At 44.6% G+C, this 57,671-nt stretch carries 51 protein-coding genes, 5 tRNA genes, 5 rRNA genes, 1 other RNA gene and 1 other annotated feature (2 of these 63 cut by a window edge); of the genes, 5 read left to right on the top strand and 57 right to left on the bottom strand.

The features are described from left to right. The 29 genes from spoIIE to metG all read right to left on the bottom strand — a co-directional run. A protein-coding gene (gene spoIIE, locus MWM02_RS00360; protein ID WP_244402726.1) for a stage II sporulation protein E crosses the window boundary here: on the bottom strand, positions 1–1,777 show its 5' portion. 701 nt of this gene lie to the left of the window's left edge; the window shows 1,777 of its 2,478 coding nt (coding positions 1–1,777); it begins with the start codon at positions 1,775–1,777; its stop codon lies beyond the left edge, outside the window. A 178-nt stretch (positions 1,778–1,955) separates the two neighbouring features. Continuing rightward, positions 1,956–2,027, bottom strand: a tRNA-Glu gene (locus tag MWM02_RS00355). 9 nt (positions 2,028–2,036) lie between these two features. Then, positions 2,037–2,110, bottom strand: a tRNA-Met gene (locus tag MWM02_RS00350). A 425-nt stretch (positions 2,111–2,535) separates the two neighbouring features. Then, complete coding sequence (locus MWM02_RS00345; RefSeq protein WP_064550637.1) at positions 2,536–2,934, bottom strand: S1 domain-containing RNA-binding protein; 399 nt, start codon at positions 2,932–2,934, stop codon at positions 2,536–2,538. Positions 2,935–3,012: 78 nt separating this feature from the next. After that, positions 3,013–3,420, bottom strand: coding sequence for an FtsB family cell division protein (locus MWM02_RS00340; RefSeq protein WP_244402725.1), 408 nt, complete (start codon positions 3,418–3,420; stop codon positions 3,013–3,015). An 18-nt stretch (positions 3,421–3,438) separates the two neighbouring features. Continuing rightward, on the bottom strand, positions 3,439–4,050 hold the full coding sequence (gene yabQ, locus MWM02_RS00335; protein ID WP_064550639.1) for a spore cortex biosynthesis protein YabQ: 612 nt from the start codon (positions 4,048–4,050) through the stop codon (positions 3,439–3,441). Beyond that, positions 4,047–4,352 (bottom strand): sporulation protein YabP, encoded by a 306-nt coding sequence (gene yabP, locus MWM02_RS00330; RefSeq protein WP_064550640.1) that lies wholly within the window; start codon positions 4,350–4,352, stop codon positions 4,047–4,049. Before yabP ends, yabQ begins: the two co-directional genes overlap by 4 nt. Positions 4,353–4,466: 114 nt before the next feature. Beyond that, a complete protein-coding gene (locus tag MWM02_RS00325) occupies positions 4,467–4,739 on the bottom strand; it encodes an RNA-binding S4 domain-containing protein (RefSeq protein WP_244402724.1) in 273 nt (90 codons plus the stop codon). Between the two features lie 15 nt (positions 4,740–4,754). Continuing rightward, complete coding sequence (gene yabN, locus MWM02_RS00320; protein WP_064550642.1) at positions 4,755–6,218, bottom strand: bifunctional methyltransferase/pyrophosphohydrolase YabN; 1,464 nt, start codon at positions 6,216–6,218, stop codon at positions 4,755–4,757. Continuing rightward, a complete protein-coding gene (locus MWM02_RS00315) occupies positions 6,218–7,807 on the bottom strand; it encodes a putative polysaccharide biosynthesis protein (protein ID WP_064550643.1) in 1,590 nt (529 codons plus the stop codon). Before MWM02_RS00315 ends, yabN begins: the two co-directional genes overlap by 1 nt. A 296-nt stretch (positions 7,808–8,103) precedes the next feature. Next, entirely contained in the window at positions 8,104–8,640 is a 537-nt protein-coding gene (gene spoVT, locus MWM02_RS00310) for a stage V sporulation protein T (protein WP_064550644.1), read from the bottom strand. 194 nt (positions 8,641–8,834) lie between these two features. Continuing rightward, entirely contained in the window at positions 8,835–12,368 is a 3,534-nt protein-coding gene (gene mfd, locus MWM02_RS00305; RefSeq protein WP_244402723.1) for a transcription-repair coupling factor, read from the bottom strand. Positions 12,369–12,547: 179 nt separating this feature from the next. Next, positions 12,548–12,778 (bottom strand): anti-sigma-F factor Fin, encoded by a 231-nt coding sequence (gene fin / locus MWM02_RS00300; protein ID WP_064550646.1) that lies wholly within the window; start codon positions 12,776–12,778, stop codon positions 12,548–12,550. Positions 12,779–12,838: 60 nt separating this feature from the next. Then, on the bottom strand, positions 12,839–13,399 hold the full coding sequence (pth, locus tag MWM02_RS00295) for an aminoacyl-tRNA hydrolase (RefSeq protein WP_244403572.1): 561 nt from the start codon (positions 13,397–13,399) through the stop codon (positions 12,839–12,841). A 65-nt stretch (positions 13,400–13,464) separates the two neighbouring features. Then, positions 13,465–14,100, bottom strand: coding sequence for a 50S ribosomal protein L25/general stress protein Ctc (locus MWM02_RS00290; protein ID WP_244402722.1), 636 nt, complete (start codon positions 14,098–14,100; stop codon positions 13,465–13,467). Positions 14,101–14,189: 89 nt separating this feature from the next. Further along, positions 14,190–15,137 (bottom strand): ribose-phosphate diphosphokinase, encoded by a 948-nt coding sequence (locus tag MWM02_RS00285; RefSeq protein ID WP_244402721.1) that lies wholly within the window; start codon positions 15,135–15,137, stop codon positions 14,190–14,192. A 12-nt stretch (positions 15,138–15,149) separates the two neighbouring features. Further along, positions 15,150–16,529, bottom strand: a complete 1,380-nt coding sequence (gene glmU / locus MWM02_RS00280; RefSeq protein WP_064550650.1) for a bifunctional UDP-N-acetylglucosamine diphosphorylase/glucosamine-1-phosphate N-acetyltransferase GlmU — start codon at positions 16,527–16,529, stop codon at positions 15,150–15,152. A 128-nt stretch (positions 16,530–16,657) separates the two neighbouring features. Then, complete coding sequence (spoVG, locus tag MWM02_RS00275; protein WP_003247437.1) at positions 16,658–16,948, bottom strand: septation regulator SpoVG; 291 nt, start codon at positions 16,946–16,948, stop codon at positions 16,658–16,660. Between the two features lie 144 nt (positions 16,949–17,092). Further along, positions 17,093–17,467: a 2-iminobutanoate/2-iminopropanoate deaminase gene (gene ridA, locus MWM02_RS00270; protein WP_244402720.1), complete on the bottom strand. Its 375-nt coding sequence runs from the start codon at positions 17,465–17,467 to the stop codon at positions 17,093–17,095. Between the two features lie 25 nt (positions 17,468–17,492). Continuing rightward, the gene (gene purR, locus MWM02_RS00265; RefSeq protein ID WP_064550652.1) at positions 17,493–18,317 is read right to left on the bottom strand and encodes a pur operon repressor; all 825 of its coding nucleotides are present in this window, start codon (positions 18,315–18,317) and stop codon (positions 17,493–17,495) included. Between the two features lie 55 nt (positions 18,318–18,372). Next, the gene (gene ispE / locus MWM02_RS00260) at positions 18,373–19,242 is read right to left on the bottom strand and encodes a 4-(cytidine 5'-diphospho)-2-C-methyl-D-erythritol kinase (RefSeq protein WP_064550653.1); all 870 of its coding nucleotides are present in this window, start codon (positions 19,240–19,242) and stop codon (positions 18,373–18,375) included. 211 nt (positions 19,243–19,453) lie between these two features. Further along, on the bottom strand, positions 19,454–19,627 hold the full coding sequence (locus MWM02_RS00255) for a small, acid-soluble spore protein, alpha/beta type (RefSeq protein WP_013876094.1): 174 nt from the start codon (positions 19,625–19,627) through the stop codon (positions 19,454–19,456). 106 nt (positions 19,628–19,733) lie between these two features. Beyond that, positions 19,734–19,991, bottom strand: a complete 258-nt coding sequence (gene veg / locus MWM02_RS00250; RefSeq protein WP_043906421.1) for a biofilm formation stimulator Veg — start codon at positions 19,989–19,991, stop codon at positions 19,734–19,736. Between the two features lie 193 nt (positions 19,992–20,184). After that, positions 20,185–21,069, bottom strand: coding sequence for a sporulation peptidase YabG (gene yabG, locus MWM02_RS00245; protein ID WP_244402719.1), 885 nt, complete (start codon positions 21,067–21,069; stop codon positions 20,185–20,187). A 109-nt stretch (positions 21,070–21,178) separates the two neighbouring features. Further along, entirely contained in the window at positions 21,179–22,066 is an 888-nt protein-coding gene (gene rsmA, locus MWM02_RS00240; protein WP_064550655.1) for a 16S rRNA (adenine(1518)-N(6)/adenine(1519)-N(6))-dimethyltransferase RsmA, read from the bottom strand. Further along, positions 22,053–22,622, bottom strand: a complete 570-nt coding sequence (gene rnmV / locus MWM02_RS00235; protein WP_064550669.1) for a ribonuclease M5 — start codon at positions 22,620–22,622, stop codon at positions 22,053–22,055. Before rnmV ends, rsmA begins: the two co-directional genes overlap by 14 nt. Positions 22,623–22,840: 218 nt before the next feature. Then, positions 22,841–24,049 (bottom strand): G5 and 3D domain-containing protein, encoded by a 1,209-nt coding sequence (locus MWM02_RS00230; RefSeq protein WP_244402718.1) that lies wholly within the window; start codon positions 24,047–24,049, stop codon positions 22,841–22,843. Positions 24,050–24,250: 201 nt separating this feature from the next. Continuing rightward, positions 24,251–25,021: a TatD family hydrolase gene (locus MWM02_RS00225; RefSeq protein ID WP_244402717.1), complete on the bottom strand. Its 771-nt coding sequence runs from the start codon at positions 25,019–25,021 to the stop codon at positions 24,251–24,253. Positions 25,022–25,164: 143 nt separating this feature from the next. Continuing rightward, positions 25,165–27,111 carry a methionine--tRNA ligase gene (gene metG / locus MWM02_RS00220; protein WP_244402716.1) on the bottom strand — a complete coding sequence of 649 codons (1,947 nt, stop codon included), beginning with the start codon at positions 27,109–27,111 and terminating at the stop codon, positions 25,165–25,167. Positions 27,112–27,556: 445 nt separating this feature from the next. Here metG and MWM02_RS00215 point away from each other — a divergent pair, with 445 nt between their 5' ends. Then, positions 27,557–27,859 (top strand): transition state genes transcriptional regulator AbrB, encoded by a 303-nt coding sequence (locus MWM02_RS00215; protein ID WP_003247396.1) that lies wholly within the window; start codon positions 27,557–27,559, stop codon positions 27,857–27,859. 36 nt (positions 27,860–27,895) lie between these two features. On the opposite strand, the gene rsmI is transcribed toward MWM02_RS00215, so the two are convergent. From rsmI to tadA, 20 genes are all read right to left on the bottom strand, one after another. Further along, positions 27,896–28,774 (bottom strand): 16S rRNA (cytidine(1402)-2'-O)-methyltransferase, encoded by an 879-nt coding sequence (rsmI, locus tag MWM02_RS00210; RefSeq protein ID WP_064550659.1) that lies wholly within the window; start codon positions 28,772–28,774, stop codon positions 27,896–27,898. A gap of 14 nt (positions 28,775–28,788) precedes the next feature. Beyond that, positions 28,789–29,538, bottom strand: a complete 750-nt coding sequence (locus MWM02_RS00205) for a tRNA1(Val) (adenine(37)-N6)-methyltransferase (RefSeq protein ID WP_064550660.1) — start codon at positions 29,536–29,538, stop codon at positions 28,789–28,791. A gap of 54 nt (positions 29,539–29,592) precedes the next feature. After that, the gene (gene yabA, locus MWM02_RS00200; protein ID WP_064550661.1) at positions 29,593–29,958 is read right to left on the bottom strand and encodes a DNA replication initiation control protein YabA; all 366 of its coding nucleotides are present in this window, start codon (positions 29,956–29,958) and stop codon (positions 29,593–29,595) included. Between the two features lie 15 nt (positions 29,959–29,973). After that, positions 29,974–30,801 carry a competence/sporulation regulator complex protein RicT gene (gene ricT, locus MWM02_RS00195; RefSeq protein ID WP_064550662.1) on the bottom strand — a complete coding sequence of 276 codons (828 nt, stop codon included), beginning with the start codon at positions 30,799–30,801 and terminating at the stop codon, positions 29,974–29,976. 15 nt (positions 30,802–30,816) lie between these two features. Then, positions 30,817–31,809 (bottom strand): DNA polymerase III subunit delta', encoded by a 993-nt coding sequence (holB, locus tag MWM02_RS00190; RefSeq protein ID WP_244403571.1) that lies wholly within the window; start codon positions 31,807–31,809, stop codon positions 30,817–30,819. 85 nt (positions 31,810–31,894) lie between these two features. Then, the gene (gene tmk, locus MWM02_RS00185) at positions 31,895–32,527 is read right to left on the bottom strand and encodes a dTMP kinase (protein WP_064550663.1); all 633 of its coding nucleotides are present in this window, start codon (positions 32,525–32,527) and stop codon (positions 31,895–31,897) included. A 14-nt stretch (positions 32,528–32,541) separates the two neighbouring features. Further along, positions 32,542–33,981, bottom strand: coding sequence for an aminotransferase class I/II-fold pyridoxal phosphate-dependent enzyme (locus tag MWM02_RS00180; protein ID WP_244402715.1), 1,440 nt, complete (start codon positions 33,979–33,981; stop codon positions 32,542–32,544). Between the two features lie 184 nt (positions 33,982–34,165). Beyond that, on the bottom strand, positions 34,166–34,357 hold the full coding sequence (locus MWM02_RS00175; protein ID WP_420038591.1) for a sigma factor G inhibitor Gin: 192 nt from the start codon (positions 34,355–34,357) through the stop codon (positions 34,166–34,168). A gap of 377 nt (positions 34,358–34,734) precedes the next feature. Further along, positions 34,735–34,851 (bottom strand): 5S ribosomal RNA (rrf, locus tag MWM02_RS00170). Positions 34,852–34,978: 127 nt separating this feature from the next. Continuing rightward, positions 34,979–37,913, bottom strand: a 23S ribosomal RNA gene (locus MWM02_RS00165). 133 nt (positions 37,914–38,046) lie between these two features. Continuing rightward, a tRNA-Ala gene (locus MWM02_RS00160) sits at positions 38,047–38,122 on the bottom strand. A 10-nt stretch (positions 38,123–38,132) separates the two neighbouring features. After that, a tRNA-Ile gene (locus tag MWM02_RS00155) sits at positions 38,133–38,206 on the bottom strand. Positions 38,207–38,328: 122 nt separating this feature from the next. Continuing rightward, a 16S ribosomal RNA gene (locus MWM02_RS00150) occupies positions 38,329–39,885 on the bottom strand. The 16S, 23S and 5S rRNA genes sit together here with 2 tRNA genes alongside, the layout of an rRNA operon. 390 nt (positions 39,886–40,275) lie before the next feature. Beyond that, positions 40,276–40,542, bottom strand: coding sequence for a pro-sigmaK processing inhibitor BofA family protein (locus MWM02_RS00145; protein ID WP_064551413.1), 267 nt, complete (start codon positions 40,540–40,542; stop codon positions 40,276–40,278). 77 nt (positions 40,543–40,619) lie between these two features. Then, positions 40,620–40,844: a YaaL family protein gene (locus MWM02_RS00140; RefSeq protein WP_064551412.1), complete on the bottom strand. Its 225-nt coding sequence runs from the start codon at positions 40,842–40,844 to the stop codon at positions 40,620–40,622. A 17-nt stretch (positions 40,845–40,861) separates the two neighbouring features. Continuing rightward, positions 40,862–41,458 (bottom strand): recombination mediator RecR, encoded by a 597-nt coding sequence (gene recR, locus MWM02_RS00135; protein WP_064551411.1) that lies wholly within the window; start codon positions 41,456–41,458, stop codon positions 40,862–40,864. Between the two features lie 10 nt (positions 41,459–41,468). Then, positions 41,469–41,792, bottom strand: a complete 324-nt coding sequence (locus tag MWM02_RS00130; protein ID WP_420038602.1) for a YbaB/EbfC family nucleoid-associated protein — start codon at positions 41,790–41,792, stop codon at positions 41,469–41,471. 25 nt (positions 41,793–41,817) lie between these two features. Continuing rightward, positions 41,818–43,503 (bottom strand): DNA polymerase III subunit gamma/tau, encoded by a 1,686-nt coding sequence (gene dnaX, locus MWM02_RS00125; protein WP_064551408.1) that lies wholly within the window; start codon positions 43,501–43,503, stop codon positions 41,818–41,820. Between the two features lie 122 nt (positions 43,504–43,625). Then, positions 43,626–43,890: signal recognition particle sRNA large type (ffs, locus tag MWM02_RS00120), an RNA gene on the bottom strand. A 53-nt stretch (positions 43,891–43,943) separates the two neighbouring features. Next, positions 43,944–44,426 carry a tRNA adenosine(34) deaminase TadA gene (tadA, locus tag MWM02_RS00115; protein ID WP_244402714.1) on the bottom strand — a complete coding sequence of 161 codons (483 nt, stop codon included), beginning with the start codon at positions 44,424–44,426 and terminating at the stop codon, positions 43,944–43,946. An 85-nt stretch (positions 44,427–44,511) separates the two neighbouring features. On the opposite strand from tadA, the gene MWM02_RS00110 reads away from it, so the two are divergent. From MWM02_RS00110 to MWM02_RS00100, 3 genes are all read left to right on the top strand, one after another. Further along, positions 44,512–45,798 (top strand): glycoside hydrolase family 18 protein, encoded by a 1,287-nt coding sequence (locus MWM02_RS00110; protein ID WP_244402713.1) that lies wholly within the window; start codon positions 44,512–44,514, stop codon positions 45,796–45,798. A 100-nt stretch (positions 45,799–45,898) separates the two neighbouring features. After that, positions 45,899–46,546, top strand: coding sequence for a deoxynucleoside kinase (locus tag MWM02_RS00105; protein ID WP_064551402.1), 648 nt, complete (start codon positions 45,899–45,901; stop codon positions 46,544–46,546). Next, positions 46,533–47,213: a deoxynucleoside kinase gene (locus MWM02_RS00100; protein WP_064551401.1), complete on the top strand. Its 681-nt coding sequence runs from the start codon at positions 46,533–46,535 to the stop codon at positions 47,211–47,213. Before MWM02_RS00105 ends, MWM02_RS00100 begins: the two co-directional genes overlap by 14 nt. A gap of 98 nt (positions 47,214–47,311) precedes the next feature. Here MWM02_RS00100 and MWM02_RS00095 read toward each other — a convergent pair. The 6 genes from MWM02_RS00095 to guaB form a co-directional block, all read right to left on the bottom strand. Further along, positions 47,312–47,404 (bottom strand) — tRNA-Ser (locus MWM02_RS00095). Positions 47,405–47,494: 90 nt separating this feature from the next. Beyond that, positions 47,495–48,769: a serine--tRNA ligase gene (serS, locus tag MWM02_RS00090; RefSeq protein WP_244402712.1), complete on the bottom strand. Its 1,275-nt coding sequence runs from the start codon at positions 48,767–48,769 to the stop codon at positions 47,495–47,497. A gap of 51 nt (positions 48,770–48,820) precedes the next feature. Then, positions 48,821–49,037: a binding site (T-box leader), on the bottom strand. A gap of 71 nt (positions 49,038–49,108) precedes the next feature. Next, positions 49,109–49,687 (bottom strand): pyridoxal 5'-phosphate synthase glutaminase subunit PdxT, encoded by a 579-nt coding sequence (gene pdxT, locus MWM02_RS00085; protein WP_244402711.1) that lies wholly within the window; start codon positions 49,685–49,687, stop codon positions 49,109–49,111. Between the two features lie 14 nt (positions 49,688–49,701). Next, positions 49,702–50,586 carry a pyridoxal 5'-phosphate synthase lyase subunit PdxS gene (pdxS, locus tag MWM02_RS00080; protein ID WP_064551395.1) on the bottom strand — a complete coding sequence of 295 codons (885 nt, stop codon included), beginning with the start codon at positions 50,584–50,586 and terminating at the stop codon, positions 49,702–49,704. A gap of 149 nt (positions 50,587–50,735) precedes the next feature. After that, the gene (locus MWM02_RS00075; RefSeq protein ID WP_232509540.1) at positions 50,736–52,094 is read right to left on the bottom strand and encodes a serine hydrolase; all 1,359 of its coding nucleotides are present in this window, start codon (positions 52,092–52,094) and stop codon (positions 50,736–50,738) included. Between the two features lie 95 nt (positions 52,095–52,189). After that, on the bottom strand, positions 52,190–53,656 hold the full coding sequence (gene guaB / locus MWM02_RS00070; RefSeq protein WP_064551392.1) for an IMP dehydrogenase: 1,467 nt from the start codon (positions 53,654–53,656) through the stop codon (positions 52,190–52,192). Between the two features lie 121 nt (positions 53,657–53,777). Here guaB and MWM02_RS00065 point away from each other — a divergent pair, with 121 nt between their 5' ends. Further along, a complete protein-coding gene (locus MWM02_RS00065) occupies positions 53,778–54,767 on the top strand; it encodes a YaaC family protein (protein ID WP_064551390.1) in 990 nt (329 codons plus the stop codon). Between the two features lie 46 nt (positions 54,768–54,813). Here the strand turns inward: MWM02_RS00065 and rrf (MWM02_RS00060) are convergent. Together rrf (MWM02_RS00060) and MWM02_RS00055 are read right to left on the bottom strand one after the other, a co-directional pair. Further along, a 5S ribosomal RNA gene (rrf, locus tag MWM02_RS00060) occupies positions 54,814–54,930 on the bottom strand. Positions 54,931–55,056: 126 nt separating this feature from the next. Beyond that, positions 55,057–57,671, bottom strand: a 23S ribosomal RNA gene (locus MWM02_RS00055); it runs 320 nt beyond the window's last position.

Below are 57,671 nucleotides of genomic sequence, written 5' to 3'. Positions count from 1 at the left end.
CGAACGCTCTCGCCGAGCCGAATGCTACCCGGCAGTAGCCGTTCGGGTAAACGGCGCATTCTTCCCGCTTTACCACGATCGTTTCTCCCAAAATGTCCGAAAGCATCGGCGCAATCAATTTTTCACATTCGCCGCGGCCTTCGCAATATGGAACGCTCATTTCAATATCGATATTTCCTTTTTCCAAGCTATAAATGTCGATATGGCCGATTTCCATTCCAAACTCCTGCAAGGCGTGAAAAATTTGTTCTTCTTGCAAATAATGATTTTCACGTTCGCGCTGAATTTCCTTTGCAAAATCTTCCATCACCTGCGAGACACCTAACAGTTGTTCGGCAACTAACTTTCTGCTTTCATGCATTTGCCTGCGCACTTTGCGATTTGCCCGATAAAGCGCCACATCTTTTTCAATCATGTCGACCACTTTGCCCGCTTTTACGCAATGGCGCTCCCATTCTCGCAATAGTTTGCGATTATGTTCCAATTTTCCCGCATCCGCTTCTAGCATTATTTTCTTCATATATTCATATGTTGTATCAAAATGACTTGACCAACATTGCTCTTTTTTAAAGCAAGTTTGACACGTTTTCCCCGTAATGTCGCTTAAAAAATAATCTATTTCTCGCTCATTGTAGTCTTCCGAGGAAATTAAGCTTTCCGTCGAAAAACTATTGGCCAACGCTTGAAATACGTGGGAAAATTGCGAAACGCGCTGTGCCGTTACATCGCGAATTTTTCTGGCATATTGCTGCTGTTCATTGGCATATTCTACAGTACCGGGGATATGTTTCGCGATTGTTTCCGTTAATGAACGAGACGTACATATAAATAAAATAATCGCCAAGCACGACTCCATCACCGTCGGAACGATTTCCGCCTTGCCGTTTCCGTATAAACCGATAAGCAACGTTGCGACAAGCAGCCCGAAAGACGCGCCGGCTTTCTTTCCTTCCTTTAACAAACCTCCTAAAAGGCCGGCAAACGCCAACAAACTCATTTCGTACAAATTACCGACGTTCGCCAAACTTAAAATAAGCCCTGTCACCACTCCGACTGTAGAGCCAATCGTCGCCCCCGCCACGAACGCAAAAATTAACACGAGATAGCGAGACATCACATGTTCGAGCGAAAGTCCATAAAACGTCCAACCGATCATCCCCGTCAACATGGACGCAATTAAAATAATCAGTGAAATAATTTCTTCTGCGCGTAACGCTTGTTTATGTTTGCGAACCGCCAGCAGCGGAATGCTTTGGATAAAAATAAGTGTCAGTACAAATGCAAGCCCTGCCTCGACAAACGCCATCACCGCTTCATATAACGTCTCGTTTTTCAGCCAATAACGCAGAATTACTAATTTTGCAAAAAATGATAAGCAAAATATGACAAAAGGCACGATTTTGATTGATTCACTAAAAAACTTTCGTAAAAAGGCGTTTACAATAATAAAACCGAATATTCCGACAAAAACAAATAACGTTGTCGTAAATGATAGAGTAAGTGAGCCCGCAAGCAACGCAACAAATGCTAATGCCGCCTTATCGCGGCGCAACATGTAAACAGCGGCAAAAAACGGCAAAGCAAACGGAGTTAGCTTGGATAAAATAAGAGCTCGTCCAAGCAAAAAACCAATAATAAGAAGGAGAAACCCCTTATGAATGAATAAGTGCCCAATTCGCAATTTTACATGGCGCGTCCATCGCGACAATATAGCTTGCGTCTCATTGATAGGCACTTCCGAAATTCGATCCATCAACCTTTTTTCTACTCTTTCCATTCCGATCGACTCCTTTGCTTTCTTTTGTCCCTATTATATATTTTTAATTGCCAGAAATTTGTCAAAAAAAGAAAAGCGATCAAAAAAACCGTTCGACGTATTTCTTGACCACATGTCATAAGCTCGCAAACTATACAAAAAAACGAGGATGTTTCTGCACGAAACATCCTCGTTTTAGTGACCCGTACGGGATTCGAACCCGTGTTACCGCCGTGAAAGGGCGGTGTCTTAACCACTTGACCAACGGGCCGCTTCTTGATAGCGGCGGAGGGAATCGAACCCTCGACCTCACGGGTATGAACCGTACGCTCTAGCCAGCTGAGCTACGCCGCCACGCAACAACATTTTCTATAATAATTGATTGAACATATTATTGTCAATAGTTTTTCTCCATATTATCCGCCTCCGCCAAAACGCGTGCTGATAGTATAGCCAGCACATCGTCCTGGCTCCATATCGCCAGCGCGCAGCGCCGGCATAGCGAATATTGCGAAACGCATCGCTTCGATCCGAAAAAGCGGACAAGTGGTAATTATCGTGCAAAATCCTGCTTTTCAGTCCAGCGAACTTAGATCTCCGGAAAACAAAATCTCTTTTGTGCTGTTTCTTTTTGCACCAATTCGGAGCTTAATTCAAAAAATCCTCCCGACACCCTTATGGCCAAGGAAGCAAAGCATGCTATCCGCTGAAAATAAGAAAAAGCATCTATCATGAAGATAGACGCTTTTTATCCATCGCGACATTCATTCAGCAGCAAGTTACCCACGTCTCGCGCCACGACCTCCCCGCTTCGACTCCATATGACGTCTGAGGGAAGCTAGACGATCTTCGCTTTCTTTGAGAAAGCGACTGATTTTTTGCTCCAAGCTTTCTTTTGCGGCTCGATCATTGGCCTTATGTCGTGAGCGCTGCGAAGGCTGCGCGTCTTTTGCTTTTTTAATGGATAGACCGATTTTCCCGTCTTTCTCGACGTTAATGACTTTGACGCTAACGACATCTCCAATTTTCAGATGATCGTTAATATCCTTCACGTAATTATCCGCTACCTCACTAATATGAACTAGCCCAGTTACACCTTCTGGCAGCTCCACAAACGCTCCGAACTTCGTAATCCCCGTTACTTTGCCTTGTAACTTGCTGCCTACTTCAATTGACATAAAAAAAGTGCTCCTCCTTAAAAACTTCAAAATTATTTTCTTTATTATAACGAAAGGAAAAAACAAGTGTCAATAAGGTCAATGCCCGAATTTATCGGCATCATAAGGGGCCGATTTCTTTTCGGGAACAACAAAAATAATTTCTCCTTCCTTCGACAAATAATATTTTTTTCTCGCCAACTCAGCGATATATTCGTCATCATGCAATTTTTTAATTTCGTCTTCCAGCTGTTTCTGCTGCTTTTCGAGCTTGTCTAACTGCTGTTCAACCCGCTTTTTATCCGCTAATTTTGCTTCAATATCTTTCGATTGAGAGTGGAGGGTATAAAAAAATATCGAAGATAACGACGCTAATAAGGCGCCAAAAAACACAAAGCGAACGATGGCGATCCGCCGTCGCCTCGACGCTTTCGTCCTCTTTTCTTCCTGAGCGGATATGTATGAAGACTGCAACTTTGTTACATTGGTTCTACGCGGTACGTTCATCTTTTCGCACCTCCACTCTTATTTTCGCAATTTTAACGTCCATTTGACAATCATATTCTTCACTTGGCGAATAATTCCTGCTAAATGGCCGAAAAAATTTTTCAGCGTCTCTTGCCAATTTTGCGGAATTCCCCTCCAAATTATAAAACCAATCCAGCGGACCGGAGCAAACAAGAGCTTGATGCATTGGTACAAAATGCGAAGAACAAAGAGAAACGATTTCCATATGAAAAACGAAAACACCAATAATGTTTGTAAAAACAGTTGAATCGGACGAACGATCAAGTAATAGCATAAACGGATGAAAAAGCGGTACAGCCGCGTTGCGAGCGAAATCACCCATTCGAGTACTTTTAAATATATGATACGAAACAAACTTTGATAAGCGGCGTATCCGCACAAAATCGCTAAAAAAATGTAAAAGCGCAGCTCGCCTTCATTGACGAGCAGTAAAACGTAAAAAATGACAAGACCTTGAACAATCCAAAATAAAATGTCATTCATAAAAACGATCCAATGTTTGCGGTCCTGCCTCTGTAAAAAGCGATTATACGTATCAAGCGCGGCGCCAAGCCAGCTGCCCATCCCAATCATCGCCAGCATTGTCGCCAGCTGCGTCGTTAAACTCATTTGAACAACTTGCTAAAGAATCCTTTAGCCTTCTCCTGATGGTCATCTAAATAAACGAGGTCAAAAATTCTCCCTTTGATGGAAACGACCCCTTTATCCACGTCTAAATTTTTCATTTGCAAATTTTGCCCGCGAATCGATAAAAATCCCATCACCGTTTCAAGCAAAAATTCCTCATTATCAAAGCTTTCCACTTGTTTGACTCCCGTAATGTCAAGAAGTTTTCTCCCCCGCATAATGACATCATGCTCCTGGACAGGACCTTTGTTCGTGTTGCCTCCAAAATCATAATGTTGGCTCATGTTCATCCCCCGCATTCATATTGAAATCGAGTTTTTCCTATCCGCATTTGTATCATATGTATGAATGCAGGGGGAATTTTAGAACAAGCCTATTGCGCATAAATGAAGCGGGCGTTATTCTTCCGTTCCAGCACCGATCCGTTCTTCCCGAATCACTTCATACAAATTAGCTGCTTCCTCTTTTTTCGTCGTTTCCTTCAAATCAGTCACTTTCACCGTCAGCTTTTTCTGTCCAAATTGAATCGTCAATACATCGCCCACTTTCACCGCCGAGCTTGCTTTCGCAACAGCGCCGTTAATCGTGATGCGCCCTTGGTCCGCTACCTCTTTCGCTAACGTGCGGCGTTTAATTAGACGGGAAACTTTTAAAAATTTATCTAAACGCATATACGTCCTCTCCTTTTACCATCCTTTTTCTTTCGCCTCTTCCCAAAAACGATCCAACTCGGCAAGCGACAGCGACGTAAGCGCTACGCCGCTTTCCCGCGCCCGCTCTTCAATATAGGAAAAGCGCCGGTAAAATTTTTTGTTTGTTACATGTAATGCTTCCTCTGGGTTGATGTCGTAATAGCGGGCGATATTGATAAGCGCAAATAAAATATCGCCAAATTCGCTAATGAGGCGGGAACGGGCCGTTTTTTCCCCCAACGCCTCCCGTTTAAATTCGGCAATTTCTTCTTCTACTTTATCCCACATTGGTTTGACATCGTCCCAATCGAACCCTACTTTTGCCGCTTTTTTCTGAAATTCGTAAGCTTTTAAAATGCCTGGCAAGCTTTTCGGCACATCATCAAGCAAAGAATTAGGGCGGTCTTTCTTTTCTTTTGCTTTTATCTGCTGCCAATTTTCTACAACTTGTTCTGCGTTTTCAACGGTGACGTCACCGAATACATGTGGATGGCGGCGGATCATTTTTTCTGTAATCCCGCGGATGACATCGTCAATGGAAAACATTCCCTCATCTTCGCCAATTTGCGCATGAAGCATGACTTGCAAAAGCACGTCGCCAAGCTCCTCGACCATATGTTCATCGTCATTTTCATCGATCGCTTCAAACAGTTCATACGTTTCTTCAAGCAAATACCGCTTTAGCGATTCATGCGTTTGTTTACGGTCCCACGGGCAGCCGTTCGGCCCCCGCAATGTCGCAATCACGCGCCGCAGCGTTTCAAAACGGTGATAAAGCATCGTTTCCTCGCGAACAGGCGGGACATATACGCTCGTTAAATTGTTTAATGCCATAGCACGGTCCAGTTCATATAACGGAATTTCCATCACTTTCTCCTCTTTGCTTCCCGCCGCCGTCACGATATAGACAGGATAATCGTCAGGAAGCTGCTCCATTAATGTCAATTTCACTTCAGAGGCAATAAACGAATCATACACTTGGCAAAAAATCGTATGCTTTGTTAATTGCCATTCATCCCCTTGAAACGAGGTGGCATCAATGAGCTGAAACCCTTCGATCGGGTCAATCTTTAACGTGGTAAACAAAGCATCTAAAAAGCTTTGGCCTCCCTCGATGACGACGCGACATTGCTTGCGCCGTTCCGCTTCCAGCAAAAGCTGCACGGTCTTTTCCGCTACAAGCGGATGGCCGGGAACGGCGTAAAACACATCGTTTTTTTGCGCCTGTTCCAGTAAAATAGCTGCTATTTCCTCATATACGTCTTCAAACCGTTCATGTCTCTCGTAAATCGCATCAAATGACGTAAAGGAAACCCCCTCCGCTTGCAGCGCATGGACAACCGGATGTTCTTTCGTTCGTAAAAAAAGCGGAGAAGCGGTTTTCAGCTTCCGATATACACCTAATGGCAACTGTTCCATATCACCAGCACCTAAACCGAAAACATAAATCGTATTCATCATCGATCACCTGTTTTCAATAATAAACGTAGTTTATCGCCGAATGGTAAAAATGACAATTCTTGTTGCGAGAATACATTTCCTTTTATGATTATTATAATATACGTAGCGCCGCCAAGCAGCACCCCGGCCACCGCTTCACCGGCCGCGAACAGGCGGCCGGAGCCCAACGTTTCCGCAAGCAGCGTGTATAATTGCAACAACACGACCATCGCTGCTGCTGCTTTTATCACAGGATACAAATACGTTTTCTTCGGAAAGCAGACATGCAGCTTCCGTCGCAACATGACATATAAAAAACACGACATCGCCGCGTAAGACAACGCCGTAGCAGCAGCCGCACCAGCCGTCCCGAATAAAGGGATCAACAGCCAATTGCAGACAGCTTTTCCTGCTACCGCTACACACACTCCCGCCACCGCTATCCATTCATGTCCCATTCCTTGCAATAACGCCGAAAGCGTCAGCGCCAATGCCGTAAAGAAAATCGAGGCAGCCAAAATTGCCAGTGAAAGTGAACCGAGGTCATTTTCAAATAACATAATGTTCACAGGACGGATGAGACACATCAATCCTAATGAAGCTCCTAATCCGATGACAGTGGCGATGCGCAACGATAAATCCGTTTTTTCGCGAATAAATTGTTCGTTTTCGCGTTTTTTCGCTCCGGAAATGAGCGGAACAAGCGCTAGCGAAAATGCAGTCGCAACCACTGTGCCAAGCTGGATAAGAGGTTGTCCGCGATCGTAAATTCCCTTCCATATCTTTGCTTGTTCGAAGCTTTCTTTGCCGCGTTCGACAAGCAGCGGCAATAACGAAAACGAGTCTACCAATTGCGTGAGCGTTAACGCCATATTTGTCACACAAATAATGAACCCTTCGATGAGCAAATAAGAAATAATGTGCTTAGCATCTGCGCTTTTCCATGTGATATGTATTTTCCCTCGATTTGCCCTTCTCAGCCAATACGCTGTCAATAAAAGAAGCGCGGTCAATCCTCCGGCGAATGAGCCAAACACTGCCGCCGCTCCAGCGTCATACACGGTGCGTCCACTTTTGATAAACAAATACGACAAAAAAATAATCGTCATCACACGAACGAGCTGTTCCCCAACCTGAGAAACAGCGGTCGGGATCATGTTGTTCTCCCCTTGAAAATAGCCGCGCAACAAAGCGATAAACGGAAATAGCAAAAATGAAAAAGAGAGGAGGCGAACAAGCGGGGCGAGCTCCGCATCTCCCATCCATATTGCGACTTGTTTCGCTCCTACATAGAGGACGGAAAAAATAAGTAAACCGAGCGAGCATAAGAACAAAAGCGACACTAGCAAAACCGAAACAACGCCTTTGTGATCGCGGCCAGCAACACGCTCTGCTACGAGCTTCGAAATGACGATCGGATAGCCGTATAGCGCTAATGACATAACAATGCCGTAAATCGGATACACTTGCTGATAAATATAAAAACCGACATCACCAACGATATTCTGATACGGAACGCGATAAAAAGCGCTTAATAGTTTCGTCACAAAGGCAGCAATGGTTAAGACGACCGCACCTCTCCATATCTTTTCTTCCGGCGATCTCATCATGTTTCTCCTTCCACGCTAATACTGCGACAACAATCGAAAAAATAGGCCACAAACTTATTATTCCGCAAGAAGCGGAATTTTCAAGTCTCACTTATGCGACTCACCACTCGTTTTCCTAAGTCTTGCTTATGTCCATCCCATACGCTATCAATCATTTGCAAAGTTTTCGACCGCCTGAAACTAAACAACCGCAGTACATCAAAAATGTGACAATTGGTACGTCAAACTGATATAACGCAAAAGAAAAAGGCAGCATAGCAAGCCACCTTTTTCCGTTCATGATTTTTTTCATTTTATTGTTCCATTTGCCGAGCTAAAAAGCCTGCGGCTGTCTCGACCGCTTTATGTTCCACTTCGCCAAGCACTTTATCTTTTGACAAAATGACGACAGCACCAATCGGATCGCCGTTTGCCACAATTGGTCCAATCGTATACGATTTCAACGTTTCTGAAACTCCGTCGACAAGCTCCACTTCTCCTTCTTCCGTATGAAGGACAGAGTTTCGCTCTTCCATCGCTTTTTCCACTAATGGACCGACATTTTTGTTCAAATATTCTTTTTTCGAAACACCCGCAACAGCGATGAAAACGTCGCGGTCACAAATCAATACAGGCTGCCCTAAGCTGTCAAACAACGCGTCTGCATATTCTTTTGCGAAATCACCTAATTCGCTAATTGGTGAGTATTTTTTTAAAATGACTTCGCCGTCGCGATCAACGAATATCTCGAGCGGATCCCCTTCCCGAATGCGCAACGTTCTTCGAATTTCTTTCGGAATGACAACTCTTCCTAAATCGTCAATTCGACGGACAATACCAGTTGCTTTCATCTACAGATGCCCTCACTTTCATCTAGGATTTGAAGAATACACCGATGAATCCTTGTTATGGCGAATTCACCATTGCTGTGATTAGTATCCTTCACAATCCAAGTTATATACGCGATGAAAGTGATTTTCTCAATTTTAAATAAAATTACCCATCCTTCATTATCGACGATCTTTTCGGAACATAAACATCTCATTCAAGCGATAATCGATTTTTCATCTTTCACGCTGGAAAGCTCTTTTAACGTTTCATATAAAACCATCAGCCATTCTTGCGGTTTTAAGTCTTTAATGTATAAAACAATTTTTAGTTTGGAACCCTCCATGCCAAATCCGAATAAACGGCCGTATTGCCCGCCGATTTTCGATAAACGTTGAATTTCTACTTCTTTGGATGCCTTCTCAGTAAATAAAATGTCAATTTGCTGTTTCTGTTGTTTGATCGCTTCTACTCCTGCTTGTTTCGCGTACACTTTAATTTCGGCAATTTGGAATAAATAAGCAACTTCATCCGGATATTCGCCAAAGCGGTCAAGCATTTCCTCACGCAGCGTTTCAACGTCTTCCATTGTCTCGACCGCTTTAAAACGCTTGTACATATCAATTTTTTGCAACCCGTCAGAAATATACGCGTCTGGAATATAAGCATCGACTTCTAAATCCATCGTTATTTCATGCTTTGCTTCTTCTTGTTTGATTCCTTTTCGTTTCTCGATGGCTTCTTTCAGCATTTGCGAATATAAATCAAAGCCGACAGAATCGATAAATCCATGCTGTTCTGCGCCTAATATATTTCCGGCGCCGCGAATCGACAGGTCGCGCATTGCAATTTTAAACCCTGAACCGAGTTCGGTAAATTCTTTGATTGCTTGTAAACGTTTTTCAGCAGCTTCGTTGAGCACTTTGTCTTTTCGGTATGTGAAATATGCGTATGCAACGCGATTAGAACGTCCGACGCGACCGCGCAGCTGATACAACTGCGATAATCCCATGCGGTCCGCATCATAGACGATCAGCGTGTTCACATTCGGAATGTCAACGCCTGTTTCAATAATCGTCGTTGTAACAAGTACGTCATATTGGCCTTCCAAAAACGCTAGCATCGTTGACTCCAATTCCGTTTCCGACATCCGTCCATGCACATACGTCACGCGCGCTTCCGGCACGAGCTGCGAAATTTCTTCTGCTTTCACATCAATATCTTCAATGTGGTTGTATAAGAAAAAGACTTGCCCGTCCCTCGCCAGCTCCCGTTCAATCGCTTCCCGCACCAGTTCAGGGGTATATTCCATCACATACGTTTGCACCGGAAACCGGTTTTCTGGAGGCGTTTCAATAATGGACAGGTCGCGCACACCGATCATGGACATATGCAACGTTCTCGGAATTGGTGTTGCTGTTAGCGTCAGCACATCAATATTTGCCTTAAGCTGCTTAATTTTTTCCTTATGGGTGACGCCAAACCGCTGTTCTTCGTCGATAATGAGCAGCCCTAAATCTTTAAACTGGACATCTTTCGATAATAGGCGGTGTGTGCCGATGACCATATCGATCGTCCCGTCTTTCAGACCTTTGATCGTTTCCGCCTGTTGTTTTCTCGTGCGAAAGCGGTTTAACAGCCCAACGGTAATCGGAAACCCTTGGAACCGCTCCCGAACTGTTTCGTAATGCTGCTGTGCCAAAATCGTCGTCGGTACGAGAAACGCGACTTGTTTTCCATCCATAATCGCCTTAAACGCTGCCCGCAGCGCCACTTCCGTCTTTCCGTAGCCGACATCGCCGCAAAGAAGACGGTCCATCGGCTTGTCGCTTTCCATATCGCGCTTGATTTCCTCAATCGAACGAAGCTGATCTTCCGTTTCTTGGTACGGAAACGCCGCTTCAAACTCCCGCTGCATTTCTGTATCTGGGGAAAACGCGTACCCTTTGCTTGCTTCCCGTTCCGCATACAGTTTAATCAAATCTTCAGCGATATCTTGGACAGACGATTCTACTTTCTTTTTCACTTTTTTCCATTCGGATCCGCCTAATTTATAAATCTTCGGCTCTTTTCCTTCAGAACCTACGTATTTCTGCACTTGATCGATTTGGTCCACAGGCACATACAACGTATCGCTGCCTTGATATTGAATATGGATATAATCTTTATGGACGCCGTTAATTTCCAATGTTTCAATTCCTAAATACTTACCGATGCCGTGATTCACATGCACAACATAGTCGCCCACTTGCAATTCCGAATAGCTTTTAATGCGCTCCGCGTTTGACAATTTTTGGCGGCGGATTGGTTTTTTTACTCGCTTTTTAAACAATTCTTCTTCCGTAATCACGGCAAGCTTTTGCATCGGCAGCTCGAATCCTGTGTTTAAATCGCCCTCGATCATTTGGTATTTGCCGTGCATCAACATTGCTTCACGGCTTAGCGGAGCAACATCGATTTCATAGTCTTCTAGCACCGATTGCAGCTTTTTCATCCGTTCCGCATTCGGCGCTAAAAAAACGACAGCATATTTTGCTTTTTTCCAACGCTCTAACTCAGACTTAAGCAGCGACATTTGCCCATGGAAGTTTTGCATTTGTTTGCAGGAAATATTCACGATGTTTTCTGGACGTGTATGCGGAACATGGCGAAGAAAGATTGATAAATAAATCCGTTGTTTGCGATGTTTCTGCAATAATTGAGAAAAAGAGTGAGAAATTGGCACATCATGGATAATTTTCCCTTCTGAAAGCAAGCTTGTATACCATTCCGCCTCTTCTTTATCTAGACTTTCTGCCGCCTCTTGCAATCTGCCCATTTCGTCCATCAACAATATTCCATTTTCCGGCATGTAGTCTAGCAAACTAGCAGGCTCATCATAAAAGAGCGCCGTATACTTATATTGTTGTTCAATTTCTTGCCCTTGTTTCAACTGTTCAAGCTCTGACGACACGTGTTCCAGCAATAATTGTTTGACTTTTTCATCTTTTAATTTGTCAAGGCTTTCCGCTAATCCCGCTTCAATTCGCGCAATTCCTCGCTCTAGCATTTCCCCGTAAACAATTATTTCATCGGCGGGGCCAACGGTTACTTGTTGCACTTCATCGCGGGAGCGCTGATCATCTGCGGTAAACGTGCGGATCGATTCAATTTCCGTATCAAACAGCTCAATCCGATAAGGTAATTCTGCCGTTAATGGATAAATATCAATAATTCCGCCGCGAACGCTAAATTCCCCAGGAGCTGACACAGTTGCTACACGCTTGTATCCCATTTGTACAAACTGCTTCTTGCAATGTTCGACATCTATATTTTGCTGAACTTCCAATGTCAATATATTATTTTTCCATAACGACACAGGAGGAAGCAGACGCCGCAATCCGGCGACAGGACAAATTACAATACCTTTGTCGCGTTTCGTCCAATAATTCATCACTTCTAAACGTTGCGCCTTTAGTTCTGGGCTGGCGATCGCCATTTCCGCGGCAATTACTTCGTTTACCGGATAGAGAAATACCTCTTCCGTTCCAAGCAATTGAACAAGGTCGTCATATATTTTTTGCGCTTGAAATAAATTATGCGTAATCACCAAGAGCGGTCTATCTGTTTCTTTATATAACGATGAAATGAAAACAGACCGGGCGGAACCAGATAATCCGGCAACAAGCTGCTCTTTCAGCCCAGCCTCAACACCCCCGATAATGGAACGAATATCTTGGTTTTCAGCGAAATAGCGATGCAACGAAAGCACCCCTATTCTCCCTCCTCTCAACAAAGCGAAATGCAAGCTGTTTTTTATTTTTTGCTATCATATTCACTTATTTGGCGTCGTCATGCTCGTTCTTCCGTGAAAAACGTTAGCTAGTCGTTTCGATACAGACGAAGTTTTTATATTTAAAAAATACAAAAATGCTTTGGTTGCCCAAAGCTTTAATGTATAAACTTTTCATACTGATGCAGTTCAGGATTCCTCGCTAACGCCTCCTGGCAATCTTCGCAAATCGTTTTTATGTGAATATCGCCATTTGGCTGATACGCAATCATCTCCAATCGTTCTTCTTCTGTCAAATGGTGAAATCCCAATTGTTCGCTATAGACCGAAACTCTATCAATCGTGCCTACTTTTGTTCCACAATGCCGACAATAATAATGCAATGCCATGAACAAACCTCCTAATGGGCGTATCTACATCTTATTTTGCACCAATTAGGAGGAAAATATTCATGCATTAAATTCATTCATCACTTGCAAAAACGGCACAGTAACAGCCTTTTCACACGCATCGGCCGAACGTAAAATCGCTTCCATGATCGCGCCGCTTTCTTCTTCGCAGAAGCGGCCCAGCACATAATCGATTACTTTTTCCCCGTTTGCCGGTCGCCCGATGCCGATCCGAATCCGTTTGAATTCTTGCGTGCCTAAATGATGAATAAGCGACTTAATGCCATTATGTCCACCCGCGCTCCCTTTCATGCGCAAACGAATTTTTCCAACAGGAAGGTCAAGGTCATCATATATAACAACAACATCATTTACATCAATGCGATAATAATCCATTAACGGTCGTACGCATTCCCCTGATAAATTCATATATGTTAATGGCTTACATAATATCACTTTTTCGCCGGAAATGATTTTCGAGGCAATCATCCCATTAAATTTTGCTGCTTGAAAAGAAATATTCCAGCGTTTCGCAAGCTCATCGATGACCATAAATCCGACGTTATGCCTCGTTTGTTCATATTCTTTCCCTGGGTTGCCAAGGCCGACAAATAACTTCAACACTCGGTCTCCTCTCTTTGCATTGATAGTACAAAAGACGTAACCGAAAACGGCTACGTCCGAGTTTATGCGTCTGGAGTCGTTTCTCTTCCTTCTTCCGCGTCAGGGCGACCAGGTTCTTGCTGTTCGCCGCTATGAATTTCTTCCTCTTGTTGCGGCGGCAAGATCGTCGCAATCACTTCAGAAGGTTCATGGTTAATTTCGTATTTTCCGTCTGTTTTTATATCTCCTACCGTAATCGTATCGCCGATTTGTAAGTGTGAAATATCGATATCAATCGATGGAGGAATATTCGCTGGCAATACGCGGATCGACAATTGATGCAGATTTTGCTGCAATACGCCGCCGTCTTTTACTCCGGCAGCCTCGCCGATGAAACGGATATCCACATCAATATCTACTTCCGTAGACATATCGACCGCTTGAAAATCAACGTGAAGAATATTGCCACGGAGCGAGTCTCTTTGGACATCCCTCAACAATACCGAATATTCCTCATCGTTCAATTTCAATGTAATCAGACTATGCCGTCCGGCTTCGCGGATCGTTTTTTGAAAATCGGAACCATTGACAAAAATCATTTTGTTTTCAATGTTTTTTCCATACAAGATTCCAGGAATATTTCCTTGTAAACGAATGCGTCGAGTTGTTGAATGTTTTCTATCAGTGCGTTCTTTTGCTTCTAGTACTACTGCTGCCATGTTTCCTCACCTTCCTGAATTAGAATTAGAATCTAATTGATACTTTATCCTAAAACAAGAAGGTCTAAACATGCGCGTACATTAGTACATTAGTCAAACAATACACTGACAGACTTCATTTCATATACGCGTGTAATTGCTTCCGCAATGAGCGGTGCAACTGACAGCTCTACAATTTTATCAATTTTCTTTTCTTCTGGCAACGCAATTGTATTGGTGACAACAAGTTCTTTAATTTTCGAATTTTGAATGCGTTCAATCGCTGGTCCTGATAATACTGGGTGCGTGCAACACGCATATACTTCTTTCGCGCCGTTTTCAACTAGAGCGTTGGCAGCTAATGTGATCGTTCCAGCCGTATCAATGATATCATCGATTAAAATTGCCGTCTTTCCTTGCACTTGCCCGACAATATTCATTACCTCCGCCACATTCGGCTTCGGTCGGCGCTTATCAATAATTGCGATTGGCGCTTTTAGACGGTCGGCCAGCTTGCGCGTCCGCGTCACCCCTCCGTGGTCTGGAGAAACGACAACAATATCATCAAGATTTTTACTTTTAAAATACTCGGCTAAAATTGGAACCCCCATTAAATGATCGATCGGAATGTCAAAAAATCCTTGAATTTGCGGCGCGTGCAAATCAAGCGTAATGACGCGGGAAGCTCCCGCCGTTTCTAAAAGGTTTGCCACCAATTTCGCCGTAATCGGCTCGCGGGAACGCGCTTTTCGATCTTGGCGGGCATATCCATAGTAAGGCATTACAATATTAATCGTTTTTGCGGAAGCACGTTTTAACGCATCAATCATGATTAGTAATTCCATTAAATGTTCGTTCACCGGCACGCTGGTTGATTGAATGACGAAAACATCATCGCCGCGGATGCTTTCTTCAATGTTGATTTGGATTTCGCCATCGCTGAAGCGGGAAACCGAGCATTTTCCTAATTCTATCCCCATCACTTGCGCAATTTCTTCGGCTAACTTCACATTGGAATTTAATGCAAACAATTTCAAGTTATGATGACATTCAGACATGATAAACCTCCATTACGAATTTTTCTTAATAGAAAGGCGATCCACATAATTCTCTTTATTTACTTGCCGAGCGCGGGCAATCGATAGCGCATTTCCAGGAACATCATCCGTAATCGTAGAACCGGCAGCGACATAAGCGCCTTTCCCAACTGTCACCGGGGCAATTAAATTCACATTACAGCCGATAAACGCTCCATCCTCAATTTTCGTCATATATTTATTTTTCCCATCATAGTTTACGGTAATGGATCCGCAGCCGAGGTTGACGTTCGCGCCGACTTCCGCATCGCCAATGTAGCTTAAATGCGATGCTTTGCTTCCTTTGCCAAACACCGATTTTTTCACTTCGACAAAATTGCCGATGCGAACTTCATCAGCGATTTTCGACGACGGACGAATATGGGCAAACGGCCCGATCGTAACATCGTTGCCAATTTCGCTATCGTGCGCGACAGAGTGGCGAATCGCTGTGCCGTTTCCAATCAAACAATCTTTAATTTCCGAATTTGGTCCGATAACGCAATCTTCACCAATCACCGTTTTCCCTTCAATAACGGTCCCGGGATAAATCACAGTATCGCGGCCAATTTGCGCCTCAGCCGATATATACGTATGAGCAGGATCAATAATCGTTACCCCGTTCATCATATGTTTGCGACAAATTCGCATGCGCATAATTTTTTCCGCTTCGGCGAGAGCAGCGCGATCATTCACCCCGATCGTTTCTTCAAAAGACGGAGCTTCGTATGCAGAAATGATACCACCATTTGATTTTAAAATTTCAATGACATCTGTTAAATAATATTCGCCTTGTACATTATTGTTTGATACATGTGTAAGCGCTTCAAATAAAGACTTGTTATCAAAGCAATATGTTCCCGTGTTAATTTCTTTGATGGCGCGTTCCTGTTCGCTTGCATCTTTATGTTCGATAATTTTTTCAACATTTCCAAGAGAATCGCGAACAATGCGGCCATATCCGGCAGGATTATCTGCAACTGCCGTCAAAATCGTTGCCTTGGCCTTTGTCGCAAGATGATGATCAAGCAAAGCTTGCATCGTTTCAGCAGTAATCAACGGTGTATCTCCGCATACAACGAGCGTTACTCCATCTTTTCCGCGCAAATGAGAGGCTGCCTGCATAACTGCGTGCGCCGTTCCCAGTTGTTCCTGCTGGAAAGCATATTCGCTTTGGTCGCCAAGCTGCGCTTTTACTTGTTCGGCTCCAAAGCCTACAACGGTAATAAGCTTTTCTATTCCTAGCTGCAAAACTTGGTCCGCCACATGCTGGACCATTGGCTTGCCGCAAACAGGGTGCAATACTTTATATTGCTTCGACTTCATTCTTGTCCCCTGTCCAGCCGCCAATATGACCGCATATCGTTTTACCATATAGAAGGCCTCCAATTACCTTTTTATCCATAATTGAATATATCTCAATTAGTAGTGTATTTCAAGGAAACAATTTTTCCAGAAAATATAAAGAGCCTGTCCGTTGGGGACAGGCTCTTTTCCATATTTTATGAAGCACCAGCTTCTTCAAGTTCTTCTTCCAACTTACCTAAACGATGATACTCAGCCAATATCGCCTCTTGGATTTTTCCGCGCGTCGCCGAGTTAATCGGATGGGCAATATCACGGAATTCCCCATCTGGAGTGCGTTTGCTCGGCATTGCGACAAACAATCCGTTATTGCCATCGATCACGCGGATATCGTGGACAACGAATTCGTTATCCAATGTGATAGAGGCAATCGCTTTCATACGTCCTTCGGTATTCACGCGGCGTAATCTTACGTCAGTAACTTCCATTATGCTCACCACCTTTTCCCTATATAAGACTTGATTAAATTTATTCCACATGTTGTTGTTCATTTCCTTCTTTTTTTGAAAATTTTTTATAAATAAATCGTCGGTTACATGTGGAATAACTTTTAGGGAAAAGGCGGGCAGCGATTACCGAACGAGCGCGATTACTTCGATTTCCACTAGCGCGTCTTTTGGCAGTCTCGCCACTTCCACGCAAGAACGCGCCGGTTTATGGTTTGTAAAATATTGGTTATACACTTCGTTCATTGCCGCAAAATCATCCATGCTTTTTAAAAATACCGTTGTTTTCACAACCGTATCCAGTGACGCTCCCGCCGCTTCCAACACCGCTTTTAAATTTTGAAATACCTGATGGGTTTGCGCTTTGATATCACCTTGCACCATCTCGCCTTCTGGAGTAAGCGGAATTTGTCCCGAACTATAAAACATGTTGTTGACGATGATCCCTTGTGAATATGGGCCGATCGCTTGCGGCGCTTTATTCGTTTCTACTTTTTTCATTGCATTCGCTCCCCTTTCACGTTTACTATTCCATAAAATGAATATAATTTCCTGCTTTTACGGTAATTTGTTTTTCTTTCACATCAACAGAAGATAGTTTTACAAGAGAAATATATTCATCAACAAGCCGCTCTTTCGTTTCCTCAGATTCGACGAGGACACCGATGCCGGAAAGTTTGGCGTTAAATTCATTTAACAAATTCACCATGCCGTTTACCGTCCCGCCCGCTTTCATAAAGTCATCGATAATTAAAACATTCGCTCCTTCAGCTAGGCTCCGCTTCGCCAACACCATCGTTTGAATTCGTTTAGAAGAACCAGAAACATAGTTAATGCTGACCATCGAACCTTCCGTTACTTTGTTGTCATGGCGGACAATCACAACGGGAACATACAAAAAGTGTGCTACCGCATAAGCAAGTGGAATTCCTTTTGTCGCGATCGTCATGACGACATCCACCGGGCGGTCAGCGAAAATGGACGCATACAGACGGCCGATTTTATTGACAACACGAGGGTCGCCAAGAATATCCGTCATATATAAATAACCGCCAGGCAGCAGCCGATCTGGGCGCGATAGCTGTTCGCATAAATATGTAACGATCTCGCCCGCTTCCTGTTTCGACATTTTCGGAATATATTGGACTCCGCCTGCCGCACCCGGCAGCGTTTTGATCGTTCCGATTCCTTGCTGTTCAAACGTTTGTTTGATAATTGCCAAGTCCTCACTAATCGATGACTTTGCCGATTCATAACGCTCTGCAAAAAATGTAAGCGGTATAAGCTGATGAGGCCGTTCTAGAAGATAATGAGTCATATCTACTAAACGGCCGCTGCGCCTTAATTTCATAGAGGACCTCCTAAATCCGAATATTTTAAGGTAAATATACCAAAAATATACGTATTTAATCAAGTGAATTTTGTTCGCCTAATATCCGGACAGCGAACACTTGATCGCAAAAGCCGCGCAACCCATTATAAATCCGTTGCAACCTTGAATCATGCTGAACGAGCCCAAACACCGTCGGCCCGCTACCGCTCATCAATGCCGCATCCGCTCCAAACCGCTTCATTTGCTCTTTAATGTGCGCCACTTCCGGATGCATTTTCAATGTTACTTCCTCTAATACATTTCCGACTAGTTTGCAAATAGCCGCATAATCTTGGCGCCCAATCGCCTCTACCATTCCATCCACATCCGGGTGCCGAATCTCGTCCACCTTTAAATTCCGGTACACTTCGGCAGTAGAAACGCCGATCGATGGTTTCGCTAAAATAACCCAGCATGGCGGCGGGGAAGAAATCGGCGTAATTTTTTCGCCGCGCCCTGTTGCAACCGCGGTTCCACCATAAACGCAAAACGGGACGTCAGAACCGATTTGCGCGCCTAGCTCCGCCAATTCATCAAGTGTAAGCCCTAAACGCCAAAGCTTGTTTAAGCCGCGGAGCGTCGCCGCGGCGTCGCTGCTTCCTCCGGCCAGCCCTGCTGCTACTGGAATATTTTTCGCAATGGAAATCGCCACTCCCTGTTTGATGCCAAATGTATCTTTCAATACTTTTGCAGCCTGATACGCCAAATTGCGGTGGTCATCGGGAACGAATCGGTTTTGTGAAATAATTTGTATCTCATCATCGGCCCGCGGAATTAATTCGATCCGATCCGCCAGATCAATCGTTGTCATTACCATCTTTACTTCATGATATCCATCCGGCCGTTTATGTAATACGTCCAACGATAAATTGATTTTTGCCGGCGCCTTGACTAATACCTTCAAGCGTTCCACCTACTTTAATGACTAATGACTTCGAGCTTTCTTGCAAGATCCATTACCATAATAGCATAAATTACGTATGCTGCTAACAAACAGAAACGTGTAATTCATCAATTTGAAACAATACGGCAAACGGACTCAAACAAAAAGCCGAAGCGATATTGCTTCGGCTGCCGCGGCTGTTTTTATTTTTTTGTCGCGCAAGTTTGCACTATTATCTTTTCAACAGCTGTCGTTCAGCCATTTCGATCGCTAATTTCACCATATTTCCAGCGTCTTTCGCGCGGATCGCTCCCCATCCTTCTTTTTGAACGACATCATAAAAGCCTAATTCTTTTGCTAACTCTTCTTTAAAGCGTTGCGACATAATTCCGCGACGTCGACCCAATGCTAGCAACCCCTTTCAAACCGCCGCGACAGTTTTAGTATGAAAAAAAACACGCACGTTTATGTTGACGTATTTATGCCAAAAACAAAAAGCAGCAAACTAACGTCTACTGCCCACCCACCTTATCGTCATCTAAAAATGTCAATTTCACTGTTTCTGTCAACACATCAGCGTAGCTAAATGACACTCGTTCAAACGCATTCTCTTTTTGGTCGAGTTCAATAACAAACACAGATGGATACGTTTCTGCTAAAATTCCGCACCGCTCAATCGTTTTTCTTCGCCCGCCGTTGGCGCGTAACGTCAAACGTCTGCCGATGTTAGAATCCAACGTTTTTTTAATATCGGATAAAGTTTTTGGCATTCGCTATCCACCTCACTTTGTAAATTATAACAAAGTTCCTTTCCAAAGTCAAAATAAAAATTATATCAATGCAATTTCCTTACTGTCAATGCATATTTTTCTACAAAATATTGCTTTTAAGTATATTATGTCGTTTTTTATGTAAAAATATATATGTATTAAAAGAAAAAAACCGCCTTGTTACTGGCGGCTGCTAATCGCTCATCGTATCAATCAAACGAAACGGCATCCCCGTGCGCAATACTCCTTTCGTTTCCACCCCTCCAAGTCCCTTTTCTCCGGTCAATGTATTGCGAAGAACATCCCAAACATTTACCGTTTCCATGAAAGGAGTAAAACTAATTCTTGAAACAATATAAACTGGATCGAGCGCATGAATGTTTACGCGCGCCGGGGAACTGGCAAAATTTGCACCAGCGCGAATCAGTGATTCAAAATGGGATTGGCATGCTCCCGCAAAAATGATCAATTGGTCAAGATGCGGAACTTTTTTGCGCGCTTCTTTTACCGTTTGGACAAAATGTTTGGAATGACGATATGCCTTTAAATCCGTCACTTTTCCTTTCGATTTCGAATAGGAATCGTGACCAGTAATCACTAAAATATCAGGGCGAAACCGCTCAAGAAGCACGCCGACTTTTTCAGGCATTTCGCTTTCCTCGCAAAATACGCCATACACCGGCACACCAATTCGTTCATACAAATCCAAACACTTCCGCAAATATAAAGGGTCACCGTCCAAATGAAGGACGCGCCCCGGAATTTGAAAAAAATCTTTTTCCGTCCGGTATCCCCCCGTCGCCCGATACTCTGTTTTTTGTTTTATGACATGACAATCTTGGCGAAACAGCTTATACGATTGCTCGATTAGCTCTATTTCCTTTTTCTTTCTTTCCTGCTGCTCTCGTTCATCGACAATGACTAAATCGCTGCACGGGGCATCGGCGATAAGCCTCACATTTTCACCATACAAAATCGCTTCTTTTTCCCCATTTTTTTCTTTCACATCTATAACACGAAACAATAAATCACAGTTATACGACTTCCTTGCGACAATATCGCCGACCTTAACATCCATCACCATTCACTCCATTGTAAAACAAATTGCTTACTAAGTAACATATGCGCATCTGGAAAATAGGTGATAGACACAGGTCTTTCCTTTCCACATCAACGAAGAAACAAATTTACACGAACATGACTTCCCTTAACGCGTTGCTAAGCACGGCAAACTCTTCCATTGTCAACGTCTCTCCACGGCGCCGCGGGTCAATTCCTTTCTCTGTTAAAATGCGCTCAATTTTCTCTTTTATCGCTTTTCCGTTCGGCAAGTTGCTTATTAAATTGTTTAAAATCGTTTTCCGGCGTTGAGCGAAACTCGCCCGCACTACTTGGAAGAAAAACGATTCATCGTCTACATCAACAGGCGGCTGCTTTCGCTTCATTAACCGAATCACAGCGGAATCGACATTCGGCTGTGGAATAAACACCGTTCTTGGAACGGTCATGATCTTTTCCGCTTCCGTATAATATTGAATCGCGATGGACAACGAACCGTAATCTTTCGTTCCCGGTTGTGCGGAAATGCGGTCAGCGACTTCTTTTTGTAACATAACGACAATGCCGCGAATCGGCAAGTTATCTGTCAACAGCTTCATAACGATCGGCGTTGTGACATAATACGGCAAATTCGCCACCACCATAATATCGGCCACATCGGTAAATTCTTCTGCAATCACACGGTGAATATCCGCCTTTAAAACATCTTGATGAATAATGCGGACGTTTCCATACGGTGATAACGTATCCTCCAAAATCGGCAAAAGCCGCTTGTCAATCTCAAACGCGACTACCTTCTTTGCGCGGCGCGCCAGCTGTTCCGTTAATGCCCCAATTCCAGGACCGATCTCAATCGCTCCCGTTTCGCTCGAAAGCTCAGCGACATCGACAATTTTCCGCAAAATATTAGTGTCAATCAAAAAATTTTGTCCTAAACTTTTTTTAAATGAAAAGCCGTACTTTTCCAAAATTTCCCGAGTACGTCCCGGTGTAGCAATATCTTTATTTGTATTCATCGTTTGCTTCCTCCTGCAGCACTTGCTCTAATGCGGCGTAAAATGCTTCTTTAGAGATTTGAAATATTTGCAATCGCTTATAAAGCTGCTTTCCGTTCGTATATCCTATTTTTAAAATTTCCCCTAAATGTCGGCGCCGCTTTTTCGCCAATTTTCCGCCGATTAAACCGGCGGTGACAAGTTCGTTAAACGTAATTTCCTCATTCCACTTCGTTGCTTCATCGTACACATTTTTCAATGCTTCGCGTATATCTTCAACAGAAGCGTGCTCCACACCAATTCCTTTTCCATTTTTCGCAATAGCTGCTTTTCTTGGCAAAAAAGCATGTTTGCAGCCTGGAACGCGCTCTGCAATTATTTTTCGAATTTTTTCACCCGGAAAATCAGGATCTGTAAAAATAATCACTCCTCGTTTTTCTTTTGCCAACTTAATCCGCTCAATCGTTTCGTCGCTGATTGCCGACCCGTTTGTTTCAATCGTATCTGCATCAACGGCGCGCCGAATCGCCACCGTATCGTCTTTACCTTCCACAACAATAATTTCTTTAATTTTCATCATTAGTACGCAGAAATCGTCCACTCATTCCCCAAGGAATAAGCCTTTTTTCCTATTTCTGCGCTGCCCCCTTTCCAGTAAAATAATTGTTGGAAGGTTTTCACCTTTATTTCTTTTAAAAATGACTGAAACTTTTTTTGGCTTTTTTCGTCTAAATAAGTAGAAAAATCTTTCTTCATTATAACGAAAAAGCAGAGGGTAAAAAACCCTCCGCATCTTTATTGAAGAATTTTCACTTTTACGCGTTTTTTCCCCCAACGAAACGCGTCCGATTCTTTCGGGAAAAACACGTCAATTTTATAACCGTTAATACTCGATCCTGTGTCGGCAGCAATAGCATATCCGTATCCTTCTACGTACACTTTTGATCCGATTGGTATAACGCTCGAGTCAACCGCGATAACTTTCGCAGAAGGGTTTGCGCGCAAGTCAATTCCTGTGCTCGTTTTTCCCGAACAGCCTTCACAATAAGCGGTATAAGCGGTGGCAGTAACATAAAATTCTTTCGCTGCATGTCTTTGACCGCGAGACGCTATTTGAACAGAACGACTTTGCGCACGAGTGGATCGTGTGCCGATTGCAACAATGCGATTTTTGCTTGCTTTAATTACTTTTGTTTCCATTAATTTTCGCGATACTTCTCTTCCGTTTTCAAGCACTACTTCATACTTTTTCAAAGCACTTCCTTTTTCACCAGGGCTGATGACACGCCGTTCTCCTTTTGGCAATTGCGCGTCTTGGCGAGTGACGACTGCAAAATTAATCGGTTCTTCCACTACATCGGTGACTTTTTGAACTTTAACCACTTTTACAATCATATCTTCTTTTACTTTTTCTTGCAAAGATGGTTCAACACGGTCGAGTTCGCCTAATTTCACGTTTTGTTGTTTTAAAAAGTCAGCGACAGTAGTCGAAGTTGCCCATACTTGTTTTTGTTTACCGCCGACATTTAAGTGGACTGGGAATGCTTTTTCCACATTCACTTCCATTCCTTTTTTTATCTTTGCATTTGGCGACGGGGCAATTTTGTCGTGCTCTCCGATTTTAATATGTTGCGAGTTTAACAGCTCGCCAACGCTTTTTGCAGTCGTCCATATTTCTTGCTTCTTCCCATCCATTATCAAAGTTACTTTCTTGCTCGCCTCCCAAACAATGTTTAAATCATCTGTAATCGGCGTATCTAGCGATGGATAGACGTAATCTTCTTTTCTTGGCTCAATATTTTGCTCCTGTAATACCTCTTTTACCGTCTTGGCGTGAGTGCGAATCTCTTGTTTTTTTCCGTTCGCCGTTAGCGTCACGTCATCCTTCGCTATTTCATACCCGGCAAATCCCGTTGTCGCCGAAAAAGCTATGAAACTACTAGCGGTAACCGTGAAATTTTTCCTCAATGAATCAGAAATTCTCCTCATATTGGGTAATATCATGCAAAACGCCTCCTTCTTGCGCGAATATTCCCCTCTTTCTCTAAACATGTACGTGTAAACACACTCTATTATGCAAAAAATTCACTTAAAAGGAAAGGAAGACTTGTCGACACGTTTATCATATGCAATGCTCTAAATTTGTAGAACTTTTTTTGTTCACTAACGTTTAGACAAGTCCCCCCCACCGATTGACAAATGATTTTAGCGATGGATTCCGAATAATTTTTTCGCATTCTCTGTTGTCGCTTTTGCCACTTCCTCAAAGGAAATGCCTTTTATCTCGGCGATCGCCTCCGCTACATACTTGACGTAGCTTGGCTCGTTTCGTTTTCCGCGGAAAGGGTGAGGCGTTAAATACGGGCAATCTGTTTCAATCAATAAATGTTCAAGTGGAATTTGCGCGGCCACTTCCTTCGGCTTTTTCGAGTTTTTAAATGTTACTGGACCGCCGAGGGAAATAAAAAAGTTCATATCGATACATTGTTTCGCTACTTCCACACTTCCACTGAAACAATGCATAATTCCACCGACTTCAGCGGCGTTTTCCTCTTTTAAAATCCGCAAAATATCCGCTGTTGCTTCACGATTATGGATAATGATCGGCAGTTTCACTTTTTTTGCCAAAGCGATTTGCCGCCGAAATACGTCATGTTGTATTTCCTTTGGCGATTTATCCCAATAATAATCCAAGCCCATTTCTCCTAGCGCCACCACTTTTGGATGTGCAGCCAACTCTGCGATCATGTCCAAGTCCTCGTCCGTCATATCGATTGCATCAACGGGATGCCAGCCGACGGAAGCATAAATAAAATCATATTGCTCCGCTAGTTCCACCGCCCGTGCAATCGTAGGACGGTCAAAACCGACGACAACAATATGAGAAACTCCTTCTCCAACAGCGCGATCAATCACTTCTTGTAAATCATCACTATATTGGACGGCATTTAAATGTGCATGCGTGTCAAAAAGCATAACGGCAACCCCTCTTCTACCTTGGTGTTAAGTGTAACATAGAAATCCATTACATATATCACAAATTATTAACATTTCCATTACAAAACGACAACAAAGAGGTGTCGTGTATCGATTTAACACCACACCTCTTATGCTCGCCATTATTTTATTTTTGTCCCATTTGGAATCGTTTTATCAACGGTAGCGATGGAAAGCGCGCCGTTTTCTTCTCCAGCGAGAATCATACCTTGAGACAATTCGCCACGCAATTTCACCGGTTTTAAATTCGTTACGCAGATGACCTTTTTACCAACGAGTTCTTCTGGTTTATAAAATTGGGCAATTCCTGATACGACTTGACGTTTTTCATAGCCTAGATCTAGCTGGAGCTTCAACAATTTATCCGCATTTTTCACCGGTTCCGCGTGCACCACTTCGGCAACGCGCAAATCGACTTTCGCAAAATCGTCAATTGTGATCTCTTCCGCTTTCGGTGCTTGCGGTTCCGCTGTCTGCTTTTCCGGCGCACCGCCTTGCATATGCGCTTTAATATATTCCACTTCTTTCTCAATGTCTAGCCGTGGGAACAGCGGTTCTCCTTTTGTCACTTTTATGCCTTCTTTGATGAGGCCGAACTCGTACAAACTGTCCCATTGTTTTAGCGATTCATCCACAATGCCAAGCTGCGCAAAAATTTTTTCCGGCGTGCGCGTTAAAAACGGCTGTAACAAAATCGCAACATGGCGAAGCGATTCCGCTAAATGGGTCATTACCGACGCCAACTGTTCTTTTTTGCTTTCCTCTTTCGCGAGTACCCAAGGCTGCGTTTCATCAATATATTTGTTCGTTCGGTTAATCAGCTGCCATACTGTCGCAAGCGCAACAGAAAATTCCATTTTCTCCATCGCTTCTTCGTACTGTTTCACCGTTTTTTTCGCTGTTTCGACAAGATCGTTGTCGAATGGCGTTTTTGCACCGCAATATGTCGGAATCACGCCGTCAAAATATTTTTCAACCATCGCCACCGTGCGGTGCAACAAGTTTCCTAAATCATTGGCTAGATCGTAGTTAATGCGTTCGACAAACCCTTCTGGAGTAAACACGCCATCAGAGCCAAACGGAACTTCGCGAAGCAAATAATAGCGCAGCGCGTCTAATCCGTAACGGTCGATTAATGTGACCGGATCGACGACGTTTCCTTTCGATTTCGACATTTTGCCGTCTTTCATTAATAGCCAGCCATGCGCGAACACTTTTTTCGGCAACGGCAAATCGAGCGCCATTAACATAATCGGCCAATAAATTGTATGGAAGCGGACAATTTCTTTCCCGACTAAATGAACGTCCGCCGGCCAGTATTTGCGAAATTTCTCATCGTCATCCGTGCCATATCCCAACGCCGTAATATAGTTTGTGAGCGCGTCAATCCATACATAAATGACGTGTTTCGGATCACCCGGAACTTTAATGCCCCAGTCAAACGTTGTACGAGAAACCGCTAAATCCTCAAGCCCCGGTTTAATAAAGTTGTTAATCATTTCATTTTTGCGCGACTCCGGCTGAATGAACTCCGGATTTTCTTCATAGTATTGCAAAAGCCGGTCGACATATTTGCTCATTTTGAAGAAATACGATTCTTCTTTTACTTTTTCGACCGGGCGGCCGCAGTCCGGGCAATTTCCGTCAACGAGCTGCCGCTCTGTATAAAACGATTCACACGGTGTACAATACCATCCTTCGTACTCGCCCAAATAAATATCTCCTTGTTCGACAAGACGCGCAAAAATTTTCTCTACTACCTTTTTATGGCGATCTTGCGTCGTGCGAATGAAATCATCATAAGAAATATCAAGTTTTTTCCATAACTCTTGGATGCCTGCGACAATTTCGTCAACGTATTGTTGTGGAGTTACTCCTTTTTCTTCCGCCTTTCGCTGAATTTTTTGCCCATGTTCGTCCGTGCCGGTCAAATACATGACATCATAACCGCGCAAACGTTTATAACGCGCCATCGCGTCTCCCGCTACGGTCGTATACGCGTGACCGATATGCAAGTTCCCACTCGGATAATAAATCGGTGTTGTAAGATAAAACGTTTTTTTCTCCATCCTCATACCTCCCTATTCTGTTAGAACAAAAGCCCCCGCCCGACGGACGAGAGCGATGTTACTTTTATTTTACATAATTTTTTCATTCTACAAAAACATCTATTTCACCTATTGAAAAAAATATACTTGTAAAAATTATATTGGTAAAAATTGATGTTTCCAGTCGTCATTCCATGTCTTTTAGACATTGCCCTTAAATGTTTTGACTCATAAGGGATCTACTACCTGCTTTTTCTACAGACGCTCCAAGCCAAATTCCCTCATTAACTTTTTTAGAACAATTATCTTTTTTAAAATAATAATATACAATTTTTTTTAATTTTACATATAAAAGGATTGACGTATAATGGAAACACTGATATGATTAGGGTGTAGGAAATTTGTCGAATATTGACGAATAAATCCTAGCGAAATAAAAAATATTTTATGGAGAGGAGAGCGTTTCATGAAATCAACAGGTATCGTCCGTAAAGTCGATGAGTTAGGCCGTGTCGTCATTCCGATCGAATTGCGTCGTACATTAGACATTGCCGAAAAAGACGCATTGGAAATCTATGTCGACGACGATCGGATCATTTTGAAAAAATATAAACCAAATATGACATGTGTCGTCACTGGCGAAGTTTCTGATGACAATTTCAAATTAGCCGGCGGTAAAATTATTTTAAGCCGCGAAGGTGCAGAAATTTTATTAAAAGAAATTCAAGAACATCTACAACAATCATCTAACAACGATAACAACAAATAAAAGAGTTTCTCTAGTATTTAGAGAAACTCTCTTTTTTTATTGATGGTGGTATTGCCGATACACTTCCCGCTTCGACATATTTCTGTCTTTCGCCGTTTGTTTAATCGCTTCTTTTGCCGTAAAATTTTTTTTCTGAATATAATACTCAACATGCTCAACCGGGGTTAACGAATGCCACCACGCTTCCGTTTCTTCATCTTCCTTCGTTTCCTTTGCCCCTTCCACAATGACGCAAAATTCCCCGCGAATTTCGTGGATTTTTACCCACTCGACAATCTCGCTAAGATTTCCGCGAATAAACTCTTCAAACCGCTTTGTCAGTTCGCGGCATAGAACAACGCGGCGCTCTCCGAACACCTCATGCATCATCATAAGCGTTTCTTGCATGCGATGAGGAGCTTCATAAAAAATCATCGTCTCACGAATTTTTTTCAATGATTCTAACTGTTCCTTTTTTTCTTTCTTCGTCCGTTCAAGAAAACCAAAAAAGTAAAAGTGGTTTGTCGATAGCCCCGATGCAACAAGCGCGGTTAACGCTGCGTTCGCACCCGGAAGCGGGACAACCGGACACCGCTCTTCGAGGGCAGAAACAATCAGTTCATGGCCCGGATCTGAAATTCCCGGCATTCCTGCGTCGCTGACGAGTGCTACTGACTTTCCCGCTTTCAGACGCTCAACAATTTGCGGTCCGCTTGTATATTTATTATGCTCATGATAACTAATGATCGGCGTATGAATCTTAAAATGGTTTAACAGTTTCTTTGTTTGCCTTGTATCTTCCGCGGCAATCATATCTACTTCTTGCAAAATGCGCACCGCCCGAAACGTCATATCTTCAAGATTGCCTATCGGCGTCGGAACGATATATAGCGTTCCTTTATTATTATCGTCAAAGCTTTTTTGCTGCCAAAGCATTCGTCCTTGCTCCTTTACGATGGGATGATTCCATATAACAGCTGCTTTACTTCATCCGTATATTCGTTATCGTCATTATATACAATAAGCGGCGGCAAAATTTTTAAATCCGGATTTCCGTCTTTAATGCCTTCAATCAAAATCGTATTGGCCTCTTTTCCAAGTTTCGGATAAACAAACCGCAGCCGTTTTGGCTCTAACCGATGCTCGCGCATTAGCGTAATAATGTCAAGAAGCCTTCCCGGCCGGTGCACAAATGCGGCTTTGCCCCCTTGTTTTAATAGTTGGCTGCTTACGCGAATCACATCTTCAAGCGTACAATAAATCTCATGGCGAGCAATGGCCAAATGAACATTTTTGTTCATTTCCTCCTTGCCGATCGTTGGAAAATAGGGAGGATTGCATGTAACAACGTCATATTTACTATATCCTAATTGTTTCGGCGCATCTTTAATATCTCCGTGAATAATTTCTATCTGCTTTTCCAAACCGTTATATTTTACGCTTCTTTTTGCCATGTCGCAAAGCCGCTCCTGGATTTCTACACCGATAATTTTTCCCTTCGTTCTCATGCTTAACAACAGCGGAATAACGCCGTTTCCAGTACATAAATCGACAATTAGCCCTTTTTGAATCGGCATATAAGCAAATTTCGCAAGCAAAACCGCATCAAGGGAGAAGGAAAAGACCGATGGACTTTGAATAATGCGGATTTCTTCATTTAAAAGATAGTCAAGCCTCTCATCGTCATACAATTCCACCATCGCGCATCCTCCTTATCTCAATCAAAAAAATAACCTCTCCTTATGCGGAAAGGCCTACTTTTTATTTAAAAAGGATAAGCAAAATAAACAATCGCCTTCTTTGCGGACGCTTCCATAATGGACATGGCAAATATGGAACCCTTCTTGATAAAGGCGGGCTAAATTATCGTATCCTTCGCCGATGTCAATCAATTTTCTTTCATGGCTATGCTTATGATCTTTTTCTTTTCGTTTTTCTCCCGCCAACTCTTCGCTCATTTGTTCGAGCCGGCGGCGCAAATGATCATTTTCAATTTGCAAATGATGGTTTTCCTCAAGCAACTCGGCTACATATTCCTTTAATTGCACAAGCTGGCGGTACAAATGGCTGAGTTGTTCCTCCATGCTTGTTACCGACTGAAAAATTTCTTTCTTATCCACGTCAATCCACCCCAATTAATCTGTGGCTTGGACTGGTAAAGTGCCATCTTTCATCAACTCGTCGAGCGTATATTCCACGACCCGTCCATGTTCTGGTAATTCCACTTGCAACACTCGTTCTAAAATATTCAATCCGATCACTTTTCCAAGGCCATGAGGGGTTTTCACATACTCGCCTAAATCAGGAAGCTGCTCTTTCGCTGTTTCGTATTCGTCATTTTCGTATTTTAAGCAGCACATTAACCGACCGCAAAGACCGGAAATTTTTGTCGGATTGAGCGATAAGTTTTGATCTTTCGCCATTTTAATCGATACTGGTTCAAAATCTCCTAAAAATGTCGAGCAGCAAAGCATTCTTCCACACGGGCCGATCCCGCCCAGCATTTTTGCTTCATCGCGAACACCGATTTGCCTTAATTCAATGCGCGTACGAAAAATCGCTGCTAAGTCTTTGACAAGTTCGCGGAAATCGACGCGCCCATCCGCGGTAAAATAAAAAATCACTTTATTGCGGTCAAACGTATATTCGACATCAACTAATTTCATCTCTAAACCGTGCTCTTCTACCTTTTTTAAACAAATATCGTACGCTTCCCGCGCCGCTTTTTTGTTTTCCTCGACAATTAATTTGTCTTTTGCGTCCGCGACGCGAATCACTTTTTTCAGCGGCAAAACGATATCGTTCTCATCAACCTGCTTGTTGCTAATAACGACTTTTCCGTATTCGATTCCACGAACTGTTTCCACAATGACAAACTCCCCGACAGGAATTGTCAATTTTCCGGGATCAAAATAATAAATTTTTCCCGCTTTTTTAAAACGGACACCGACGACATTATACAAACGCTTTTCCCTCCTTTACTCCTTTAGGTCAAGGATAAGTTGTTCCATTAAAAGCTGTACGCTCATATTGGTTGTATTTAAACGCGCTGTTGCTCGCAAAATCATTTCCATACTTTTTACAATTTGTTGTTGAGAACAGGAAAGCGACCATTGTCGCAAATCATCAAGACGATCACGATAAATGATTTTGTCAACTTGTCCTAATTGAATATGCAGCATATCTTTATATATATATAAAAGCAAATCTAATCCTAAATCGATTTGTTGCTTTTCTTGAAAATGAGGCATCCATTGATCATGAACAAAAAAAAGTGCCTGCAAATCATTTTTCTTTAACGTTTCATATAATTGTAACACTATTTTTCTCGCCTGCGCAAACCAATCATCTCGGCTTAATCTGAGCGCTTCTTCATGATTGTTTGTCACATGTGCAGCAAGGAAAGCAATATGAGGCGGAATTTGCTGTTCTTCCAAATAATTGGCAAGCAAAGCTGGTGGAATTGGCTTAAACGAGAACACTTGGCAACGGGATATGATCGTTTCCAACATGCGGTGATATTGTTCTGTAAGCAATATCGCTACCGTCCCTGGACGAGGCTCTTCTAAAAATTTTAACAAGCTATTCGCTGCGTTCGTTGTCATTCTGTCAGCATGCTCAATAATATATAGCTTTCGGTCTGACTCCACCGCCATTTTTGTAAACTCTTGCTGCAGCATTTCAATTTGCTCTTTTTTCACCGATTGCCCGTCTGGTTCAATGACATGCACATCCGGATGGTTTCCGGAATCGATTCTGCGGCAATTTCGGCATTCATTGCATGGCTTTATCCCGGAGCGATTTAAACAAAATAAGCTTTTTGCTAATAAAAGACTCATCGCCTTTTTTCCCGTTCCGCGCTGCCCCTCAAACAAATAAGCATGAGAAATCCGCCCTTTTTCCAGACTTTTTGTAATCATTTTCACTACCGCAGGTTGATATCGTTCGAGCTGCTCCCATTCCATAGCCACATTCATCACTCGCTTATTCCTTTATATTTTTATTCTAACATGCCTTGTCTTTTTCATCATGTTTTGTTTCGTGGAAATGCCGCTGCTATCTTTCTTCTATCCGGTCCATCACCGCCGCTATGGTCATTGCAAACACTTCATCGACCGATTTGGAAGCATCAATAGTAATGATGCGGTCAGAAAACCGTTCTGCTAGCTTTAAATATCCTTCTCTTACCTTATAATGGAAAGACAAACTTTCCATATCAAGCCGATTCATTTCACGCTGTTTATTTTTTTGAATTCTTTCTAATCCTATTTTAGGGTCAAGATCAAAATAAATCGTCAACGTCGGAAAATAGCCACCAATAGCAAATTGATTAATTTGTAATATTTCATCAATCCCTAATTCTCTCGCAAATCCTTGATAAGCTAAAGAACTGTCGACAAACCGATCGCACAATACAATTTTACCGGCTTTTACTGCGGGAACAATTTTTTCTAAAAGATGTTGCCTTCTCGCAGCAGCGTAAAGCAATGCTTCTGTGCGGCCATCCATTTCCGTGTGTGCTGGATTTAAAATAATAGAACGAATTTCCTCGGCAATACGAACCCCTCCTGGTTCTCTTGTCGCTAAAACGTCAAAGCCTTTTTTCCGCAAAAACGATTCCAGCATAGCAATTATCGTCGTTTTTCCCGCTCCTTCCGGCCCCTCGAAAGAAAAAAAACGGCCTTTCATGCTTTATATCCCCCTTATTCTGCTAGTGAATATACTTCTATTTGATTAGAAGATAAAAACTTTCCTCCTTGAAACCGCGCGTGATAACTTTTTAACTGCTTGATTTGTTCAATATGCTCTCTACTAATCCATTCTCCTGTAAATAATAAAGGCACTCCAGGCGGATAAGGCGTGATCGTTTCTGCAGCGATAAACCCTTCAGCCTTTTCGAGGTCAATCACTTTTTTCGGTAATGTTTCTAGCTCCTTATAGGAAACGGGACTTGCAGACGCCAAGAAAGAAAAAGAACGGAACGAATTTAGCAGCTCTTCGCTATAGCTTAATCCATGAAACGCCCGCTTTGTTTTTTCGATCACTTCCTCTAAACGATCAACAACTGCAAGCGGATATACGAGTAAAACGTTAAACGGATCGGCAAGCTCCGCAAAAATTCCTTCTTGCTCCAAACGTTGCTGAAGCTCGTAACCGGACAACTTGCTTCTCGTTTGAATGGTAATTTTCAATAAATCCGTCTTGACAAACGGGTGTTGTGAATGAACTACAGCGATCCCTTCTATCTCATCAAGAGCATCTTTCAACTGTTGAATTTGCTTGGAAATGTCCTCTACATCTTTCCTCGTTAAACGGGCAAGATAGCTTCTTGCTAAGTCAAGTGAGGCCATTATCGGATAAGATGGGCTGCTTGACTGGAACACTTGTAAAAAATATTTTACTTTCTCCTTATCTATTAATGAACTATTTACATGCAAATACGACCCCATCGTCATAGCCGGCAACGTCTTGTGCGCTGACTGGACAACCACGTCCGCTCCGCACGCGACCGCTGTTTTCGGAAAAGGATCCCCTATAACAAAGTGAGCGCCATGTGCCTCATCGACAAGCACAGGAATACGATAGCGATGCGCGATGTTTACGACTTCCGTAAGATCAACCGCCATTCCATAATAATTTGGATTAGTCAACACTAACGCTGCGGCATCTTGATGAAGTTCAATCGCCTTTTTCACTGTTTCATATGCTACATAAGAGGCGACACGGACGTCTTCATCGAGCTCTGGAGGGAGAAAAACAGGAGTAGCTCCGACTAATTGAAGCGCGTGTATAATCGATTTATGGCAATTCCGCTGCACGATTACCTTTTTCTTTTCTCCGCAAACGGCAAAAATCATTGCTAAATTTCCAACAGTAGAACCGTTCACTAAGAAAAACGTTGCTTCTACATTATACAGCTGTGCTGCCAATGATTGCGCCTCGGCGATGACCGATTCCGGATGATGGAGATCATCAAGACCGCTCAACTCAGTCGCATCAAGTTTTAATAACTGTTTATAATCATCTTTCGCTTCTATAGGGAATACTGTTCCATATTTGTGACCTGGTACGTGAAACGAAAATGGATGGATGGAATCATGCTGTTTTAAAGCGGTATATAAAGGAGTTTGCTGTTGATTCATGAATGCCCCTCTTTCCTCTTTCATATTCACAAATAACAAATATCTTACCATAGATAACAAGATATATATTATCATTAACCTTACTGTCTTGAATAGAAACACATACGATTTCCCAGCCATTCCATATGAAAGTTGAACGTATAAACATGTTTATATAAATAAAACAGGTCCTATCGATAGGACCCTATGAATATATTTTCGAAGATATAATTTTCCTTAACTGTTTTACGTAAAAACTATATTTTGGATCAGTCGCATCCGTTTGCACAATCTTCCTTTCACAGTCGAAACAAAGAAACTGATCATAAATTTGAATGCCTTCTCGCTTTGGCTGCTCACAAACGATACATACCCTTTCAATACCATCTCTATCCATAATCGGTGAACCCACCTTCTCCACCTCCCGCCTTTATTTTTCCCACATTCATAAGTTTCTATACTAATATAGATAGTAAAAAATTAGAGATGCTTATAATTTTATAACACCACATGAACAAAAACAGATTAGGGAATGCACATTTTTCACTTAAGTTTAATAGAGGGAAATGTGAGAAGCGGAGATATTTTCTAATATAAAAAACAGCTGATTAAGCGTAAAAGCTTAGTCAGCTGTTTTCTGTAACTTTATTGTTAACTGCAGAGAAAAGTGCCGTTCATGCTTTATGAGTACTTAAGAGTACTTAACAGAGCAGTTGGACTCGACATAATAAAAAGCACCCTGCTTATTCGTAGGGTGCTTTATAAAATAAACTTGCCTAGCAACGACCTACTCTTGCAGGGGCGCTGGCCCCAACTACCATCGGCGCTGGAGAGCTTAACTTCCGTGTTCGGAATGGGAACGGGTGTTTCCTCTCCGCTATTGTCACTAGGCAAGTATTTCTGACAGGTATTATTATATTTTAATCATCTCTTTTGTCAAGAGAGATTCGTTCCCTCAAAACTAGATAACCGTCCATTTGGAAGAAACCGTTTCGCTGGGCGGCTTCCGTTTTTCCGCTTGGTTAAGTCCTCGATCGATTAGTATCCGTCAGCTCCACGTGTCGCCACGCTTCCACCTCGGACCTATCGACCTCGTCATCTTCGAGGGATCTTACTCGCTTTTCGCGATGGGAAATCTCATCTTGAGGGGGGCTTCACGCTTAGATGCTTTCAGCGCTTATCCCTTCCGCACATAGCTACCCAGCGGTGCCCCTGGCGGGACAACTGGTACACCAGCGGTGCGTCCATCCCGGTCCTCTCGTACTAAGGACAGCTCCTCTCAAATTTCCTGCGCCCGCGACGGATAGGGACCGAACTGTCTCACGACGTTCTGAACCCAGCTCGCGTACCGCTTTAATGGGCGAACAGCCCAACCCTTGGGACCGACTACAGCCCCAGGATGCGATGAGCCGACATCGAGGTGCCAAACCTCCCCGTCGATGTGGACTCTTGGGGGAGATCAGCCTGTTATCCCCGGGGTAGCTTTTATCCGTTGAGCGATGGCCCTTCCATACGGAACCACCGGATCACTAAGCCCGACTTTCGTCCCTGCTCGACCTGTCCGTCTCGCAGTCAAGCTCCCTTCTGCCTTTGCACTCTCCGAATGATTTCCAACCATTCTGAGGGAACCTTTGGGCGCCTCCGTTACCTTTTGGGAGGCGACCGCCCCAGTCAAACTGCCCACCTGACACTGTCTCCCACCCCGATAAGGGGTGCGGGTTAGAATTTCAATACCGCCAGGGTGGTATCCCACCGCCGCCTCCACCGAAGCTGGCGCTCCGGCTTCCCAGGCTCCCACCTATCCTGTACAAGCGATACCAAAATTCCATATCAGGCTGCAGTAAAGCTCCACGGGGTCTTTCCGTCCTGTCGCGGGTAACCTGCATCTTCACAGGTAGTATGATTTCACCGGGTCTCTCGTTGAGACAGTGCCCAAGTCGTTACACCTTTCGTGCGGGTCGGAACTTACCCGACAAGGAATTTCGCTACCTTAGGACCGTTATAGTTACGGCCGCCGTTTACTGGGGCTTCGGTTCGCACCTTCAGCCTTGCGGCTTAAGCGCTCCCCTTAACCTTCCAGCACCGGGCAGGTGTCAGCCCCTATACTTCGCCTTTCGGCTTCGCAGAGACCTGTGTTTTTGATAAACAGTCGCTTGGGCCTTTTCACTGCGGCTCCCTCGGGCTTGAGACCCAAGAGAGCACCCCTTCTCCCGAAGTTACGGGGTCATTTTGCCGAGTTCCTTAACGAGAGTTCTCCCGCGCACCTTAGGATTCTCTCCTCGCCTACCTGTGTCGGTTTGCGGTACGGGCACCTCCCACCTCGCTAGAGGCTTTTCTTGGCAGTGTAGGATCGGGGACTTCGGGACCAAAGGTCCCTTCGCCATCACGGCTCCGCCTTGTTGCCAGACGGATTTGCCTATCTGGCGGCCTAACCGCTTGGACAGGCTATTCCAGCAGCCTGCTCGCCCTACCTTCCTGCGTCCCCCCATCGCTCAAACGGTGAGGAGGTGGTACAGGAATCTCGACCTGTTGCCCATCACCTACGCCTTTCGGCCTCGGCTTAGGTCCCGACTAACCCTGAGCGGACGAACCTTCCTCAGGAACCCTTAGGCTTTCGGTGCAGAGGATTCTCACCTCTGTTTTCGCTACTCACACCGGCATTCTCACTTCTAAGCGCTCCACGAGTCCTTCCGGTCTCGCTTCGGCGCACTTAGAACGCTCCCCTACCGATGACCATCGGTCATCCCACAGCTTCGGTGGTACGTTTAGCCCCGGTACATTTTCGGCGCAGAGTCACTCGACCAGTGAGCTATTACGCACTCTTTAAATGATGGCTGCTTCTAAGCCAACATCCTGGTTGTCTGGGCAACTCCACATCCTTTTCCACTTAACGTACACTTAGGGACCTTAGCTGGTGGTCTGGGCTGTTTCCCTCTCGACTACGGATCTTATCACTCGTAGTCTGACTCCCAAGGATAAGTCGTTGGCATTCGGAGTTTGACTGAGTTCGGTAACCCGATGAGGGCCCCTAGCTCAATCAGTGCTCTACCTCCAAGACTCTTCCCTTGAGGCTAGCCCTAAAGCTATTTCGGGGAGAACCAGCTATCTCCAGGTTCGATTGGCATTTCACCCCTACCCACACCTCATCCCCGCACTTTTCAACGTGCGTGGGTTCGGGCCTCCAGTAGGTGTTACCCTACCTTCACCCTGGGCATGGGTAGATCACCTGGTTTCGGGTCTACGACGACGTACTACGCGCCCTATTCAGACTCGCTTTCGCTGCGGCTCCGTCTTTTCGACTTAACCTCGCACGTCATCGTAACTCGCCGGTTCATTCTACAAAAGGCACGCCATCACCCATCAACGGGCTCTGACTACTTGTAGGCACACGGTTTCAGGTTCTCTTTCACTCCCCTTCCGGGGTGCTTTTCACCTTTCCCTCACGGTACTGGTTCACTATCGGTCACTAGGGAGTATTTAGCCTTGGGAGATGGTCCTCCCTGCTTCCGACGGGATTCCCCGTGTCCCGTCGTACTCAGGAGCCACTCGGGAGGGAACGAAGTTTCGACTACAGGGCTGTCACCTTCTCTGGCGGGCCTTTCCAGACCGCTTCGTCTACCCCGTTCCTTTGTCACTCCCATCTGAGTGGTCCTACAACCCCAAGAGGCAAGCCTCTTGGTTTGGGCTGTTCCCGTTTCGCTCGCCGCTACTCAGGGAATCGCGGTTGCTTTCTTCTCCTCCGGGTACTGAGATGTTTCAGTTCCCCGGGTGTGCCCTCCATACCCTATGGATTCAGGTATGGATACTGCCCCATTACGGGCAGTGGGTTCCCCCATTCGGACATCTCCGGATCAACGCTTGCTTACAGCTCCCCGAAGCGTTTCGGCGTTTGCCCCGTCCTTCATCGGCTCCTAGTGCCAAGGCATCCACCGTGCGCCCTTTCTAACTTAACCATGCGAAACCCGGCTTTATCTTCGCCGCCTTCGCTTCCCGGCTTCTTCCTTTCGGTTATCTAGTTTTCAAGGAACCAATTGATTTCTCCTGCATCCGTTCATAGACGCAGGCGCAAAATGTTTTTTCACTAAATGGTGGAGCCTATCGGGATCGAACCGATGACCTCCTGCGTGCAAAGCAGGCGCTCTCCCAGCTGAGCTAAGGCCCCATACATCAAATGGGCCTAAGTGGACTTGAACCACCGACCTCACGCTTATCAGGCGTGCGCTCTAACCAGCTGAGCTATAGGCCCATCATATCATATTAAATTCTTAAAAATTCCTTCAAAACTAAACAAAACGACAAGCGTCATTGTAACTGATTTTCATCTCATTGTCAATAGGCAGTCGCCTTTGCTTTTCGTGTCATCCTTAGAAAGGAGGTGATCCAGCCGCACCTTCCGGTACGGCTACCTTGTTACGACTTCACCCCAATCACTTGCCCCACCTTCGGCGGCTGGCTCCCTTGCGGGTTACCTCACCGACTTCGGGTGTTGCAAGCTCTCGTGGTGTGACGGGCGGTGTGTACAAGGCCCGGGAACGTATTCACCGCGGCATGCTGATCCGCGATTACTAGCGATTCCGGCTTCATGCAGGCGAGTTGCAGCCTGCAATCCGAACTGAGAGCGGCTTTTTGGGATTCGCTCCCCCTCGCGGGTTCGCAGCCCTTTGTACCGCCCATTGTAGCACGTGTGTAGCCCAGGTCATAAGGGGCATGATGATTTGACGTCATCCCCACCTTCCTCCGGTTTGTCACCGGCAGTCCCCCTAGAGTGCCCAACTGAATGCTGGCAACTAGGGGCGAGGGTTGCGCTCGTTGCGGGACTTAACCCAACATCTCACGACACGAGCTGACGACAACCATGCACCACCTGTCACCCTGTCCTCCCGAAGGGAGGAACGCCCTGTCTCCAGGGTTGTCAGGGGATGTCAAGACCTGGTAAGGTTCTTCGCGTTGCTTCGAATTAAACCACATGCTCCACCGCTTGTGCGGGCCCCCGTCAATTCCTTTGAGTTTCAGCCTTGCGGCCGTACTCCCCAGGCGGAGTGCTTAACGCGTTAGCTACAGCACTAAAGGGCTAACCCCTCTAACACTTAGCACTCATCGTTTACGGCGTGGACTACCAGGGTATCTAATCCTGTTTGCTCCCCACGCTTTCGCGCCTCAGCGTCAGTTACAGACCAGAGAGCCGCCTTCGCCACTGGTGTTCCTCCACATCTCTACGCATTTCACCGCTACACGTGGAATTCCGCTCTCCTCTTCTGCACTCAAGTCCCCCAGTTTCCAATGACCCTCCACGGTTAAGCCGTGGGCTTTCACATCAGACTTAAGGGACCGCCTGCGCGCGCTTTACGCCCAATAATTCCGGACAACGCTCGCCCCCTACGTATTACCGCGGCTGCTGGCACGTAGTTAGCCGGGGCTTTCTCGTTAGGTACCGTCACCGTACCGCCCTGTTCGAACGGCACTTCTTCTTCCCTAACAACAGAGCTTTACGATCCGAAGACCTTCTTCGCTCACGCGGCGTCGCTCCGTCAGACTTTCGTCCATTGCGGAAGATTCCCTACTGCTGCCTCCCGTAGGAGTCTGGGCCGTGTCTCAGTCCCAGTGTGGCCGGTCACCCTCTCAGGCCGGCTACGCATCGTCGCCTTGGTGAGCCGTTACCTCACCAACTAGCTAATGCGCCGCGGGCCCATCCGTAAGTGGCAGCCGAAGCCGCCTTTCAACCGAAGACCATGCGGTCTTCGGTGTTATCCGGTATTAGCTCCGGTTTCCCGGAGTTATCCCGGTCTTACGGGCAGGTTACCCACGTGTTACTCACCCGTCCGCCGCTAACCAAGCGGAAGCAAGCTTCCGCCCGGCCCGCTCGACTTGCATGTATTAGGCACGCCGCCAGCGTTCGTCCTGAGCCAGGATCAAACTCTCCATAGAAAATGGATTGGCTTATCTCCAACTTCGGCTCCGACACCAAAAGGTGCCAGTCGCCTCCGCTTTTCTTATTGTCTAGCTCCGGCTCCTAGCCCCTCGGGACGCTTCCTTCGGTCTCGCTGTGGCGGCAACCGCCTCCTCGCGAGCCCTCCAGCGCCTGTCGGGGCTAATCAGTCGCCTTCGCTTTTCTTATTGACGCTTGCGTTTTGTTTAGTTTTCAAGGAACTTTTGTACACTTTGCTAAGTTATATAGCTACGTTTTATTTATTTTTTAACAACGACGTTCTTAAATATAATACATATAAAAATAGAAGTCAATATGTTTTTTAAAAAAATAAAAAGACGACGATGAAAAACAACGCCTTTTTATTATTCTTTCTATAAAAATTTTTCTTACATAACAATATACTTTTCGATAATGACTAACGCTGCCGCTCCTGGTATCCCGAGGAATCCGCATATCAATGCCGTTATGAAATTAATAGGAATATGAACCTGAAACGTTCCGCCAATGGCATTGATAACAAATAAAACTAACGCTCCAACAATTAGTTTAATTACCCCATATCCTAAAAATTTTAATGTTTTCAACCTTGCTCCTACTAATAATAAAACAATAATCATAAACAATGACAAAACAACAACAAATTTTGGTTCCATTTTCCACGCTCCTTTTTTATGCTTGTACTACCAACGTATGAAAAAAGAGAGAAAAAAGAACAAAAAAATAAAGGAAGCTATTTCACTCCCTTTAATGATACGCGTCGATATTTCGCTTCCCGCATTAAAAAAAAATATTTGGCTTCTGCAACATTTAATGTCATTAGCACTTCCTCTGAAGGTTCCACACTTTTTTCAATCAGCCGTTTCTGTTCATACCATTCGTCACGTACTGCTTGTAATTGTTCTATTAATTTTAGATCAAACTGTTTTTTCAACCAGCCTTTCCGCCGCCATAACAAGTGACTTCCACCTCTTTCTATAACTCTCGACGTCCTTCCAAAGCTTTCGAAAGCGTCACTTCATCGGCATATTCCAAATCTCCGCCCACTGGCAATCCATGGGCAATTCTCGTCACTTTTATTCCAGTTGGTTTTAGCAAACGTGATATATACATCGCGGTCGCTTCCCCTTCAATGTTCGGGTTTGTTGCCAAAATAACTTCCTGTACAGTTTCATCTTGCAATCTTTTCAATAACTCCGCAATTTTTATATCTTCTGGCCCGATGCCTTCCATTGGAGAAATAGCGCCATGCAACACATGGTAAAGCCCATTGTATTCTTTCATTTTTTCCATGGCAATGACATCTTTCGGATCTTGCACAACACAGATTGTTGTTCGATCTCGTCTTTCATCTTTGCAAATATAACAAGGATCTGTATCGGTAATATGCCCACAAATCGCACAATATCTAATATTACGTTTGACATCCACAAGCGCTTTAGCAAATTCCAACACGGTATCTTCCTTCATCGTTAAAACAAAAAACGCGAGACGAATAGCTGTTTTTGGTCCGATTCCGGGCAGCTTCATAAAACTATCGATTAGCTTAGATATTGGTTCTGGGTAATGCATAAAACTCCTCCTAGAACAATCCCGGAATATTCAATCCTTTTGTAAATTGCCCCATCATTTCAGCCGCTAACTCATCTGCTTTTTTCAACGCATCGTTGGTTGCCGCCAACACTAAATCTTGGAGCATTTCAATATCTTCTGGATCCACGACTTCTTCTTTAATTTTCACTTCCAAAATTTGTTTATGACCATTTGCGACGACGGTTACCATTCCGCCTCCTGCAGTACCTTCTACTGTTTTTTCCGCTAATTGCTCTTGCGCTTTCTGCATTTCTTTTTGCATTTTTTGCATTTGCTTCATCATTTTTTGCATATTTCCCATTCCGCCACGCATCATCGTTTTTTCCTCCTTACAAGTTTTATTCCTTAATTTCAATTATCTCCTCGCCAAACAGCCGCTTTGCTTCTGCGATTAACGGGTCTTCTTCCTTTTCTTGTTCGCGCTTCGTTCCTTTTTCGCGAATGAATTCTTCCCTTATCTTTCCCCATTCTTCTTCAGGAACAGCCACCATTTCAAAACGTTTTTTCGTCAGTTCGAATAAAATCGCCTCTAAATTATCTTTCACATAATTCGTATTGTCAGCGGCCATTTTACAGTGGATTTCATATTTAAACTTCAACACAAAAGCATTCGGGCTTGCCGCAACTGGCTCGCTTTCCTGCAATAGAGCCGCATGGGACACTTTATGCTGTTTCCGTAATGTATCGAGCATCTCAGCCCAATGGCTTTTGATGAGCGATAAATCTTGATGGGTTGCTTGCTTTAATATTTCATAAATACGACCAACTGGCGTTTTATATCCTCCCGTTTTCAGCGGCCTCGTTTGTTTTTGCGCCTGAGCGGGGGCAGCTGCCGTAACAGATTCATTATGTTCTTTTAAACGGCGCAGTTCCGCTTCCAAATATTCCACTTTTCTTGCAAGCGATTGAATCTCTTCAGTGGACGGGGATGGAGACGAAGCTTGTTGATGGCAAAGCTTCACCAGCGCAACCTCCAAAAAAATGCGCGGATGATTCGTCCATTTCATTTCTTGCTGGCTTTTATTTAATACTTCAATCGCTTCATATATGTCAGATAACGGAACCGATTCCGCCAAATGTTGAAACGCATCGTCGACAATTGTGCCTTTGATCGCTCCTTCTACATGAGGAGCCGTTTTATAAAGCAAAAGATCACGATAATATAAAATTAAGTCTTCAATAAGGCGGTTAGGATCTTTTCCTTGGTCCATCATTTCCTCGAGCAGCTGCAACGATGTTGCCGCATCTTTCTCATACACAGCCCGAACAAGAGAGGTCAACGCCGCAGAAGCTACAGAGCCTGTCATGGCAAGGACGTCTTCAAGCAGCAATTCTCCATCGCTAAATGAAATAGCCTGATCAAGCAAGCTCAACGCATCGCGCATTCCGCCGTCGGCTGCTCGCGCAATCGCAGACAAAGCCTCATCGGAAGCTTTCATCCCTTGCCGTTCCATCACGTGCCGCAGTCTCGCAACAATGGAATGCAATGGGATTCGCCGAAAATCAAAACGCTGACAGCGGGAAATAATCGTAAGCGGGATTTTATGAGGCTCTGTTGTTGCCAATATAAAAATAACGTGCTTTGGGGGTTCCTCCAACGTCTTTAACAACGCGTTAAAAGCGCCAATTGAAAGCATATGCACTTCATCAATAATATATACCTTATAGCGAACGGATGTTGGCGCAAATTTCACTTTATCGCGAATATCGCGAATTTCATCCACCCGGTTGTTCGAAGCCGCATCAATTTCCAATACGTCCGGAATAGTGCCATTTGTAATCCCAATGCACGCGGGACATTCGTTGCACGGTTCTGCCGTCGGCGCACGCTCACAATTTACCGCTTTTGCTAAAATTTTTGCAGCACTCGTCTTTCCTGTGCCGCGCGGACCTGAAAACAAATAAGCGTGAGATATTTTATTTTGAAGCAGGGCACTTTGCAATGTTTTCGTCACGTGTTCTTGACCGACAACGTCTGCAAACCGCTGCGGCCGAAAAACACGATATAAAGCTTGGTATGTCACGAAATGGCCCCCCTCTTTCCCTCATCTCATTTATTATATAATGTCTTCGCCTTTTTTCAAAATAGAAATAGAATAAAAAAACTCACTCGCAAGGAGTGAGTTGTCTATTGCCTTCATGCAGGCCGTGCACCTTCTGTCGATTAGCTGCCCCAAGCGTTGCTCAAGCAGTTAGCTCAGTCCAGGCACCCCCGCGGCACATGGGAGCATCCGCTTACTGCTGCTTCCTTCCGGACCTGACAGGGTTCACGGAATCCCATTGCGCGGGACCCAAACGTCAACACCACTTACTTGAGACAGACCTCACGGCAGACTAACCTCGAGAAGGGATTCAGCCTCGCTAGAGCGGATTGCGAGTACAGGGCACCGCTACCTCCCCGCTTAGCACGGCAATATAAGTATAGCGGTTTTCGGAAAAAAATGCAATGACCATACCTTGTCATTTAGCTGGAATTTTGTCCAATATTTTTCTTTTTCTCACGAAGTTTTCGAAAAAAGTTGCTTAACATTTGTCCGCATTCTTCTTGCAATATCCCACTTGTCACTTCCGCTTGATGATTAAATCTTCCTTCTTGCAGCAAATTCATCAATGTGCCTGCACAGCCGCCTTTTGGATCACTTGCGGCAAATACGACTCTTTTGATGCGGGCAAGCACAATGGCCCCTGCGCACATCGCGCAAGGTTCCAGCGTGACGTACAACGTCGCGTCTTCCAAGCGCCATGAACCTACTTTTTTGCACGCTTCGTCAATCGCTAAAATTTCTGCATGGGCGATAGCGCGTTGTTCCGTCTCTCGCAAATTATGGGCACGAGCAATAACATTGCCACCTTGGACAATGATCGCGCCAATCGGTACTTCTCCTATTTGTTCCGCTTTTTTCGCTTCTTCTATGGCTAGACGCATATAATATTCATCGTTTACCATCGCTGAACTCCTTGTAAAAACAGTCATTTCTGCTCTTTTTTCATCATAGAATAAGAAGAACGAAGACGCAACTAGGAGGTAAAGTATGCAAATTCACGTCGTACAAAGCGGGCAGACGTTAAGCGGAATTGCTCAAGCGTATAATACGACTCCGGAAGAAATTACTCGGGCAAACGAGCTTCCAAATCCAAATGATCTTGTTGTCGGTCAAGCGATTGTTATTCCGATTGTTGGCCGTTTTTATTGGGTTCAGCGCGGTGATAGTTTATGGTCCATTTCTCGCAGATTTTCCATTCCTATGCAGCAGCTTGCGGAAATTAACCGCATTTCTCTCAATAGTCCGCTGCAAGTTGGACAACGTTTATATATTCCGCCAAGGACAAAACGGAGAGCCGAGTTTAACGGATACATTGAGCCGCGCGGAACGACTGTCAGCCCAGCGCTGGAGGCAAGAGCCCGTCAAGCTGCCCCGTATTTAACATACTTAGCTCCGTTTCAGTTTCAAATTCAGCGAAACGCAACACTCAGAGAACCGCCGTTAAATAATTTTCCATCTATCGCCCGCGCCAACCGCGTTACTTTAATTATGGTCGTTACCAATATCGAAAACGAACAGTTTAGCGATGAGCTAGGAGCGCTCATTTTAAACAACGAACAATTGCAAAACCGCTTATTGGACAACATTACAACAACAGCGAAAAAGTACGGATTTCGCGATATTCACTTTGATATGGAATATTTACGTCCTGAAGACCGCGAAGCGTATAACGCGTTTTTGCGAAAAGCAAAGCGTCGGTTTGAACGCGAAGGGTGGCTGATGTCCACCGCCTTAGCACCAAAAACGAGCGCGACACAAAAGGGGCGCTGGTACGAAGCACACGATTACCGCGCCCACGGCCAAATTGTTGATTTTGTCGTCATTATGACATACGAATGGGGATATAGCGGCGGACCGCCAATGGCGGTTTCCCCAATCGGCCCTGTTCGGCGCGTGCTCGAATATGCCATTTCCGAAATGCCTGCTTCTAAAATTATGATGGGACAAAACTTATACGGATACGATTGGACGCTTCCATACGTGCCGGGCGGGCCATATGCGCGGGCGATTAGCCCGCAGCAAGCGATCCGCCTTGCTTCCCAATACAATGTCGCCATTGAATATGACACAAACGCGCAAGCTCCTCATTTCCGTTATCGGGATGAAAACGGAAAAGAACACGAAGTTTGGTTTGAAGACGCCCGCTCAATTCAAGCAAAATTCAACTTAGTAAAAGAACTCGGCCTACGTGGAATTAGCTATTGGAAACTAGGATTAGATTTCCCACAAAATTGGTTGCTATTAACAGATAACTTTACTGTTGTAAAAAGATAATAAGACTTCTTTTCATCGCACTTGGTTGCTTTTCCAAGTGCGATTTTCTTTTTCTATGTTAAAATAAAGTTTGTCTGTTTACAAAGAAGGAGGAATATAAATGGGAACAGTTCCATTTATCGCGGTAGAAGGACCGATTGGAGTTGGGAAAACTTCATTGGCAAAAGCGATTTCTGAACGCTTTCACTATCATTTAGTGAAAGAAATCGTCGACGAGAATCCATTTCTCGGGAAATTTTATGAAAATATCGAAGAATGGAGCTTCCAAACGGAAATGTTTTTCCTTTGCCACCGTTATAAGCAATTAGAAGAAATTGACCGTGATTTTCTTCAACAACAAAAACCGATTGTCGCCGATTATCATATAATGAAAAATTTAATTTTTGCCAAAAGAACATTAAAAAGCCACCATTATAAAAAATATATAAAAATTTATGATGTTTTAACAGAAGGTTTACCTCAACCAAATATGATTATTTACTTACATGCCAGTCTTGAAACATTATTAACCCGCATTCGTCAGCGCGGTCGCAACTTTGAAAAAAAAATCGATCCGCTTTACCTACAGCAACTTTCCGCCGATTATGAAGAGACATTTGCCCTATTCGAACAAGCAAATCCGCAGATTCCAGTTCTCCGATTCAACGGGGACTTGCTGGATTTCGTTCAACGGAAAGAAGATTTATACCACATATTTGAGCAAGTAGAAACTGTCATAAAGGGGGTTAGTAGCAATGAACTTACGTGAAAAATACGATATTCCAGCGAACGCTGTCATTACGATTGCCGGAACAGTCGGTGTCGGTAAATCAACCATGACAAAAGCATTAGCAAAAGCGCTAAATTTTCGTACTTCATTGGAAAAAGTAGATACAAATCCATATTTAGACAAGTTTTATGATAATTTTGAACGGTGGAGCTTCCATTTGCAAATTTATTTTCTTGCCGAACGCTTTAAAGAACAAAAGCGAATGTTTGAATATGGCGGCGGTTTTGTTCAAGATCGATCTATTTACGAAGATGCGCATATTTTTGCAAAAATGCACTTTGAAAATGGAACAATGACAGCTGTGGACTACGAAACATATACGAGCTTATTTCAAGCGATGGTGATGACACCGTATTTCCCGCATCCTGATTTGCTTATTTATTTGGAAGGAAGTTTTGAGGAAGTGATGAAGCGCATTCGCGAGCGCGGGCGTCCAATGGAACAGAAAACACCGATATCATATTGGAAGGAAATGTATGAACGTTATAAAAAATGGATTAATGAATTTAACGCTTGCCCGGTTCTTCGCGTAAACATTAACGAATATGACATTATCGGAGAGGAACAGTCCATCGAGCCGATTATTAAAAAAGCGGCAACAATTATTCATGAATATCATCGCATAACAAATAACCGCCGTTATTAGGCGGTTATTTGTTTGGAAAAATAAAAATTCGTTACAAAATGTAACGAATCGTTTCGGATAACAATCTCCACTTATGCGCGTTGGTATTTCAAGCTTTATGGCGGAGGAGGAGGGATTCGAACCCCCGCGCGCCTTGCGGCGCCTCTCGGTTTTCAAGACCGACCCCTTCAGCCAGACTTGGGTACTCCTCCATACCGACATCATTGAATATAACATCAAGAAAACTAAAAGTCAACACTTTTTATGGTGAAGCTGGGCGGGTTTGCCCGCCCAGCTTTTATTTATCGAATAACCTCTTTATTTCCCATGTACGGGCGCAATACTTCCGGAATGACAACGGTGCCGTCTTCTTGCTGGTAATTTTCTAAAATGGCAGCTACCGTGCGGCCAATGGCTAATCCTGATCCGTTGAGCGTATGCACATATTCCGGCTTCGATTTTGGTTCACGGCGGAAACGAATGTTAGCACGCCGTGCTTGGAACGCTTCAAAATTGCTGCAAGAAGAAATCTCACGATATGTTCCATAACTTGGCAGCCATACTTCAATATCATACGTTTTTGCCGCCGAAAACCCTAAATCACCAGTGCATAAACATACAACCCGATAAGGAAGCCCAAGGAGCTGCAAAATTCTCTCCGCTTGATGTGTCAATTTTTCTAATTCGTCATACGAATCTTCCGGTTTTACAAATTTCACAAGTTCTACTTTATTAAATTGATGCTGACGAATAAGCCCTCTTGTATCACGTCCGGCAGCACCGGCTTCGGCACGGAAACACGCGCTGTAAGCAACATAATAAATCGGTAAATCTTCCGCCGATAAAATTTCATCGCGATGTAAATTAGTCACAGGCACTTCTGCCGTCGGAATTAAAAAGTAATCTTCTGTTTCGATACGAAACGCGTCTTCTTCAAACTTTGGCAATTGCCCTGTCCCTGTCATGCTCGACCGATTGACAAGATACGGAGGCAATATTTCTTGATAACCGAACTCTTCGACATGAACATCGAGCATAAAGTTAATTAACGCGCGCTCTAGGCGGGCACCGAGTCCTTTATAAAAGACAAAGCGGCTTCCCGTTACTTTCGCAGCCCGTTCAAAATCAAGGATGCCGAGCTGATCAGCGATATCCCAGTGCGGTTTCGGCTCAAACGAAAACGAACGCGGTTCCCCCCATTTGCGAACTTCGACGTTATCTTCTTCCGACTTACCGACAGGTACCGATTCATGAGGAACGTTTGGAATGGACAATAACAGCGCATTTAATTCTTCTTCCACTCGGCGGATTTCGTCATCCATTGCTTTAATGCGATCCCCGACTTCCCGCATCTCGGCAATGAGATGATCGGCATCTTTTTTTTCTCGTTTTAACACGGCGATTTGTTGGGATACTTCATTTCGTTTATTTTTTAGTTCTTCTGCTTTTGCGATTAATTCGCGGCGTTTTTTGTCGAGCTCTTCAAAACGGTCAATATTTGCTAAATCCCCGCTGCGCTTTAGAAGCCTTTCTCTTACTTCTTGAAAATGATTGCGTAAATATTTCACATCAAGCATTAGCGATACCTCCTTCTTTATATAATTATAAAATAAAAACTCCCGTCCCGAAAAAGGGACGAGAGTAATCCCGCGTTGCCACCCTAATTGAAGACGAGGCTGTCTTCCGCTTGAACCGATAACGGCGAAAAGCCGAAAATGCTTACTAGCTTGCGCGTTCAGCACTTTACTCCAGGACGGATTCACAAGCGTTTCCCGCCGGTTTGCACCACCCACCGACTCTCTGGAGAGAAACGGTCTTGCTACTAGTTCCTTTCATCGCTTTAGCGCTATGTTATTTTCGCCTATGTCTACTTGCACCAATAATGTACTATAAGTTTTTTTGAAAAGCAACCCTTTTTATACTTTCGCTTCTTTCACCATATTGAGAAAATATTGCGTCATGCGATGATCGTCCGTTAATTCAGGGTGGAATGAGCATCCTAAAAATTGCCCTTGTCTTGCCGCGACAATACGCCCTTCATATTTCGCCAAAATTTCCACATCTTCTCCCACTTCGACAATATGGGGAGCACGGATAAACACCCCAACAAAGTTATCAGCAACTCCTGCGATGGAAAGCTCCGCCTCAAAACTTTCCCGCTGACGGCCAAAAGAATTGCGTTGCACCGTAATATCCATCAATCCTAAATGCGGCTCGTCATAGCCGACAATTCGCTTTGCTAACAAAATGAGGCCAGCGCACGTGCCGAACATCGGTTTTCCCGCCGCTGCAAATTGTTTCAACGGCTCGATAAATCCGTATTTATCCATTAAGCGGCGCATCGTCGTGCTTTCGCCACCAGGAAGAATAAGTCCGTCAATTTCCTCCAACTGCTCGATTTTTTTTACAACCACTGCCTCAGCACCGCACGCTTCAATGGAACGGACATGTTCCTGTACGGCGCCTTGCAAGCCAAGCACTCCGATTTTCATCATTACGTCTACTCCTTTTACCAACCACGCTCTTGCATACGTTGTTCTGGCAATAATGACGCGACATCAATACCGCGCATTGCGCCGCCTAATCCTTTGGATAAATGGGCAATTAACTCGTAGTCTTCATAATGGGCTGTCGCTTCAACGATCGCCCGCGCATATTTTTCCGGATTTTCCGATTTAAAAATGCCCGAACCGACAAACACCCCGTCTGCGCCTAAATGCATCATCAATGCCGCATCAGCCGGAGTCGCGATACCGCCTGCGGCAAAGTTGACGACAGGGAGACGGCCCAATCGCTTAATTTCACGCAATACCTCGACTGGAGCGCCTAAATTTTTCGCTTCTGTCACAAGCTCATCTTCACTCATGCTGACGACTTTGCGAATTTGCGCATTGACTTTGCGCATATGGCGCACTGCCTCAACAATATTTCCTGTACCCGGCTCCCCTTTTGTGCGAAGCATCGACGCCCCTTCAGCAATGCGGCGTGCTGCTTCTCCTAAGTCGCGACAACCGCAAACAAACGGAACGGTAAACTGACGTTTGTCAATATGGAATTCTTCGTCCGCTGGTGTTAACACTTCGCTTTCGTCAATATAATCAACACCTAACGCCTCAAGGACGCGCGCCTCTACGTAATGACCGATACGCGCCTTTGCCATGACAGGAATCGATACGGCCTTCATCACTTCCTCAATGACCGTCGGATCTGCCATGCGCGCGACACCGCCGGCGGCGCGAATATCAGCAGGGACACGTTCCAATGCCATCACCGCTACCGCACCGGCTGCCTCCGCGATTTTCGCTTGTTCCGCATTCACCACGTCCATGATGACGCCGCCCTTTTGCATTTCCGCCATTCCCCGTTTGACACGATCTGTACCTGTAATCGCCATTTATCATTCCCCCTTATTTCGCTACGTCAGTTACTTTGTTACCTATCATCGCATCCTCATCATAAGTGAAGATGATTACATTTTTCTATTTTACCTCATTTTTTTAAAAAATCACAACAGAAAAAAGCTCCCTAAAAAGGAAGGAGCTTTTAAAACCAACCTTTAACCGTTTTTACCACGCTTGTCCATACATCGCCAAACAACCCGCCGATTCCTCTCATTGTAAGCACAAACCAGTTTGCCTTTTCAACATTGCTTTTTGCAATAATATCAACACTTACATTCTTTTTCATTTCTGGACTTAAAAAACTATATTCCCCTTCTCCTTTATATTGCAATGTCATATATCCGACTTTTTCTCCTTTTTTCACCGGTGCGGTTAGCTCGCCGTTGGCGGTCAATTTCTTTTTATCGAAAACATAAACAGGACGATAATTTTTTTCCTCTCCGTTTTTCACGACGAGAGAAAGCGGCTTATCAGTTGCGATAGCGACAGATTTTTCTTTTCCTTTCACTACTGGCAACACCGATTTTCCTTTTAGTTCATATCCTTTCGGGTATAGTTTTTTCATAGAATAATTGCTGAATCCATAGTCAAGCAATTTTCTCGTTTGTTCAAAACGTGCTTCGATCGTCGACTTTCCATTACTTTTCGCATTCATCACAACAGTAATAAAACGAACGCCATTCCGCTCTGCCGTTCCTGTAAAACAATAACCTGCAAATTCTGTATAACCCGTTTTTAGGCCATCGACCCCTTCGTATGCATGAACTAGTCCAGGCAGCATCCAGTTCCAGTTGTCCATTTTAATTTCATCATCCGTTCCTTCTCGGAATACTTTATGAGCAACACTGGCTGTTTTTAGCACTTCCGGATGCTCCTTTAACAAATGGTATGCCAATGTAGCAATCGCCCGAGCGGACATGACATTTTCCTCATGTTCGCCCATTCCTTCTGGCTGAAATCCTTTTAAGTCTTTATTGCTTAATCCGGTGGCGTTAACAAATTTATAACCTTGCAACCCTAACTGTTTCGCTTTTTCATTCATCATTTTCACAAAATTTTGTTCCGAGCCGCCGACAATTTCAGCAATGGCCACCGTAGCTGCATTGGCGGAATAAATCGCCATCGCTTCATAAAGCTCACGAACGGTGTATTTTTCATCTTTTCGTAACGGAACGTTCGATAAAGCGCGATCTTGCGAAAGACGATAAACGTAGTCACTTGGTGTATACTGCTGATCCCATTTTACCCGCTTTTCTTTGATCGCTTCCAACAGCAAATACTCGGTCATCATTTTTGTCATGCTAGCAATACCAAGAACGGTATCAATGTTTTTTTGATACAAAATTCTCCCTGTATTTGCATCAACAAGTATCGCCGCATCAGCTTCAATGTCCAATGGATCGCCTGCTGCTTTTGCCGCTTGGAATGGTAGAAAATGAAAACAGAAACAAATCATCAAGAAACTAATAATTATTTTTTGCTTTATCCTCTTCACGTTCATACCCTCCTCACACAAACGTTATTGTAACACACTCCTTTACAAAAAAATAGACGGAGAAAATTTCCCCGTCTAAGTTAGGTATATAGACATATTTATTAAGAAATAGAGTAGTTTGGCGCCTCTTTCGTAATTTGTACATCATGCGGATGGCTTTCGCGCAATCCTGCGCTCGTCATGCGAATAAATTGGGTCTTTTCTCTTAGTTCCTCTAAATTTCTTGTTCCACAATATCCCATTCCTGCTCGCAAACCGCCGACAAGCTGATAAATCGTGTCAGCCAAAGGTCCTTTGTAAGGAACGCGTCCTTCAATCCCTTCAGGAACGAATTTTTTATTATCCTCTTGGAAATAACGGTCTTTGCTTCCTTTTTCCATCGCAGCAACAGAACCCATGCCGCGATACACTTTAAATCTTCTTCCTTGATAAATTTCCGTTTCTCCAGGGCTTTCTGATACTCCGGCTAAAAGGCTTCCCAACATGACCGCATGCGCTCCTGCAGCCAACGCTTTTACAATGTCGCCGGAATATTTAATTCCGCCGTCAGCGATGATCGGAACGCCGTGTTTACGAGCTTCTGTTGCACAATCGTATATTGCCGTAATTTGTGGCACACCGACACCCGCGACAACGCGCGTCGTACAGATTGACCCAGGTCCAATGCCGACTTTGATGATGTTCGCTCCCGCCTCAATCAAATCGCGTGTCGCCTCCGCTGTCGCGACATTTCCCGCGATAATATTTAAGTCTGGGTATTGTTCGCGAATTTTGCGAACCGTCTCAAGAACACCTTTGGAATGACCGTGCGCCGTGTCCACGACAATGACATCAACGTTTGCTTCCACCAGTTTTTTCACGCGAATCATCGTATCAGCTGTCACGCCAACAGCCGCCCCGACAAGAAGTCGTCCTTTTGCGTCTTTTGCAGAATTCGGAAATTCGATCACTTTTTCGATATCTTTAATTGTGATTAATCCCTTTAATACCCCATTTTCATCTACAAGCGGCAACTTTTCGACTTTGTACTTTTGTAAAATCTTTTCTGCCTCTTCTAACGTCGTTCCAACCGGAGCCGTGATTAAATTTTCTTTTGTCATCACATCGGAAATTTTCGTGGAATAATCTTGAATGAATCGTAAATCGCGGTTTGTAATAATGCCAACAAGCTTTTGCTCTTCCGCGTTATTGACGATCGGCACGCCAGAAATACGATATTTACTCATTAAATGTTCAGCATCGTACACTTGATGTTCAGGGGTTAAGAAAAACGGATCCGTAATGACTCCTCGCTCCGAACGTTTCACTTTATCTACTTGCTCCGCTTGCTGCTCGATGGACATATTTTTATGGATAATTCCAAGTCCACCTTGTCTTGCCATGGCAATGGCCATTTCTGCTTCCGTTACCGTATCCATTCCTGCACTAATAATTGGGATGTTCAACTGTAACGTTTCGCTCAACTTTGTCGTCACATCCACATCGCGAGGCAATACATCTGATTTAGCAGGAATAAGCAGCACATCATCAAACGTTAATCCTTCTTTAGCAAATTTCGATTCCCACATGTTTTCTCCCCCTTATCCGGAAATATTATTAGTAGCTTAACAACTGGTTAAACTACTGTCAAGGAATAGAGAAAATGTTCAACTTTTCAGTTATTTTTTAATATAGCAAGGGGGAGTGACAATGTTTGATCACGGAAACATTTCCAATAAATTTGTCGTCTTTCATTCGGCAGATATCGCCCAACAACTGCTTCGTCAATGCTACGTAAAACAAAAAAGGAAAGATGCTGTTCAAAAAAGCTACACAAACTGCTACCCATTTCTTTATTATCTAGAACACGGACAAAACTTTTATTCAACTGCAAGCAATGCTCCTTTATCCATTAAGCCTGTTCTTTTATTTTACGGAATGGTGCAGTTTTTAAAAGCTTGCTTGCTTACAGTCGACGCAGATTATCCTGAATCTACTTCCGTTTTAGCACACGGAGTCTCCACAAGAAAAAGAAAAAAACAAGGATATGAATTTTTCGATGATGAAGTCAAAGTACAAAAAAACGGATTATTTACTCATTTTTCTGAAAAAATGTTTCATGTGAAACAACCAGCAGGAGAAAAATTTCGGATGATTACGTTGCTCCAGCGCATATGCGAACTACATCAATCATTCGCTATATTTAACGATGAAAAAATATTATCTATAGAAATTATACATAACTCTTCCCGCAATACTATTGCGATTCCGATAGAAATTTTAGACCATTATCATATGTCGTTAAATCGGTTTATTCATTACATAGAGCATGAATGGCACTTTTCCAAAACTACTTTTGTGAAAGAGGAAGATCGTTTTATTCACATTGGAATTCAATCGCCACTACAACCGATTGGATGTGAACCATTGATGTTTCATTTAAATGGAACATACCGCATTCCGACAAAGAGAGAAAAAATATTTATGTTGCCGGAAGTGATCGCGCATTATTTATTGCTATATAACTTAAGCATGATTTCCCGATACGAAACGGAATGGTGGAGCGAGTTATTGCATGCTTACTCAAGTAATGCATATACATTGATTGTCCAATTTTTATCTTTAACTGCAGAGAAAGTGCCTTTATTGCTTTATGAATATTTAACACACCAGCTGTTTCCAAGCTCCGTTCATTCATAATAAAAAGCACCCTGCTTATTCGCAGGGTGCTTTATAAAATAAACTTGCCTAGCAACGACCTACTCTCGCAGGGGCGCTGGCCCCAACTACCATCGGCGCTGGAGAGCTTAACTTCCGTGTTCGGAATGGGAACGGGTGTTTCCTCTCCGCTATTGTCACTAGGCAAATAACGAACTAGTTCTATTATAGTTCAATCGATGACATTGTCAAGGGGAATTTCATTCCCTCAAAACTAGATAACCGTCCGTTTGGAAGAAGCCGTTTCGCTGGGCGGCTTCCGTTTTTCCGCTTGGTTAAGTCCTCGATCGATTAGTATCCGTCAGCTCCACGTGTCGCCACGCTTCCACCTCGGACCTATCGACCTCGTCATCTTCGAGGGATCTTACTCGCTTTTCGCGATGGGAAATCTCATCTTGAGGGGGGCTTCACGCTTAGATGCTTTCAGCGCTTATCCCTTCCGCACATAGCTACCCAGCGGTGCCCCTGGCGGGACAACTGGTACACCAGCGGTGCGTCCATCCCGGTCCTCTCGTACTAAGGACAGCTCCTCTCAAATTTCCTGCGCCCGCGACGGATAGGGACCGAACTGTCTCACGACGTTCTGAACCCAGCTCGCGTACCGCTTTAATGGGCGAACAGCCCAACCCTTGGGACCGACTACAGCCCCAGGATGCGATGAGCCGACATCGAGGTGCCAAACCTCCCCGTCGATGTGGACTCTTGGGGGAGATCAGCCTGTTATCCCCGGGGTAGCTTTTATCCGTTGAGCGATGGCCCTTCCATACGGAACCACCGGATCACTAAGCCCGACTTTCGTCCCTGCTCGACCTGTCCGTCTCGCAGTCAAGCTCCCTTCTGCCTTTGCACTCTCCGAATGATTTCCAACCATTCTGAGGGAACCTTTGGGCGCCTCCGTTACCTTTTGGGAGGCGACCGCCCCAGTCAAACTGCCCACCTGACACTGTCTCCCACCCCGATAAGGGGTGCGGGTTAGAATTTCAATACCGCCAGGGTGGTATCCCACCGCCGCCTCCACCGAAGCTGGCGCTCCGGCTTCCCAGGCTCCCACCTATCCTGTACAAGCGATACCAAAATTCCATATCAGGCTGCAGTAAAGCTCCACGGGGTCTTTCCGTCCTGTCGCGGGTAACCTGCATCTTCACAGGTAGTATGATTTCACCGGGTCTCTCGTTGAGACAGTGCCCAAGTCGTTACACCTTTCGTGCGGGTCGGAACTTACCCGACAAGGAATTTCGCTACCTTAGGACCGTTATAGTTACGGCCGCCGTTTACTGGGGCTTCGGTTCGCACCTTCAGCCTTGCGGCTTAAGCGCTCCCCTTAACCTTCCAGCACCGGGCAGGTGTCAGCCCCTATACTTCGCCTTTCGGCTTCGCAGAGACCTGTGTTTTTGATAAACAGTCGCTTGGGCCTTTTCACTGCGGCTCCCTCGGGCTTGAGACCCAAGAGAGCACCCCTTCTCCCGAAGTTACGGGGTCATTTTGCCGAGTTCCTTAACGAGAGTTCTCCCGCGCACCTTAGGATTCTCTCCTCGCCTACCTGTGTCGGTTTGCGGTACGGGCACCTCCCACCTCGCTAGAGGCTTTTCTTGGCAGTGTAGGATCGGGGACTTCGGGACCAAAGGTCCCTTCGCCATCACGGTTCCGCCTTATTGCCAGACGGATTTGCCTATCTGGCGGCCTAACCGCTTGGACAGGCTATTCCAGCAGCCTGCTCGCCCTACCTTCCTGCGTCCCCCCATCGCTCAAACGGTGAGGAGGTGGTACAGGAATCTCGACCTGTTGCCCATCACCTACGCCTTTCGGCCTCGGCTTAGGTCCCGACTAACCCTGAGCGGACGAACCTTCCTCAGGAACCCTTAGGCTTTCGGTGCAGAGGATTCTCACCTCTGTTTTCGCTACTCACACCGGCATTCTCACTTCTAAGCGCTCCACGAGTCCTTCCGGTCTCGCTTCAGCGCACTTAGAACGCTCCCCTACCGATGACCATCGGTCATCCCACAGCTTCGGTGGTACGTTTAGCCCCGGTACATTTTCGGCGCAGAGTCACTCGACCAGTGAGCTATTACGCACTCTTTAAATGATGGCTGCTTCTAAGCCAACATCCTGGTTGTCTGGGCAACTCCACATCCTTTTCCACTTAACGTACACTTAGGGACCTTAGCTGGTGGTCTGGGCTGTTTCCCTCTCGACTACGGATCTTATCACTCGTAGTCTGACTCCCAAGGATAAGTCGTTGGCATTCGGAGTTTGACTGAGTTCGGTAACCCGATGAGGGCCCCTAGCTCAATCAGTGCTCTACCTCCAAGACTCTTCCCTTGAGGCTAGCCCTAAAGCTATTTCGGGGAGAACCAGCTATCTCCAGGTTCGATTGGCATTTCACCCCTACCCACACCTCATCCCCGCACTTTTCAACGTGCGTGGGTTCGGGCCTCCAGTAGGTGTTACCCTACCTTCACCCTGGGCATGGGTAGATCACCTGGTTTCGGGTCTACGACGACGTACTATGCGCCCTATTCAGACTCGCTTTCGCTGCGGCTCCGTCTTTTCGACTTAACCTCGCACGTCATCGTAACTCGCCGGTTCATTCTACAAAAGGCACGCCATCACCCATCAACGGGCTCTGACTACTTGTAGGCACACGGTTTCAGGTTCTCTTTCACTCCCCTTCCGGGGTGCTTTTCACCTTTCCCTCACGGTACTGGTTCACTATCGGTCACTAGGGAGTATTTAGCCTTGGGAGATGGTCCTCCCTGCTTCCGACGGGATTCCCCGTGTCCCGTCGTACTCAGGAGCCACTCGGGAGGGAACGAAGTTTCGACTACAGGGCTGTCACCTTCTCTGGCGGGCCTTTCCAGACCGCTTCGTCTACCCCGTTCCTTTGTC

Origin of the sequence: Parageobacillus sp. KH3-4, from assembly GCF_022846435.1 — a bacterium.
Taxonomy (GTDB): Bacteria; Bacillota; Bacilli; order Bacillales; family Anoxybacillaceae; genus Parageobacillus; species Parageobacillus thermoglucosidasius_A.
Note: the sequence above shows the minus strand (reverse complement) of the source record. Positions and strands in the feature narration are given on the sequence as shown.

Excerpts from the sequence above, each read along its gene's own strand:
- MWM02_RS00345 (WP_064550637.1), bottom strand. The coding sequence starts at position 2,934 with ATGTCAATTGAAGTAGGCAGCAAGTTACAAGGCAAAGTAACGGGGATT.
- MWM02_RS00340 (WP_244402725.1), bottom strand. The coding sequence starts at position 3,420 with ATGAACGTACCGCGTAGAACCAATGTAACAAAGTTGCAGTCTTCATAC.
- yabQ (WP_064550639.1), bottom strand. The coding sequence starts at position 4,050 with ATGAGTTTAACGACGCAGCTGGCGACAATGCTGGCGATGATTGGGATG.
- yabP (WP_064550640.1), bottom strand. The coding sequence starts at position 4,352 with ATGAGCCAACATTATGATTTTGGAGGCAACACGAACAAAGGTCCTGTC.
- MWM02_RS00325 (WP_244402724.1), bottom strand. The coding sequence starts at position 4,739 with ATGCGTTTAGATAAATTTTTAAAAGTTTCCCGTCTAATTAAACGCCGC.
- yabN (WP_064550642.1), bottom strand. The coding sequence starts at position 6,218 with ATGAATACGATTTATGTTTTCGGTTTAGGTGCTGGTGATATGGAACAG.
- MWM02_RS00315 (WP_064550643.1), bottom strand. The coding sequence starts at position 7,807 with ATGAGATCGCCGGAAGAAAAGATATGGAGAGGTGCGGTCGTCTTAACC.
- spoVT (WP_064550644.1), bottom strand. The coding sequence starts at position 8,640 with ATGAAAGCAACTGGTATTGTCCGTCGAATTGACGATTTAGGAAGAGTT.
- fin (WP_064550646.1), bottom strand. The coding sequence starts at position 12,778 with ATGGCATTGCATTATTATTGTCGGCATTGTGGAACAAAAGTAGGCACG.
- MWM02_RS00290 (WP_244402722.1), bottom strand. The coding sequence starts at position 14,100 with ATGGCAGCAGTAGTACTAGAAGCAAAAGAACGCACTGATAGAAAACAT.
- MWM02_RS00285 (WP_244402721.1), bottom strand. The coding sequence starts at position 15,137 with ATGTCTGAATGTCATCATAACTTGAAATTGTTTGCATTAAATTCCAAT.
- glmU (WP_064550650.1), bottom strand. The coding sequence starts at position 16,529 with ATGGTAAAACGATATGCGGTCATATTGGCGGCTGGACAGGGGACAAGA.
- spoVG (WP_003247437.1), bottom strand. The coding sequence starts at position 16,948 with ATGGAAGTTACTGACGTAAGATTACGCCGCGTGAATACCGAAGGACGT.
- ridA (WP_244402720.1), bottom strand. The coding sequence starts at position 17,467 with ATGAAAAAAGTAGAAACGAATAAAGCGCCGCAAGCGATCGGCCCATAT.
- purR (WP_064550652.1), bottom strand. The coding sequence starts at position 18,317 with ATGAAATTAAGGCGCAGCGGCCGTTTAGTAGATATGACTCATTATCTT.
- veg (WP_043906421.1), bottom strand. The coding sequence starts at position 19,991 with ATGCCAAAAACTTTATCCGATATTAAAAAAACGTTGGATTCTAACATC.
- yabG (WP_244402719.1), bottom strand. The coding sequence starts at position 21,069 with ATGGATGTTAAGGTCGGCGATATTGTCGCAAGGAAGTCGTATAACTGT.
- rsmA (WP_064550655.1), bottom strand. The coding sequence starts at position 22,066 with ATGAATACAAATAAAGATATTGCTACACCGGGACGTACTCGGGAAATT.
- rnmV (WP_064550669.1), bottom strand. The coding sequence starts at position 22,622 with ATGAAAATTAAAGAAATTATTGTTGTGGAAGGTAAAGACGATACGGTG.
- MWM02_RS00230 (WP_244402718.1), bottom strand. The coding sequence starts at position 24,049 with ATGATATTACCCAATATGAGGAGAATTTCTGATTCATTGAGGAAAAAT.
- MWM02_RS00225 (WP_244402717.1), bottom strand. The coding sequence starts at position 25,021 with ATGCTTTTTGACACGCATGCACATTTAAATGCCGTCCAATATAGTGAT.
- metG (WP_244402716.1), bottom strand. The coding sequence starts at position 27,111 with ATGGAGAAAAAAACGTTTTATCTTACAACACCGATTTATTATCCGAGT.
- MWM02_RS00215 (WP_003247396.1), top strand. The coding sequence starts at position 27,557 with ATGAAATCAACAGGTATCGTCCGTAAAGTCGATGAGTTAGGCCGTGTC.
- rsmI (WP_064550659.1), bottom strand. The coding sequence starts at position 28,774 with ATGCTTTGGCAGCAAAAAAGCTTTGACGATAATAATAAAGGAACGCTA.
- MWM02_RS00205 (WP_064550660.1), bottom strand. The coding sequence starts at position 29,538 with ATGGTGGAATTGTATGACGATGAGAGGCTTGACTATCTTTTAAATGAA.
- tmk (WP_064550663.1), bottom strand. The coding sequence starts at position 32,527 with ATGAAAGGCCGTTTTTTTTCTTTCGAGGGGCCGGAAGGAGCGGGAAAA.
- MWM02_RS00180 (WP_244402715.1), bottom strand. The coding sequence starts at position 33,981 with ATGAATCAACAGCAAACTCCTTTATATACCGCTTTAAAACAGCATGAT.
- MWM02_RS00175 (WP_420038591.1), bottom strand. The coding sequence starts at position 34,357 with ATGGATAGAGATGGTATTGAAAGGGTATGTATCGTTTGTGAGCAGCCA.
- MWM02_RS00145 (WP_064551413.1), bottom strand. The coding sequence starts at position 40,542 with ATGGAACCAAAATTTGTTGTTGTTTTGTCATTGTTTATGATTATTGTT.
- recR (WP_064551411.1), bottom strand. The coding sequence starts at position 41,458 with ATGCATTACCCAGAACCAATATCTAAGCTAATCGATAGTTTTATGAAG.
- MWM02_RS00130 (WP_420038602.1), bottom strand. The coding sequence starts at position 41,792 with ATGCGTGGCGGAATGGGAAATATGCAAAAAATGATGAAGCAAATGCAA.
- tadA (WP_244402714.1), bottom strand. The coding sequence starts at position 44,426 with ATGGTAAACGATGAATATTATATGCGTCTAGCCATAGAAGAAGCGAAA.
- MWM02_RS00110 (WP_244402713.1), top strand. The coding sequence starts at position 44,512 with ATGCAAATTCACGTCGTACAAAGCGGGCAGACGTTAAGCGGAATTGCT.
- MWM02_RS00105 (WP_064551402.1), top strand. The coding sequence starts at position 45,899 with ATGGGAACAGTTCCATTTATCGCGGTAGAAGGACCGATTGGAGTTGGG.
- MWM02_RS00100 (WP_064551401.1), top strand. The coding sequence starts at position 46,533 with ATGAACTTACGTGAAAAATACGATATTCCAGCGAACGCTGTCATTACG.
- serS (WP_244402712.1), bottom strand. The coding sequence starts at position 48,769 with ATGCTTGATGTGAAATATTTACGCAATCATTTTCAAGAAGTAAGAGAA.
- pdxT (WP_244402711.1), bottom strand. The coding sequence starts at position 49,687 with ATGATGAAAATCGGAGTGCTTGGCTTGCAAGGCGCCGTACAGGAACAT.
- pdxS (WP_064551395.1), bottom strand. The coding sequence starts at position 50,586 with ATGGCGATTACAGGTACAGATCGTGTCAAACGGGGAATGGCGGAAATG.
- MWM02_RS00075 (WP_232509540.1), bottom strand. The coding sequence starts at position 52,094 with ATGAACGTGAAGAGGATAAAGCAAAAAATAATTATTAGTTTCTTGATG.
- guaB (WP_064551392.1), bottom strand. The coding sequence starts at position 53,656 with ATGTGGGAATCGAAATTTGCTAAAGAAGGATTAACGTTTGATGATGTG.
- MWM02_RS00065 (WP_064551390.1), top strand. The coding sequence starts at position 53,778 with ATGTTTGATCACGGAAACATTTCCAATAAATTTGTCGTCTTTCATTCG.